This window comes from Affinundibacterium seohonense, assembly GCF_014284305.1.
In the GTDB taxonomy this organism is placed as follows: domain Bacteria; phylum Pseudomonadota; class Gammaproteobacteria; order Burkholderiales; family Burkholderiaceae_D; genus Undibacterium; species Undibacterium seohonense.
On sequence record NZ_JACOFW010000009.1, the window covers coordinates 1 to 57,671 of the forward strand.

Below are 57,671 nucleotides of genomic sequence, written 5' to 3' on the forward strand. Positions count from 1 at the left end.
TCAACGACTACTCGTCGCTGGAAAACCAAAGATGATCGCTATCATTGCCTGCATGAGGAAACTTCTTTCTTTGGCCTTCGCTATTTTAAAATCCAAGATCCCATTTAATCCAGAATTCGCTTGACGGACGAGACAGTATCTACAAAATCAGTTCAGCACCTAGGAGATATCGTAAATCTATGCGATACCCAACTCCTCCAATCGCAGCAAAATCTCTAAACGTCGCTCTCGCTTGATCTCTTGCCAGTGACGATTTTCTTGCGCGCCCATGATGGCGTAGAGCATGTTCAAACTGGTCGAGGGGAGAGTTTGCTTTAGCTGCAGATACAAATGATATGGATCTGCAGCTAATAACTCAGCGGCGGTGTGGATGCCGATTTGACGCAGCATGGCACTGGATTTGGGACCTAGTCCGGCCATTTTTTCCAATTCCGTTTGCTGCGCTTTCGCCATACCACCGCCTTTGTGTTCGGTCAGACTAATTACCCAATCCCTTTTTCAAATTATCTACGCCACCTACCACTGGCAAAACGATGGACGTCTGCGATAGATCGACGCTTAATTCTGTCCCCGCCTTCGGCCACAGCGTAAAGTCATGATCGCTGGACATGATCATTAATGCTAGGCGTTTACCTGCTGGGATGACGCGGTCCATCGCTTGTAGATCGAAGGTCAGATCAACGAATTTTCCTGGTACTAAGGGTGTGCCTGCGAGTTTGGAATCGTAGTTGCCGGTCTTGGTCAATGCCCTATGATTTTGTGGATCTGCCCAGCCTCGGGTGACGACGCCGAGCTGCCCGTTGGAGCCGACTTCTTTGCCATCAAACGGTAAGGTGACTAACCAGACTGACAAATTGGCGGCGGCTTTGTTGGCGGCAAGACGAATCTTGATACTTGGTGTGCCGGACAAATGGACAGACTCGGTCAACTCTGGCGTGGCGTAAATCAAGCGATGTGGCGATTGCTCTGCGCTGGCGAGCACGCCACCTTTGTATTGCACGTCATCGACGAGTTTTTCAATGATGGCTTTGCTGGCGGTTTTGCTTTGTGCTTGGAGCTGTAAGCTACCGGCTTTGTTACCACCTGCACCCAAACTCAAAGTGACATTGGTCGCCTCAGGATTTGGGAAGTCCAAATATGGCGTTGGTGGTGCGCCGCGTTCAGTGCTTTCACGAACGATCATGGCGCGGGCATCGCGTTCTACCCCATTATCGATACCGTACAAATAATGCGAGAACCAGCGATTACGCATTTCTAATGGTGGAGTGCCACCACCGTGTCCGCCTTGATGCAAATACAGTTGGGTTGGTACGCCTTGTTTTTTCAAGGCATCGTAAATGCGAATTGAATGCTCAGGCATGACGTTCCAATCTTGCTGACCATGCGCTAACAAGGTCGCGGCTTTGACACCTTTGATCTTGGTAAGCAAATCACGCTCTGCCCAAAAATCATTGTAGTCGCCATTTTTGCGATCATATTTGGCAGGGTACAAACCATCACGGATGGTCTTGTTGCAGTAGTCGCGTTTTTCTGGCGCGCCGCTGTAGATGAAGTCATACAGTTGATCAATGTCTTCGCCCAGATAGCCGCCTGGGTGACGCACCAAACCATTGCTGCGGTAGTAGTGATAGTAAGAGGTGTTTGGTGCGATTGGGATAATCGCTTCTAAGCCAGCCACGCCTGTTGTTGCGGCGGCTAAAGGAATGGTGCCGTTGTAAGAGGTGCCTGTCATACCGACTTTACCTGTGGCCCAGCTTGCTTTGACTTCTTGATTGCCATCGATGCTGGTGTAGCCTTTGGCGCGACCATTGAGCCAATCGATGACGGCTTTTGGTGCGAGTTCTTCTGTTGCACCACCGACCGTTGGACAGCCTTGCGATAAACCAGTGCCTGGCGCTTCAGAATGGACAACCGCAAAGCCACGTGGCAACCAAGTATCGATTTCTGTACGTGAAATTTCTGGGCGTACTGGGATAAATTTGGCTTGCTCATTGACTGGACGCGGTGGTGGCTCACTGCCTAACTCGTGCTTCACATCCCACATTTTTTGATTCTTCATGGTGCCAGCGAAATAGGGTGAAGATTCGTACACCACTGCAACCTTTAAGCCCTCAGTCTCGGTTTGTTTAGGACGCGTGACGGCAACGTGCACACGATCTGGCTTGCCATCAGCATCGCTATCGAACTCGGTTTCCACCCATAATTCTTGTTTAATCCACTGCGACTTGTCTTGAAAACCCGGCACGACTTGGGCTTGTCCGTTATAGAAAACTGGGACGGTTTTGGTACCGGCTGCCGCATCTTGCGCCATGCTATTCGTCGAAAAAGCGGCGATGAGGGCGAGGCTCAAGAGGGATCGTTGGCACAGTTTTTTGGAATACGCTTGGCTGGTTTTCATATTGAGTTGGCAGTGAGAGTAGTCAATTAAGGAGTCGAAACTGGGTGAGTAGACCGCAATTATGCACAGAAGTTTCAGCTAAATATATTAAGGTGTTCAAATTTACTTGGCTTGTGTGGTTTAAACCCACCCCTAGGTTTTCCTTGAAGACGTAGTTATACACAAGTCGAACAAACAGAACCGATATTAGTGTCGCTCCTGCGCAGGCAGGAGCCCAGCGTCTTTGGTTGGGCAACGAACGACACTGGATTCCTGCCTACGCAGGAATGACAAACTGTGCCCTCGTTTCGCTTTTTCCTTCTCACTTAACGCCGAAAGATTCATCTTCAACTATCCATAAGTATCTACACAAGTCGAACAAACAATAACGGTATTAGTGTCGCTCCTGCGCAGGCAGGAGCCCAGCGTCTTTGGTTGGGCGACGAACGACACTGGGTTCCTGCCTACGCAGGAATGACAAACTGTGTCCTCGTTTCGCTTTTTCCTTCTCACTTAGCGTCAAAAATTTCTTCTTCAACTATTCATAAGTATCTATACAAGTCGAACAAACAGTACCGATATTAGCGTCGCTCCTGCGCAGGCAGGAGCCCAGCGTCTTTGGTTGGGCGACGAACGACACTGGTTTCCTGCCTACGCAGGAATGACAAACTGTGCCCTCATCTCGCTTTTTCCTTCTTTCACAATGTCAGAATTTTCAGCGCAATCCACCAAAAACTCTACAAAACCCAGCCCATGCTTGTTATGCTGCGCATCCCGATGAATGTTTGAGGTCTTTTTATTCATGCAACGCCGTTCCTTGTTTCTTGCCTCCGCCGCTTTGTTAATTTCCGGATTGGCTGTTTCTGGCTACTATTTGTTCCGTTCCGAATCGCCGCTACCAACCCCGCTCAAAGCTGTCTTCGCAAAAAAACCCATTGTCACTGATATGTTGTGGGAGGCGCAGATCACGCCGTTTGCTGTTCAGTATTCGCTCAACCAAGATCCAAACAGTGCGGAAACCTTTAGCGATCCCAACGGGATCGTTTTTGATGCGCAGGGCAATATTTATATTGCCGATGCGGGCGAGCATAATCGGATTTTGAAAATCAATAAGAAGGGCGAGACGGTCATCTATGCAGGCAGCACTGAAGGTTTTGCTGATGCGGTCGAGGGTGGTGCGCAAGCAGCCAAGTTTCACACACCATCTGCGCTCGCGATCGACAAACAAGGCAATCTGTATGTGGCCGATACGGGCAATCACGTGATACGCAAAATCACGCCAAAAGGGCAGGTTTCTACTTTGGCGGGGAATGGTATCGCTGGCTATCGCGATGGCGCAGCACAGCAGGCGCAATTTAATGGCCCTATCGGCGTTGCGGTTGCCAAGGATGGCAAGGTCTATGTGGCAGATACTTACAACGACAAAATCCGTGTGATTCTGCCAGATGGCACGGTACAAGCCGTCGCTGGTGGCGCAGCGCCAGGTTATCAAGATGGCGTGGGTACAGCCGCCTTATTTGATACGCCTAGCAACATCGCTATCAACAGCAAAGGCGAACTCATCATCGCCGACACGCGCAACAATGCCGTTCGTAAGATCAATGCATTGGGCGAAGTTTCCACTTTGATCTACAGCGATCCTAAAGATAGAGAAGCCTTACTGCGACGTCCTGCTGGTTTAGCAATCACGCATGATGATCACATTTATGTCAGCGAACTCTCACATGGTCGCATCATGCAAATTGCCCCCAGTGGCGAAACCCGTGGCCTCACTGGCGTTGATATCGACATTATTCCCGGTGACGATACTAGTCCGCGTATGCGCAGCCCAATGGCTCTCGCCGTCAACTCAGATGGTAATCTTTTGGTCAGCGACAGTGGCATGAATATGCTTCATCAAGTGCATCGCAAAGATTCTTACGAGGGTCGCAGCATCGGTCCGCAGATTCTAAAGATTGTCGAACCTGTCGCACCATTAGTCCAACTTTCGCTGTGGCCATTACTACCGCAAGATCAGCCCCATGAAGTAGTTGGCACCATCGGTGAAGTGCGTGGCGAATATGGTGGCGACAGTCGTCATCACTTTCATCGTGGCGTCGACATGCAAGCCAACATGGGCGAAGCTGTGGTCGCGATCAAAAATGAAAAGGTCAGCTCACCAGTGCCCGCTTGGGCAGCCGGCACCATCAACGAAGGTATGCGAGTCAGCAAGCTGTCGTATATCCACATGAAAGTTGGTCGTAAGCTGAATGAAGCTGTACTTGATCCGCAAAAATTTAGCGTGATTAAAGACGCCGGTGGCAAACTCCAGCAAGTCAGAGTCAAGCGCGGTACTCGCTTTGAAGTTGGCGAAGCGGTTGGCACAATCAATAGCATGTACCACGTCCATTTGAATTACGCGCCCGAAGGCGATGTGGTTAATCCGCTGTCACTACAATTTATCGGCTTCAAAGACAGTGTCATTCCACAAATCAATCGTATCGACATCGCAGATCAAGACGGCAAAATCTTGGGCAGACCGGTCACGGTAGCGACTAAAGCCAAGGGCAAGAAGAAAGACAAAACGCCAGCAGCCGTTCCACAAAGCAGTGGTCCATTAACGCTGTCACGCAGCTTGGAGCAAGTCAGCATCATCGTCGACGCCTTTGATCAAGCCGATGGCAATATTGCGCGCCGTCGTTTGGGCTTATACGAACTCGGTTATCAAATCCTGAATGCCGATGGCACTCCGCTACCAGGTTTCGAAAAACCGAAAATGACGATACGCTTCAACCACCTACCAGCCGACGAAGAAGCCGTCAAAGTCGCCTATGCCGAGAACAGTGGCATCACCGTACACGGCAGCGCAGCGACCAAATTTTTATACAACATCACCAACGAAATTCACGACGGTCATGCGATCATCAAGTTTTGGCAGATCAAAGATTTGCCAGCGGGGGACTATCTAATTCACGTACATGCTGCTGACTATGCGGGCAATGTGGCGAATCGAAATCATGTATTGCGGGTGCGTTTGGAATAATTTTTGGAAGAACGATTTTGTGCCGGGTAAATTTGGCTCAAAATTTTGGTTCACATCCCCTTTATTTCACATTGAGCTAACGAGTGAGCCATAAATAAGCAAAAAAACTAGCCTACTAACTTACGCCAAACATATGCACCAAGAGATAAAAATACGCCGCGCGACTCCCGATGATGCAAGTGCAATCGAAGCGCTTTACCGCGAGTTAGTGAAAAATCCCGCCATTCGCGTTAGCCCGCAACGCCTTGAGCAAGTGGCTCGAGGTGAGCATACGTTTTTACTAGTTGCAGTGTGCGACGGAGCAGTAGCAGGAACGGCGTTGCTCTCACTATGCTTAGACGTCATGTTTGGCAACCAGACTTTCGGCGTCATTGAAAACGTCGTGGTAAGCGGTGATGCTCGTTCGGCTGGAATTGGCGCGATGCTGATGCTCGAAATTGAACGCATCGCTACCACGAATCAATGCTCCAAACTCATGCTACTGAGTACCGCAAGCCGAACAGATGCCCATCGATTCTTTGCACGTCATGGTTTCCAAGATAGCAGTAAACGAGGTTTTGTTAAGTATCGTCGTGACTTTAATTTGGCTACGTAATTGTGGTTACTCGCCCATCAGCTGAAAGTGCTCGGTACGATCAACATATACGTAGTTGCACCCAGATGAAAACCGAATTCACTTGGAATTCCATCACTGACTTAAACATTTAATTTTTGATTATACTAACTGTCTATTTTCATTCGTACGATTGCACACTCGCCAATCGGAAAAACCACTAGAGAACAAGAATTATGAAGACTTTATTCATCGTTTTGACCTGTATATTCTTTAGCGTCGAGACGGCTCAAGCGCAGTCATCGACGAAGGAATTGAAGGTCGCAACGCAAAAAGACCCGAATGAAAGTGAAGTAAAAAAAGAAACCTTAGAGATGCTTATGCCCGCCGTCGTGGAGGTGAGTGGCACTAAAGATCCAGAACTGAAGCCATATCGAACTATGATCAAAGGACTGGACGCATTTGAAAAAAATAGTCACTTGGCTCCCAATGCTAAATTTAGATTTATATTAAAGACGCAACGTCGTGACACACCAATTCAGGGAACTACGTTACGCATTACTGGTGACACGGTATCAATACCTGTAGAAATTGCTGGCGATGGGACTTTTACCTTAACTAGAAATGCTTTAGCGGAAGAGGAGAATGCTGATTTAATGTTAAATCGGAAAAAAGCAAGTATGCGTTGGCGTCCATATATTCGAAGTTCATCGGTATTGCCAAATCAATTGCGCCTTGGTGATTTGAGATTGGAATGCGAAATATTGTGGGCGATTGAATATGATGAGACATCATTTTTTGTGCGTAACCTTTTTCGCCTAGCTGGTGGTGCGTGCAATTCTTCTCGAATTTCAAATGGAATGATTATTCCAAATTTACTATCTGCTACTTTGGTTTCTGGTGCGCGGCGATTGAAGATTGCTGACTCAACGAAGGATAAATTTCGTGATTGGCTTGAGCCACCACTTTATGACAAAAGTTGGGATGACGATACTATCATCGAGTTAGAATTTGAGGATAAAACACTGAATTGAAAAGTTATTCTTATTCAGCGTATTTGGTGCAATCACGCCGTCGCTAATCACACTACACAAAAACCATGATGAAAATCCTAGAAAATTCCAAAGAGTACCTAAGCGATTTCATCCGTCTCAACGAAGAATGGATCAGCCATTATTTTCAGCTTGAGGAAACCGATAAAAAACTAGCCGCCGATCCCTATCAAGTCATAGACAAGGGAGGCTACATATTCTCCTTAGTCAGCGACGAGGAAGTTGTCGGTGTCTGCGCCTTGTTTAATAACGGTGATGGCGTCTACGAACTAGCGCGCATGGCGGTATCGCCCGCCCATCATGGCAAGGCTTACAGCAATTTATTGATGGAGCACTGCCTAGCTAAACTTACATCCATACAAGCGAAGAAAGTCTATCTGGTGTCCAACACTAAACTCGCAGCGGCGATTCATTTGTATAAAAAATTTGGTTTTCAAACCGTGTTCGAAGGGCCGCATCCGGTTTATTCTCGAGCGAATATCGTGATGGAACGCAGTGTAGAGATCTAGCAACAAACAATGACTAGGACTTCACAGTCTTATTTAGATGAAAATTTATTCAGCGAGTAGCCATCATGTCAGACAACACAAAACCCACAGGCCCAGCCTCCTATTTTCCATCTATCGAAAAGAAGTACGGATTTCCCATCCAGCACTGGTTTGATCTGCTGCAGAATCAAAAGACGCTGAAGCATATGGAGATGGTCGCCTGGCTTAAAAGCGAGCATCAAATGGGGCATGGTCATGCCAATGCGCTCGTGGCGGTTTTTCGCAGTCAAGAGGGTTTATAGGGCACCGTTACGCTGCAATCTATCTGACGCCATGAAAACTATGCGTTGCCAGTTGTTCCAACTTCACATCGCCAGAACATGGCTGATCACATCTGCATTAGGTAATTAGAAAATATGGCTCGCGTTGAATTTCAAGTCAATATCCAAGCACCAATTGAGTTGGTGTATCAAGTTTCTCAGGACTATTCAGTGCGTTATGAGTGGGATGCGTTTCCTGAGAAAATCGCCTTGCTATATGGTGCGGAACGCATTGAAAAAGGGGTTTGCGTGTCGGTCGCTGCCAAAAATGGACTTAAGATGGAAGTCGAATTTGTTCAAGTCATGCCACCAACAACCGCAGCTATCACGATGAAAAAAGGCCCTATCGTGCTGCAAGGGTTTTCTGGCAGTTGGGTGTTTAGATCGATTACAGCCAACGAAACCAATGCCAAGTTTATTTATGCGATCAAAACAAAATGGTGGACCATACCCTTGGTATCTGAGCGTATTGCGAGTTGGTATTTTTCACGCGTCATTCGATCCAGGTTAACCGGTTTAAAAATGTACTGCGAGACTAAGGCCTAAGCATTTAAGAATGGACTCTGTTGGTCTTGATGACTCTCAAGTGCTTAGGCTTAAAAAGAGCAAGCAAAAACCTAGTTGCCTCTTCCGATGAATTTTCTCGTCGAAGCATTCCCAGTGGTATTGTATTTATGCTGATCTGCCGTACGAAATTGGGTAACTAAAGACGACAATCGATCCGATTGTTCACGCATGCTTTCGGCCGCCGCCGCGGCCTGCTCGACTAGCGCCGAGTTTTGTTGCGTCATCTCGTCCAAGTTGTTGATGGCATCATTCACTTGATTGATACCTGCGCTCTGCTCCACGCTAGCATGACTAATTTGATTAACGAGCGTGGCGATTTTTCGAATGTCTTCGACCACTTTACCCATCGTCACACCAGCTTCATCCGCCATGACGCTTCCAAGATCAACCTTATCAACAGAATCATTGATCAAACTCTGAATATCTTTCGCCGCCGCAGCAGCACGCTGAGCCAAACTGCGAACTTCGCTTGCGACAACGGCAAATCCTCGGCCTTGTTCACCAGCGCGCGCGGCTTCTACCGCGGCGTTCAGGGCTAGAATATTCGTTTGAAAAGCAATGTCGTTAATCACATTAATAATTTCACTGACTTTTCGCGAACTACCTTTGATGTCAGCCATCGTCTGAACCATGCGATTGACAACACTTCCTGCAGTCGAAGCAACATCGCTAGCAGAGCTGACAAATCTGTCTGCTTCGCGCGCATTGTCAGCATTTTGATGCACGGTAGAAGTTAGTTCCTCCATCGAACTCGCGGTTTCTTCGAGCGTACCTGCCTGGACTTCGGTACGTGACGACAGGTCAGCATTACCACTTGCGATTTCTTGCGCGGCCGTTTGTATATTGATCGCGCCCACCCTAACCTCAGTGACAACTTTGCCTAAGCCTTCAGCAATCCCATTCATTGCTTGCAGCATTTTACCGATTTCATTATTACTATTGCTTTCAATTCGACGGCTCAAGTCACCCATCGCTAAGGACTCGGCTAAGGAGGTTGCTTGTTCCAATGGCCGCGTTACGACTCTGCGAACAAGCAATATAAATAAACCACCGCCAACGATTAAAAGTATCGTCGCTAAGCCGCCTAGCCACATGATTTGGTTTAAACTTTCTTCGGCTAACTCACCTGAATAAACGCCGCCAACCAACATCCAGTTCACCGATGGCATAGGTCTAAACACCACTAATTTCTCTCTCGCTTTGGTCTCGCCTTGCTCAGGATTAATCCAGTCATAGCGTAAGATGCCTGTCTTATTCTGAATCATTGTTTGCACGAAGAGCTGTCCATCCGCAGTCTTTGAGTCAAGAATATTTTGACCTTCTTTGACCGGATGAATCATTAAGGTTCCTTGTTGTTTTCCCTCTTTTTGATCAAATGCATAAAAATAGCCAGTTTTTGCAATCGTCATTGCTTTGATCTTTTCCTTTAGCAAACCCAAGGTCGGATCGATGTTGATCCCGATAAAAATGACACCGATCACTTTGCCATCCGCATCCATGAACGGATTGTAATAAGTCATGTAGTTGGTACCGAACAGTTTTGCTGCTCCAGTGAACTTTTTACCTTCAAGCAAAAGCGGATAGGCAGGATGAGCGCGGTCCAAAGCAGTGCCGATAGCACGTTCGCCGTTTTCCTTCTTTAGGGAGGTGGATACGCGAATAAAATCAAGATCGTCTTTGACAAAAAAAGTGGCGATAGCACCTGTTCTTGCGGTGAACGCATCAACGATGTCAAAATTATTGTTCAGTGTCTTATCATCGAGACTCAGGGCTAAGGTTTCTTTCGCGCCGACTTTACTCTTTTCACCGGCAACGATAGCAAACTTATCGCCAAGTTCCGCACGCAAATTGTTTCCCGTGCGCTCGGCATCTGCTTTGACAGCGCTATTAAAAACCTCAAAACTGTCATTCACTGAATTGAGTAAGTTCGAGATATCGTGCGTCGCGCTCTTCTCCAAGGATCGGTGAATACTAAACGCCACTGCCACGATAAAGATAAGAAAAATCAGAAATACACCGGCAAATACACTAGTACCAAGCAAGCGACCGACATTTTGATTGAGATTCGAAGCCATTTGGTTCACCTCTTATAAAATTGCAACTTCTTTTGTACCAGAGCGAAAAACACCGTATTTGAATTAATATTGATCTATATCAACATATTAGTTCCAAAACTAGGGCCGAGAATATTTTTTCGCGATGATGCAACAATGTTTTACAAGTAAATATCGGGTCTAAATTCATAATTCAAATTAACAATCATCAAGAGCTCGACGTTGTTCTCGATCATTGTCAGGCTAACAATAAGGGATACATAGGAAAGCATCGTTGTTTGCTTTACACTTCCAGCTCTCAAGATTTTTTGCCATGTCACTCATGCTTACAGCTGAACTCACGATCATCCTGCTCAATGTCGTCATCGCCCTACTCGCCTACCTCTCGGTATATCCAACACTAGCGGGGAATGATTTCAACAAAATCGCGTTGTACGATATTGGGACATCAAGTATCGCCTTAGCGATTGTTGGCTATCACTATTGGGGTAGTGATTACGTATTTGACCTACTGGTCACGGAGGTGAATTGGTTTTGGTTCACGCTGGCCACCTATAGTGCAATCGAGATTCCTTTGATGTTGTGGTACTTTAAAAAGCATGAGGTTATTGTCAGCAAATGAGTGCCTAACACCGCACAAAATCCTCAAGAAAAGCGCCTGATCGATAAACCACGCAAACATAAAGGAAATGCACTATGAGTATGGCGGCATGGTTTGTACCGGTGAACGAAAAAACCATCGCGAATCTCAGTGAAACACCCGACGCAATGGATGATTTTCTGTCCCATCATCATGGTGATCATGATGGTCATGGTTCAGCCGACGATGGCGAGATCGGACAGTCCTGGCACTATTTCCACTTCGCACTATCTGATGAGGTCGATCCAGAAGCATCCGTTCTATCCAAAGCGGTACTCGGCGGTGTTGAGGTCGGCAAAGACATGGGCTATGGCCGCGCTCGTATCCTCATGCCGGAGGACGTTAGCACGATTGCTGCCGCACTGTCTAAAATGGATAATGTTGAGATGTCCGTGCGTGACGGCAATGACGCCTCAGACAATGTGCTGGAAAATTTTCTGGCATTTGTCGCGTTTTACCAAGATACAGCGACACGTGGGGACGGTGTCATCACTTGGATAGTCAAGCCCGACTTTCCGGTGAGCCAAGCCATGCTACTCGTACCCGAGAAAACTAGTCCTGCTGATCTTAAAAGCAAAACGGCGAGTGCTGGCTTTTGCTATTTATTAAGCGCTTTGTGGGTAGGCATGGGCGTCTACATCTACACGCTACATGAAAATAAATCAGCGCCACTCAGGCTGGCTGAGCCCACCACGATCGAAGTTACATTCGAACGTGCGCGCTGTTATCCCGATCCCTATCGCAAAAAGCGTGCGCTGATGGAGCAGACCTACTCCTATGCACCGGATACCGCTAACGACCTAGGTAAACGGTACGAAGTCCTGGATCTGGTACGTCAGCCATCATTAGAAACTTGTGAACTTGCCTTACCACAAGCGACGCGCAATCCACCGCGCTCCCATGTTTGGTATGACAAAGCCGTTCCAACAAAAGCCCGATGGGATATCGATAATGATTCGCCCAGCTTTATCATTTGGTTTACCTTAATCGGTGCTGGCATTTTATTCGCGATAGGACGTTCTAAACACGGCAAGGCTTAGCCTAAGGTGCTGCAGTTTACGCTGCACAGATACACTCAATATGAGCACTACAGGTGCGCCGACGGAAAATCCAAGTTAACAAAAGTAGTCGCTTGCCAGCTCAAATTACATGACCGAATGTGGCGAGAACGCATCAATTCCCCAAGTTAAGCTACCTGCTCCTGATTTCAACCACAAGTAAGGAGCAAATTCATGAATATCATCCTCATCCACGGCAGCTGGCATGGCGCCTGGTGTTGGCATAAAGTCGTCCCCCTTCTACGCGCAGCGGGACATACTGTTTTAATTCCAGATTTGCCGGCACATGGTCGTGACTGGCGCATGATGCGGGGTCGCATCACCCTAGCGGCGATGACGACATCGGTGAGTAAATTGCTAGATCGACTGACCGAGCCTGCGATGATCGTCGCGCATAGTCGCGGCGGCATTATTGCTGCCAATCTGGCAGAGCGCCATCCTGACAAAATTCAGTCTTGCGTCTACCTAGCGGCATACATGTTGCGTGATCGAGAGCGCGTTGCCGATTATTTTCGTCAAGATAAAACCTCGCTGGTCAGGAAGCACCTGCAGATTCAACGCAGCAGCCTGACCGATAGTTTGCCAGAAGAGGTACAACGCGCGACCCTGTATGCTGACTGTGATGAGGCCGATGTCGAACTAGCGCGAAGTTTACTGACAGCCGAACCCTCACTACCAGCATTAACACGATTACGTTTAAGCCCCGCCAATTATGGCCGCGTGCCGCGACACTATATCCAACTGGCCCAAGATCATGCCGTCACACCAGAATTACAAAGCCTCATGATCGCTAACTCTCCCTGTGCCTCTGTGACTACGATCGATGCCAGTCATTCGGCTTACTTTTCACGGCCTGTAGAATTGGCAGATGCGATTGATGGTATTGCGAATCCTCAAAAACGCTTACAATAAAATGTGACATCGAATCAATTATCACAAGTCCCTCAACAGCACATCATCACGTTCGATCACGCTGATTTAACAAGATAGCCTATGTATGCATGTCCACACTGTCATCTTCTGGGTGTTTCGTATCTACACAAGTGGCGCGCGCATCCGGCACAACCAGCGACATGTACACATTGCGCTCAACTTAGCGATGTGAGTAGTGCGACTTCCAATGCTATTTTTAGTGTGGGATGTCTGTTGATATTGCTCAGCTGCACCTTAGCGTTCAGCTATCAATCGTGGTTAGTCGGAATAATAGGCGCGTTAGGATCGATCTGCTGTTACGGCTATGGCTGGCATGTCGTACCGCTACGCATCACTTCCCATGCTGATGCCGAACACGCGAAGAAAATAAGTTGGACAGCAGGGCTACTAGCGGCCTTGGCTAGCTTATTTCACTAATTGCCTGCGTTGTCGTCATTACGCGCTGCACCGGAATACCTCTGTCGATAGGTGTGTTCATCCGAGTCGACTGACTGTATTCAGGCGAGCGATATGGTCATACAATCCGCCTTCAGTTTAGGCTGCGAATGATAAATACTGGATCAGTGTGGGCTCACAAACCTGGTTACCAACTCTTTAGTGAAAGAGGTTCATGCGGTGGCGTTGGAATTGAGGGGCGGTGCGACGGCGCGTCCGATTGAAGGAAGGATTAGCCATCACTAGCGCCGCTTGGGCGTTCGCCTATGGAAATGCCCTTCCCGCGGGCAAACTCTACCGCCGAGTTAGCGAGCTCGACAGCCGCTTCGTCGGCGAAGGCGCAGATCTCGGCAAGTTGGAGAGGCGAAAGCTCAACAAGTTGACCCTTATCAAAGAAGCAGGATCGATCGACGTACTTTGATTCCAGTGCGCCACCTTGCATTGGCAGTCCATCGAGAGGGATGTCGTGATTTAGAACCGGTGTGCCTCCGGCCGGAATAAAGTAAATCTCAAGAGCACGCCACCGAAGTTGAAGATGGTTGCCTTCATTGAAGTCTTCGCGCCCAACGACGCCACGTCGATGGGTGAAGCAGTTTCGCGCGGCGTTTACAGACAACCAGCCGTGCTCATGCTGGGTTGTGACGGTGAACTGGCGACGCAAGATGTCAAACTTGTCCGGGAAGCCAGCTTTGTGGAACTTCTTCTGGAGTCGATCGCACTCTTCTGGTGTCTTTTCGCCAACGACCCAATCGAATGTGAGGCAGGCTTGATTCACTTTCTCCATGTACTCGACGAACGATTCGTGTAGCTCTCGCAGCGCGTTCACGATGACCCAAGTACGAAATTCGTGCTTGTACTCTGCAAGCATATTCTCATCGTTTGTTTCCGGAAGGACCCGGTATTTGGTCTGGTGAGAAAGGTCATATTCGCAAACGTTCGGATTGTTCGCCATGTTTACGGCGAAACCCATAAACAGAGACGCTCTGCGAATACCGAGCCTCGCGATCTCAAGAACCTTTTCAAAGTCGATGCCTTGCATTCTGTTATGGCTAACGCAACGCTGAGCGGCTGGCAGCCCACAAATTAATAAATTCTGTACCGATTTTATGGCCCGTCCGATCGAGCACTCTTTTAGGGCTTTCTCCTACCATACCTTCCACCATGGCTTACTTTTTTGCGGAACTTTGGGTGGTTCCATCTCCGTAAACGAGGAAAGATTTTCCATTAGTTCCTGATAATTAAAATCGTTTTCAACTAGCTGTTGAACGAAATTACAAAACGAAGTTGATGCGACACCAAATCCAAAAGGATCGTGGCAGCAATAATAGACAGCTACCTCGCCCTCGACAGCTATTTCAGAAGGATTGAATGCTAGGTAGTTCCCTAAACCATCAGTGGAAATCGCAACGAATCCGTCGAACTCTACTCCAGGCATATCAAATGTGTAAAGTTCGGATGGGTCAAACATACGAAGGTCATCGTTAAAATCTCCGACTCCTAATACAGCGCAGAATTGCGCATAGCTTTCCGGAACACGAATGCCTAACTTGTCCATCGCATCTTGTAGATCAAATTCACTTGCCTTTTCCCGAGGAACAAATACCGGATTGTGGCGTTTGTTTCGCGCCGAAACAATCTTATTAAGGACGCTTTCTTCGATTAGCATTTAAAGCCCTAACGCTGAGTTGTGCGGCGCGCGCACGAATTTGTGCAATGAAAAAAAGCTCTAATTTGCGCGTCCGTTACGAATGCCATGTTAGCCATATAGTTAAGCATTCTCATCAAAGATGCGAGTGTAATTAGAAAATTCTGTGCCAATCAATTCCTTTTCGATCACCGCTTTGGCAACTTCGAAATCGACTACAAAATTACAGACTTCCATAGATCCACTTCCAATACTTCCTCCATCGCATGCGCCTAGTCCCGTCCATCCAAGCGTTTCATTCATTAGCGCTTCGAGACGGTGCCTTTTCTCAATGTCTTCTTGAGTACCCATACCGTCAACCAAGTATTCAATTAGAAGCGTTGCATGTTCTTCCTGTTCTATCGGACGAAATCCATTTGCGACAAGGCCATCAACTTCTTTTTGAATAATCGTCTCAGCCTTCTTGAAGAAAGAGGACTTGATCGTTTTTGATTCACCTCGCGTGCCGAGTTCTCCCCAATGGACCGCGTGAAATCCATTTCCAGTGCTCCAAGTTTCCCAGTATTCTTTTCTGGCATCGGAAAATTTATATAGTTTCAGCATATCTATTTTGATGGCTAACGCTGAGCTGATCGGAACTGCGCATGTCGCGAATTATCCGATGAACAGATGATTGATAGAATGCTGACCGCCGAAACACCAATATGCGCAGTTTCCGTGTCGAGCGCCAAGTTATGGGTTACCCCAGTTACTAATTATTTGATCGAGCGACTTCAATACTTTTACCCGCTTCGCTCCGCTATTTATACCTTTAGGCAGTTTTGAATACCAAGGATGCCAATAATGCTCATATTCATGTCCACTCTCTTTAGATGATGGATGAATTGATTTTAGAAAGTAACTTTTACACTCAAGTACCTGTTCCATGCTCGCAAACTGGAAAACAAAATTACAAACGTCAGCAAAATAGACCCACTTTTCGATCAGATTGTCGCGCGATGCTTCAACCGGAATACCGCCCTCATTTCGAGAACCCATGTAATCAGTGTGTTTTCTAGGGTCTGCAATCTCCCTCCAAACTTTGCTCATCTATGACCCATAACGTGTTTTCCGCGACCGTTCGTCCAATAATCCCGACACAGTTCGCATAGAAAGTTTTAAAAAATTCTTAAGACCCTTTTGCAGCAAGGCTCTTCATAGATCCACTAGATATTTAATTAGTATTAAATTTTCTATGAAAACCGTCACAACAATTCCTTCGCATTCTACGCAGCTTCTAGGTCATGTCAAGGAAGCAAATTGGCGAGCGTGGATACTGATGGCCTTGGCTAACTTACTTCATTCGCTTGACTGAGGTTCGTCATCACCTGCTGCACTCGAATGTCGCTGTCGAACAACGCGCTTGCCTAAAAATTCACCGATGGCGGTAAACCCTAACCCCACCAGAGTCAACATGATCAATGCGCCGAACAAATAAGTCAGGGCTTCTTGTCGCGTCTGTGTCGCATACAGTAGCGCGGCGATGAGGACTAGTATGACGATCAGACCTATCCATCCCAATCGACTCGCCTGATTGGTACGGGCGATGTAACGGCCATAAGCCGAACCTGCCAAAGTCAAGCCTGCGGCGATTAAGATCAATAACAAAATCGTCATGAGAGCACCGAAGATGAATTTAGTTTTTTGAACTATTCCGGCAACGCCACAGTTTGCGCGCGGCCCAGAACAAGCGACTTCCCTATAATAGCTCAATCCCAAACCGCCGAACCAGCAGAGCGAAAGCGACAGTGCAGACCGCCGTAATCACACAGCATGCAACGAGGCTGAGCCAAAAACCCAAGCGCGGCAAAAGATAATGTTGAGGTGGGTGTTTTTGGTTTTTTGGTTTTAATCGTCGACTGGCCTAAACAATCGACGAGCCGCACTGTTCAATTCCAACGTAGATGCGAGTAGGCTGCGCGGTTTTGTGCGCAGCTCCGCTCGACTGCCGGGTTGAGCCTAGTCTCGGTGACTTTTAAGGGCAATATGCCACACCAAAATACCAAACTAACTGCCTCCGTGAGATTTGTACCAAGTCTGTAATGGCAAAGGGAGATCAGATACGACAGTGGTGCCGAACCAGTTGAGGTTTTTCCCTTCGGTAAGCATGATGGCAAATATTTCGCCGGTTCTTGAATTTATAGCAAATGCCGCCTCTTCCATAGAAAAAAGATGTGGCATGCCGCCTTCGCCAACCAACCACTCCCCTTCCTGCGTAATATCTCCTGACACATTCAGACGCTCTCTAAATCCAGTCAAATTATCGCCAAGTAACAACTTGAATCTTCCCTTGAGCGCTTCATTGTCAAGTGCACTTGCGGAGTTTTTCCCTAAAAGATCGGCAGTATTGAACGGTGCGGGTTGTACCTTTGCAGGTTTCGGGGTGGGCGGTTGACTCATTGCTCTGCTTTCTTTGATGGCCTCTTCCAGGGAATAGTGGAGCACATAAAGATCACCTTTAGCGATACCATCAACCGCGACTACGTGTTGATTATTGTCATCAAGTTGTGACTCGTAAGTGATTGGGAGTTGAATTTTTCCTCCGACGATTAGTTTTGCTTCACAGCTAAATTTTTTAATCTTTTCGTCAAACGCACTAGCCCTTGGCACATCAATTCTCATGTTCTGAAGGATTTCCGTTTCACTCAATCCTTCGCTATCGCCAATTTGATCTAGGACGATTTTTCTGACCAGTGAAAAAGTGTCTTCATCTGAACACTTTGGCGGGGCTTTCGAACACCCTGTAAGTGCAGCTGCGAGCGTCAATGACACAAGAATCGCAGTAGAAATTTTCATTTTGTATTCTCCAAAGAATGATAGTACGGGCAACTAAATGGCTCAACATGTTTTCCACGATCGTTCGCCGAATAAACGCGACACCATTCGCATAAAATTTTTAAAAAATATTCTCAAGGCCCTTTTGCAGCAAGGCTCTTCAGAGATGCAGTGCATATTCAATCAGTATTAAATTGCATATGAAAACCGTCACCAAAATTCATTCGCATTCTGCCCAGCTCCTAGGTCAAGTCAAGGAAGCCGTTCGAATGTTGAAGAAATTCGTGACATATCTATGCGAGTATTTAGGTCTTCGAGATATTCCGACGGCGCCACAATTTGCGCGCCACCCAGAATAAAAACACGAATAAGGCTAACCATGGAATCATATATGCGCTGGCGGTAATCACTGACGCAATACCCTGTGAGAAGTCGGCTTTAAAGCCGCTCAGTGCGTAACCCACTGGGGTCCAAAAACTGCGTTTCTCCTTTGAGCTAATTCGCACGTTTAAGATCTCCGTTTCTACTCTTTGGAGTAAATGCGCCTTATTGCCTTCCGCTGCTTCGATCTCCGATTGCACTTGAGCGAGCTCGCGATTGACCTTAATCAAGGCGTCGACATCGTTGGCAGCGCGGGTACGCAGGGTTTCTAATTTGCTCCTGTAGTCCTGCATCATGGCTAACTTTTTGCTGCTATCTTCAATCGGCGCGGCTAAATCTTCTGCTGTCGTAGATTGATCTGTCACCTGTCCCTGCTGGCGCAAACTACCAATCAATTTTTGTATGCCCTGCGGTTTGGCACGAAACTTAAGCGAAGCATGAGCAGAACGACCACTATTAAAATTCGATTGCAAAACCGTGCACAGAGATTCGCTGGCCTCATGACAATTGGCTATCGCTTTGTTGAAAAGTTCGAAAACTTTTTCCTCGTCAGTGTCGAGCTCGATGCTATGTTCATACGCTAAATAACGAGAGGCCGCATTCTGACCTTTCGAGAAAACATCCGCTTTTAATTCCGCTGGTGCTTGCACTTTAGAACATGCCACCATCGTCAATAAAACCAGATACAAAGCTAAGCATTTTTTCATGTCAATTCCTATCAAAGAAACTCCTCGAACCAAACATTTTTCTAAAATGATCTAGCCATGAGGAATCAAATTTGAAGAATGAACCACACGGTTATTTCCCGATTATTTGGCTGAAATAGAGCCCCATACACAAATCAAGTTTTCACTCATAAGCTCTTCAACAGCACATAGTCACGTTCAATCACGCCGCCAAACTCATAATCCATCCAACCGACGTGTTGAAAACCCACCTTTTGATAGTAAGCCAAAGCGCGGGCGTTATGCTCCCACATACCTAGCCATAATTGTTCCGCGCCAAAATCTTTAGCAGCTTGCTCGGCTTCGACTAATAGCGGTGTGGCGATGCCCTTGCCGTGCCATTCTTTTTTGACGTAATAGCGATATAGCGCAACGGCTTGATCGGCGACGATCGAGTCCGGCGGTGGATTTTGGACGACTTGCGCAAAGCCGACTAGCTCTTGCTCTTGGTAAGCGAGAATGACCGCGTAGCTAGGGTCATTAATTTCTTTTAGTTGCTGGGGGATGCCAAAATTTTTGCGGCAATGTTCTCGTATCTGTTGCGCATCGTTTTGCTCAGAGTAGGTGTCAATAAAGGTCTGCTCCGCCAAGGCGGCCAACGCGGCGGCGTCTTCGGAAAGTGCTCGACGAAAACTGAGGGTATGAGAAGTAACAGAAGACATAGCGTATTGGGAATCAGAGAAAGCGTAAGTATCCTCGCTATGGTAAAGGATTACGCCGTGTTGATCTATGGCGCGAGGCAATCGCTGGGAAAAACCGTGGCTTATTTACTTGGATCCTGATTTTGCTGAATTTTGTGGGCAATGTTTAGCGGGATCGAGCGGGCCAAAATATTTGGTCGTACCGGCAATGCCGCCGATTTGCTGAATATAAATGGTCTTACCATCACGACTGACATAAAGAAAATGACGATAGCCGTCGCGTATGCGACCGACTTCATTTAATTGGTACAAATGTCCCTTGCTGTCGAATTTTGGCAGGACATTGGGAGTCGGTAAGTCGTGTTCCAAACCGGTCGCACTCACGCAAGCTTGAAAAGCTTTCACTAAGGGATGCCGATTGGCGATCTCGATCGCGGGAAGCTGTTGGGCGTTGGCTGACATGGTAACAAGTCCTAAGGTAGTAACAACAGTCAACATGCGTGTGCACTTGCGAACGACTTGCAACAAATTACCCATTTTTATTCTCACGATGGAATTGTCCAAACATGGCAAACCTTAACTAAGCTTGGCACGTCTATGTCGCATACGGACAAAACATAACAGTAAGTCGTTTATACAGCAAGGAAAGTTCAAGCTATCGAAACAAACTTCGGGTGTTTACCGCCGATCTTTCGTTTTACAGCAAACCCAAATCCATCGCCGGTACACCTGAGAATACTTGGCCGACTTGTTTGGCATTCAAATCATAAGCCCGAGCAAACAAGCCACCTAATACGCTGCGGTATTCGTTCAAGACTGGGTAATCACGATTTTGAAACAAGCTGGTCGGCGTTAAGGCAATTTGTTCGCCGACGATACGTCCGCCTTTGACGCCACCGCCTAATACCCAATACACACTGCCATGGCCATGGTCAGTGCCACGTTTGCCGTTTTCACGGAAAGTGCGACCAAACTCGCTGATCACGATCACGGTGGTGTTTTTCCACATGCTGCCCATTTCGGCTTTATACGCGGCTAGGCCACGCCCTAATTCTTCCAATTTGTTCGCCAATAAGCCAGTCGCGCCGCCTTGATTGACGTGCGTATCCCAACCACCAACGTCGATGAAACCTAGCGCATATTTGTCGCGCATCATTTTGCCTATGCGTTTTGCTTCCAATTCAAAACCTTTGCTAGTGATCGCATCACGATTGCCATCATTATTCGCTTGCATACTTCCCGCCATCATGGATTTGGCGGCTTCTTCTGCTTTACTGTTTTGGACTATTTCACCGCGCACTGCGAAGCCGTCTTCGACTTGTTTATCGAGTTTGGTATTGCCATACATTTGCGCGATGATCTTGCTTTGTCGTTCATCGACATTATTTTTCGCAGCTTTTTGCAATCCTGCATTGGCGACTTTGGCATCACCGCGCATGATCAAAGGCAATTGATCAGTGAACGACATCGCACTGCCTGTATTGAGCTGTCCTGCTAAGCGATTCAAAAATCCCGATTGAAAGTTACGACTGCCGCTTAAATCCTGCCCCATTTCTATACTGTCTTGCGTTTCAAAATGACTACGCGACAAATCGTGCGTGCCTGCAAAGGGAATAAAGGCAGCTTCACCGGCTTGGAACAAAGGATAAATCGTGTCTTTTAAGGCTGGGTGCAAACCCCAATCAGCGTTGAGTGCCAGCGCGGCATTGCTATCTGTACCTGGTCTGGCAATCGCAATATTGGGCCGTGCTTCGTAATAAAACGAACTACTGGTCGGCACCAGTAAATTGCTGGCATCATAGGCACCGCGTAAGAACACCACTAAAAAACGATGTTGACTAGCTGGTGCGGCAAACAATTGCGTACTCATGGGCGCGAGTGACATGGCGGCGATAGTTTTGAGAAGCTCACGACGATTCATAATAAGTTTCCTGATGATGGTTAGATTTGGATCGTACTAACGGCGCATCATTTCCGGTGTCGCCAGAAAAAAAGCATTCCATTCTTGGGCATTGCTGGATTGACTTAGCGCCTCGCGCGAAGCTGGGCTAAAACCTTGGCTCATGGTTTGCACATAAGGGTTTTGCGCCAATGCCGGTCGTGCTAGTTCTCGATGTTGTTGGGTGGTTTCGACGTCGTCGTCTTTAAACAAGTTAGGCGCACCTCGCGCAATCAACTTGGCAACGTCAAAGCGTTGCGTCATTTGCGCGGGACTCGCCCACGCCATTTCTAGCAAAGAGTAGCCATCTGGGGTTTGATGTCCATTCGGCTGCTGACCTAGGGTGTTGATCCAACTTAATATCGGTCCCGTATTGCTGATCATTTTGTCTTCGTACGCGAGTCGTGCCGCAGAGATCACATAGTGCATAGGATCTTTAAACTTCTTATCTAACGAGGCGACGAACTCCTGCGTTTCAAACATGGTTTTGAGAACACTTGGAATATCGCCCTTAGTTTTGAGAAATTGGGCTGCCATACTTTGTATCAAGGCATCGGAAACTTGATCCGCGACAAAATACTGCGCTAATTTTTGGCTAACAAACTTCGCCGTTGCCGGTTGGCGGATCAAGAGATCAAGCACTTGATCAATTTCGGCCAAACCACGACCTTGAATAGTGGTGCCGAGTAAGGTCTTGTCGCCGAAGTCGTGGCGTTTAGGATTAAATTCCATCAAACCGATGCGGATATACTCAGCTTGCTGTGTTTGCCGTGGACGCGCCCGATCGGCTCTTACATTGATACCGATGCCGGTCAATACTCTGGCGAGTTCTTGAATATCCGTTTGGGTGTAGCCACTGCCAACGCCCATGGTATGCAACTCTAATAATTCACGTGCGTAATTCTCATTAATCTTATCGACCGCATTGTGCTCATTGTCGAGATAACGCAACATCGCCGGATGCAACAGCGTGGCTTTGACCAGCTCGCGGAAATTGCCCAAGGCATGTGGACGAATCGCCGTCTCTTCAAAATCACCGAGCATGGCGCGCAAATTTTCTTTGCGGTTGGAGATATTGAAATGATTCATCCAAAACCAATCCATTTGCTCCAATAATTGATTGGATGAATACACAGAACGTAACAGTGAGCGAGAGGCAGCTTCGCGGGCGATGCGAGTCAGCTCTTGTTGATAGGCCTTACGCAAGGTATCGTCGGTGCCCTTCATTTTGGCAGCAGCCTCACGTTGCTGATCGAGCTCTTGCATCATCGTGACAAAGGGCTTTTGCGAAATGCTCATCACCTCTATTTGCGTCTGAATTGGAGACGGTAGCTGAGCTTGCTTGGCTTCTAATTGTTGTTTCAGATACGCGTCCGCACCAAGACTTTGCAACTGCGCCAAACTTTTCTGGTTGCTGCCCCAAGTCCATCGATTTAGTAGACTGTGCGGCGCAATTTGCGCTTGCTGGAAAAATGTCGATTTGGCTAAAGCCACCGGCTTTGCCGCCGTTGTCGATGTGCTTATCGTTCGTTCGGCAAGAGGCGCTGCGACATTCGCTTGATGCTGACAGGCCGATAAACTCAATACGATACAAAGGCTAGTCAATGGCGGTAGTTTGTTCAACATACATGTGATCCTTTTCAGAACATCTCGATTTTCATTGCGTTCAGCATAAAACGACTGCAGTCAAATTGCACGGGGTATTTGGTAACGATTATTCGCAATAAGTAAGCAAGTGTAAGTACGGTCAAACAACAAGCACCACAGTAAGATAGGAAATGGCATAAGTATCTATTACAATCTCCAACTTCAGAGCCCTGCCCTTTTTGACTCAAATTCGGAATCGCTATGCCACCCGCAGCACCGTCTCAGGAAATTTCTGCCAATTTGTCTACCGATGCTGACTCGCCATCCGCGGCTGACATGACGCTGTGGCTGACGCAGGCTGGGGTATCAGAAGAACTCGCGACTTCTTTGTTGTTCACTAATCTATATCAAGAGTTACGCCGTCTGGCGCGTGGGCGGTTGCGACATGAGGCTGCAGATCATACTTTATCCGCGACTGCCCTCACCCACGAAGCGTATTTCCGGCTCGCCGCCCAACACCAAACCCACTGGAAAAATCGCAGTCATTTTATGGCGATGGCGGCAACCATGATGCGGCGTATCTTGATCGATGCCGCATTGGCCAAGCAGACTGATAAACGTGCTGCAGAAATGTTGACACTATCTGCGGCCGAGCTGGTGCCAAGCTCCCAGACCGATGTTTTGGATGTACTGGATGTTCATAAGGCGCTTAGCGATTTTGAACAACAAGATCCACGCGCGGCACGCATTGTCGAATTACGCTATTTCGGCGGCCTCGAACTAGAGGAAATCGCGGAAGTGATGGAGCTATCACTCGCAACCGTCAAACGCGACTGGACCTTGGCAAAGACTTGGCTGAAGTCGCGTTTGTAGGCAAATCTTGAACGGGGTTTTCTAGCGCAAACACTGCGCACCGACCCCGTCTGTCGATTAGGGTTTCACCATCGCCTGCAAGGCCAGTAATTGCGCTTCATGATCACCCGCCAAGGCCAAAATGGCGTGAGCTCTTTCGTACGAGACAATCGCTTTCTCTCGCCACGTGACTTGTTTTGCAGGCTCCCACCGCATCATCAATACTTGCGCCTCACCTAAATTGAGTAAGGCATCACGCGCTTTGGCTTGTTCTGACATCGGCGTCAACACGTTCATCGATTGCTGCACAATCGCCAGCGCCTGGGTTTTATCGCCATTGCCATACAAAGCTTGGGCACGATAAAGTTGTTGCCAAGCCTGCATACGATCTAAGTTAGGATTGGGTTGCGCTTTTGCCCGCGCTGCCAAGCCTTCTAGCGCCAAACTCACCACTGGCAAGGCTTCGGCAAAGTGTCCGGTCGCAACCAAGGCGCGGCCATGATGCAAAGCCACGCGTGGCTTGTCGGATTCCCATTTATTACCAGCGCCATTTTCACGCGCGAGTTTATCGACATATTCCCAAGCAATGCTGGTGGCTTTTAAGGCGGCTGCGGGATCGGGTTGACGCATCAAAATCACCCCAAGATTCGCAGCTTCACTGATCAAACCATCGAGTACCGCAGTATTATTCGGTGCTAACTGCGCCGCTAAGCGACGCTCTTGTACTGCTTTTTCTGCATCGCCACGCGCATCGCGAATGCCGTTCAAACGTGCTTTGGTCAAAGCCCGAGCACCAAATAGAGAAGCGCGGATTTGATGCCATTGCAGGGTATTCGCGTGCGCATCGGTGGCAGCACCGGGACCAAGTTGATCCAGCAACGCTTCACTTTTGGTGAACCATTCCAAGGCGACTTCAGGTTTATTCAAACTGGGCACAGATTGCGTGTCATGAAATTGCCCCATGCGAAATAAGGTGGCGGCTTGATTCAAGCGCACCGCGCGTTGCTGATTGGCGGGTACCGCAATGGCGGCTTGTTCCAGCAAATCCAAAGCTTGCTGCATGACCTTAACCGATTCTTCTGGTTTTTTGTCTGCCCGCAACCCCAAAGCTTGCACCTGCAATGCTTGCATATACCAACCGACAAAACTGGCATCCTGCTTTTGTTGCGGCCACACTTTTGCGGCGAGGCTTATCGCGCGTTCCGCAAAGGCACGTCCTTCCGCGCTCTTATTCAAGGAAGCGCCTGTATCATCACCATCGATTTCCGCCAAACGCGCGTACACGCTGGCAAGCTGTGCCAACCACGCTGGATCGCTGCCCGCTTCTGCGGATAATTCTTCCAAGTGTTTGATCAAATCCTTGAGTAAATCCTCTTTAATCTGCAAGCCACCCGGCACATTGGTGATCGCATCACCGTAACGCAAGACCAAATCGCGGGTGATGGTACGTATTCTTTGCAGATGCGCTTGCGCATTATCACGTGCGAGTGCAGCCTGATGTCCCTGCCACAATGCCGCACTAACCCCCGCAATCAACGCCGCTGCAGCGAGGCCGCTCAAGGCAACAGGAAGACGATTGCGCGCTAAGAATTTTTTGGCCAGATAGCTAAATTTGGGTGCATGTGCAGAGACCGGATGCCCAGACTGATGGGCACGAATATCCGCGATTAAGGCATCGACACTGGTGTAACGCTGTGCCGGATCTTTCTCTAAAGATTTGAGCAAAATATTGTCGAGATCCCCCTTGAGCTTTTTGCGTGTACTCAACCAATCGGGATCACTCACTTGCTCAGGCGACAAACTACTAGGCTTAGTCGGCGTTTCTTCCAATACGCTACGCGCTGCTTCGATTGGCGTATTAGCCTGCCGCCCGTACGGACGGGCACCAGTTAATAACACGTACAAGAGCACGCCCAGGCTATAAATATCCGTCGCGGTGCCGACTGGTTCGCCACGAATTTGCTCAGGGCTGGCAAAGTTAGGGGTATAAGGCCGTTGTCCGACCTGCGTTTGATCCAGCTCGCCAGCCTCAACCGGATCGAGCGCTTTGGCGATGCCAAAGTCCAATAATTTCACCTGCCCATCTTGATCCACTAAGACATTGCTAGGTTTCAGATCTCTATGCACCAGCAATTGTCGATGAGCGTGTGCGACGGCATCGCACAATTGCAAGAAAATTTCCAATCGCTGTGGCACGCTCAGACCGCGACAAGCTTGATCAATTGCTCGGCCCTTCACTAACTCCATCACAAAATACGGATGCGCATCGGCACTTTGCCCAGCATCAAGTAGACGAGCGATATGAGGATGATTCAGCCGAGCCAAGGCTTGCTGCTCGGAAGCAAAACGCTGCAGGATATCCTCGCTACCACGCCCGACTTTGAGTAGTTTTACTGCTGCCAAACCTTGATACCGGCCATCCGCACGACGCGCTTGAAATACGTCACCCATGCCGCCAGTACCGATGCGTTGTTGCAGCTCCCACGCGCCCAGCCTTTCACCTTCACGTAAGTTGTCTGCCCTGCCTTGCTGATGATTATTCACTTGGGTTAACAAGGCGGCGGACCAATCTGGCGCTTGTGTCAGCACATTTCTCAATTCCCCATTCGCATCTTCAGCCAGGCTGGCGAGTAATTTGCGAACCTCTTCAACCACGCTGAGGTCGCTCTCTGCTGCTAATAATTGTGTTTGCGCGTCGCTTTCCGACAACTCGACACACTGTTCAAACAAAGCTTTAACGCGTGCCCATCGGGCGGGATCCAAGGGTTGCCAAGAGGTGCTCATAAGCGTCAGTCCGAGGTGAATGAGATGACCGCTATCTTACTCGAACTCTCTGGCAATATTTTCTTATGTTGTAGTCAACAAACAAAAATGGCGACAGAAAAGTCTGTCGCCATTCATGCCTAAAAATCGATCTACTCAGTGCATTAGTTAATAAAATTCACCCGACGACCATTCACGTTACGCTGCGCCGGATTGCCATACACCGTCACGCTACCTGAGCCATTGCTTTGCGCATTGACGTTTTGTGAGACTGCCGCATACACCGATCCAGAACCGAAGCTATTCAAATCTGCACTCAAACTCTTGACCGATGACAATTGCGCTGAACCTGAGCCATGTGTATTGGCCACTAGATTACGTACATTACCACTCGCATTCACCGAGCCGGAACCATTCACAGAAACTTGTAACTCATTGCCATTGACCGCACCAAGGCTTAAAGAACCAGAGCCTTGCACATGCACTTTGGCATCGCTACTCATCAAAGCCAAGGCATTAATGCTGCCTGAACCGCTATTGGTAATGTCAAGTCGCGTAACACGGCCATCTAAGTTGATACTGCGTGAGCCATAATTTTTTACGGCGAGATTGCCGCCACTCAGACCGCTAATCATCATACGTCCAGAGCCGTTCGACGTCACTTCCGTCAATGCTGGCACCGTGTACACAACACGAATTGGGTTTTCGCTATTGAATTTTTCATCAATCCAGATCTTTTGCGTATCGCCATTCAATTGCGTTTGCACCAATTTGAGCAAATTGCTATCGCCGCTGATTTCCAAGCCTGCCGCGCTACCGACGCGGACTTCGACTTGCATAGGACCGCTGACATTTAAAGCGCTCACACCATTGACTTGACGTTTATCTAATTGCAAATCGCCATTCCCTTTAATGGCATTACTACTCCAGGCAGATTCAAAGCGCGCATCATTACCATCTGGCGCGATGATGATGGCACAACCAGAAAAGGCGAGAATAGAACAGAGAGCAAAAATAGTACGCATGGAGATTCTTTCTAAAAGAAGGTTGATCGTGCGCTGATCAATCAGCACGGAAGACTACTAAAACAGCACTGTATCGAAGCCACTCGCGGATCACGATGACAAAGCGACGAGCTGCAGAGAGCAGGGAGTGAACTGCGGAAATCGTGAGCCTAAGTGAAAACCGCAATGCGGTTATCCACAATAGACGTTTGCAATGCTGCTCTTGATAATGGGCGCAAGGATCGTTCGACATTACATCAAATCATGTCACTGAGCATCCTGCCTCACCATTATGTCAATGGTCAAAATTATCAGGAGACAAACATGAAACGCATGACCGGGCACCTCTATTTTTGGGTTTTACTCGCCATCTTTTGTGGCGGACTATTTGGATTTCTCGACGCCGCCAATGCGGTCAAATTAAAACCACTCGGCGACGGCTTTATCGCCCTAGTCAAAATGTTGATTAGCCCCGTGATCTTCTGCACAGTTGTGCTCGGCATCGCTGGCGCAGGTGATATGAAAAAAGTGGGACGAGTCGGTGGCAAGGCTTTGATCTATTTTGAAGTGGTGTCCACCCTCGCATTAGCCATCGGCTTACTCGTCGTCAACATTCTCAAACCAGGTGCGGGCTTCAATGTCGATCCCGCCACGCTCGACGGCAAAGCAGTCGCCACCTACGCCAAAGCAGCGCATGACCAAAGCACGGTGGACTTCCTGCTTCACATTATCCCGAAAACATTCACCGATGCCTTCACTGGCTCTGGCGATTTGTTGCAAGTCTTATTGGTCGCCATTTTGTTCGGCTATGCCATGATGCGTATGGGTAAAACTGGGCAAGCGGTACATCTGTTCATCGAAGAAGCCTCGCATATTTTCTTTGGCATGATGAATGTGATTATGAAGCTCGCTCCTATCGGTGCTGGTGCAGCCATGGCATTTACTATTGGCAAATACGGCCTAGCGTCTTTAAAGCCATTGGCGGCATTGATGGGCAGTTTCTATCTGACCTGCGCTTTATTTATCGTGATCATATTAGGTACGATCTCGAAGTTTGTCGGTTTCAATATCTTCCGCTTTATCGCCTACATCAAGGAAGAATTACTCACGGTACTCGGCACGTCCTCTTCCGAATCGGCGCTCGTTCCTTTGATGAGCAAGTTAGAAAAGATGGGTTGTTCGAAGTCAGTCGTTGGCTTGGTCGTGCCATCAGGCTATTCCTTCAATTTAGATGGCACCAATATTTACATGACGATGGCAGCAATCTTTGTGGCACAAGCCTTAAATATCGAACTCACATTGACTCAGGAATTGACCATGTTAGGTGTCGCCATGCTGACATCTAAAGGCGCATCAGGTGTTACCGGCGCGGGCTTCATCACCCTAGCAGCAACACTAGCGGTAATCCCCACCATTCCGGTTGCAGGTCTAGCTTTGATTCTCGGCATCGACCGCTTCATGTCCGAAGCCCGCGCTTTGACCAATTTCATCGGCAACGGCGTCGCGACAGTGGTGGTGTCACATTGGGAAGGCGAATTGAATCACGATGTTATGCATCAGGAATTGGGTAAGTCAGTTAAAGCGCCTGGAGTGGCCGATGATGTCGTTGCAGTGAGATTGCCAGCTTAAATTGTATGCCAAGTATGCTAGGCAAAATTGATGTTTTTGCCTAGTGTATGTGTCTGACTAAGTTAAGAATTGCACAAAATTAGAGAAGTGTTTTTTTATCGGTGTTTGAAATATTGTGGCGATAGCCTACTTCGATTTTGGTTTTGCTAAGCAGAGCTTTTTTGGATCGCCACTTTTGATTTGATAGCAGTTGGTGGATGAGCTTGAATGGGCAGAATTGAGCATCGCAACGAGCAACGAACATGTAGTAAACAATCAAACTCAGTAAGGGCAACGATCACCTTCCATTTCCTATTTCAAGCATTCTCACGAAGATCAAGAATGCATGAAGGATAGGCTCACACGCTACCCGTCAATACCTCGCAACATTTAAATACAGACAGACTTTTCACTCAAACCTTGAATATCTTTGCAACATCCTCTTTGTAAACTCGCCCTACCGGAACAATCGTACTGCCCAACGCAACTTCATTCGCTCTCATTAATGTGATGGCGCGATGTGCAACGATGTAAGAACGATGTACGCGGCTGAATTCCTCCCTAGGTAGGAGTTTTTCAAAATCAGAAATTTTCATCTGACTGAGAATGTGTCCGCCTGAATGGTAGACCGAAGTGAAATTGCCATTCGCTTTAATATATAGCAGCGTATCTAATGCAATTTGATGCTGCTTCTTATCGTCTTTTATAAAAATATTTTTAGCTTTCGCGGACTCTGATACAGGCAGTGTGTTTTGCAAGGCTTTCAATCGCGCCATATCTTGCAACACCTTTTCGACGGCGATTGAGAAACGGGCAAAATTGAAAGGTTTTAGCAGATAATCAGTAATCGCATACTCATAGCTTTCTAATGCGTAGTCCTTATGAGCGGAAACAATGATGACATAGGGGCGCTGACTGAGACTACGCAAAAACTCAAAGCCCGTGAGCCCGGGCATTTGAATATCCAAAAAAATCAGATCGACAGGATTACTTTCTAAAAGGCACTGCGCATCGGTCGCCCGAAAAACGCCATCGACAAAATGTAGTGCACCAAAGTCTTCTGCAAACTTTCGGACGATAGTATGGACAATAGGTTCGTCATCAACAATTACATAATTCAATGCCATAAGGGTGTCTCTACTAAGTCAAATCAATATTCACCTGCGCACGATACCGATCGCCGTCTTGGTGGCTTTGGTACTGGTGTTTGTTAGGAAAAAGCAAAGCCAAGCGACGCTGAACATTCTCTGTTCCCAAGCCTCCTTTGCCACGTTGTCGTTTATTTTTTTCTAGCACTTGGATATCAAAATTATTCTCTATCGTAAAAGTAATCGATTCTGAATCCGTACTTAATGTGAAATCAATGAACGCTTGGGAGGACAGCGTCTCCACGCCATGTTTAAACGCATTTTCCAGCAAATTAATAAACAGCAAGGGGGGAATGCGCTGCAGTGGATCGGCAATGTTTTTGTTAAAACGGATATCAATCTGGTGCTGCTGACGAATCTGATTAAGTTCAATAAAATTCTCTAAATAGGCAATTTCCTCGGCCACACTAACACTATCTTTACGTCCATCATAAATCGTAAATCGCATCATTTGCGCAAGTTTATGAATGACCTCTGGCGCGAGATCAGACTTGGCGACGGCGAGTCCATACAAATTATTTAGTGTGTTAAAGAAAAAATGCGGATTGATTTGGCTCTTCAATAAATTCAACTCTGCCTTCAAGGTTTCTTGATGTAAATGGTCGATCACTTGCGCTTGTTTGAATTTATCGAAAATCAAAAACACGATAGGGATCATTAGCGACAGCGTAATGAAGACCATCATCAGATCAGAGTTATTCAAGCGATAAACGGCGTAAAGCAAACCGGCATACAGTCCGCTCACCAAAAATATTTTTAAGAAGGTTTTCAAGCTCGTACTCAGAATGAATTGTCGTTTGACATGGTTTATGCGTCGTTCGTCATTGTCGTATTTATTTTGATTTTACAACCAGTATGATGAAAGCAATCAAAACTTTTGTGCTTTCAGCAGAGGCAATTATGCTAACCATACGCAATCTTTCTAAAACCTATGACAACGGCGTGCATGCGCTTAAATCCATTTCCTTAGATATCGAACCGGGATTATTCGGTCTGCTTGGCCCCAATGGTGCGGGTAAATCATCCTTGATGCGCACCATCGCGACTTTGCAAAAAGCCTCGCATGGTCAAATTAGTTTTGATAACAAAGATGTGATTCAAAATCCCAACATCTTACGCAGTTGCTTAGGTTATTTACCGCAAGAGTTTGGGGTCTATCCTAAAGTATCTTGTTATGACTTGCTCGATCACATCGCTCTATTGAAAGGTGTGGTCGATCATAAAGCGCGCAAAGCGCAAATTGAGCAGTTGCTACATCAAACCAATTTGTATGATGTGCGGAAAAAAGATGTGAGTTCGTATTCAGGCGGTATGCGTCAACGCTTTGGAATTGCGCAGGCATTACTTGGTTCGCCGCGCTTGATTATTGTGGACGAACCAACTGCCGGACTTGATCCACAAGAACGTAATCGCTTCCATAATTTATTGTGTGAAATCAGCGAAAATGTCATCGTCATCCTATCAACCCACATCGTTGAAGATGTCAGTCAGTTATGTCCCAACATGGCGATTTTGATTGATGGCGCAGTGTGTTTGCAAGGAAAACCAACACATCTCATTCAAGAAATGGATGGCAGCATCTGGAGCAAAATGGTACCGCGCAATCAAACCGCGCAATATAAAGAAAAATTTAATGTCATTTCTGAGCGTCTGGTCACGGGGCAAACACAGATCGTGATACAAAGTGAATTTCAACCAGAGATCGGTTTCGAACTGATCTCTGCCAGTTTAGAAGATGTGTATTTTGCGACCTTGAAAAAATTTGAAAAGGGAGCGCAACATGCTTAATCGCTTAGTCCTATTCGAATTAAAACTGTATCTTAAACAGGCGGGATTCTGGCTCGGTATTTTATTGTTTTGCGCATTGGCTTCGCTCATCACGACCCAGCGCGGCTCGGCTTTTTTATACGCAAACTCCTCCTACGCGATTACCCAGACGCTACTTTTTATCTCGCCGAATATTATTTTTCTGGTGTGTGCCTTAGCAACACCCGTATTGCTGCGTGACAGTCAATATAAAACCGAGTCCATGATATTCACCACGCCGCTCGACAAGTTTCACTACATGATGAGCCGCTTTTTGGGACTATTCTTAGCAGCGCTGTTGGTAATGTTTGCGATGTTGCTCGCCATGATCGTAACAAGCTTCTTTTTAGACGCCAAGCAAATAGGCCCATTCAGGCCGCATTACTATTTATCCAGCTTTGCCATCTTTATCATGCCCAGCGTTTTGCTTTGCACATCTATCATTTTTGCCACCGCAATCTTTACCAAGAATATGTTAGCGATCTATGTGGCTGCGATTATCGTGTATGTGTTGTATGTGATTGCTTCCGTGTTAGGCAACTCACCTTTGTTAGCCAGGTCATCGCCACTCACTAGTGGTAATTATGGATTTTCTGCTTTGTTGGAACCGTACGGCTTGATCGCCTACTTTGAGCAATCGGCGTATTGGGTAAACGCACAAAGAAATCAGATGGAACCGCAACTCTCTGGAAGTTTATTGAGCAATCGCTTGCTGTGGATCGCGATCAGCTTATCGATGTTCGCTTATACCTATCAACGATTCTCATTCAAATTGCAAGAAGAGCGCTCAAAGAAAGTTGAATTGGAAACGACAAGCTCTGGATTAAAGATTCAGCCTTATCAAGCGGTCGTCCCCAACCATCAGTTTGAGGATTTCCATATCGATATTTGGTTCTCAAAACTCAAAATAGAATATGCAAGCTTGGCCAGGGCGAAAGTCTTTTGGGTATTAATGATACTGACAATAGTTTTTGTGGCGGTACATCTGACAGTGGAAATGTTGACCGGGCCAATCAATGGCGCCCAGCCTTATTATGCGTCGAGTGAATTAGTCTTAGAATCGCTATTGGACCCCTTCATCATCTTCGGCAAATTAGTCGCTGTCATCTATGCCGTTGAATTATATTGGAATGACCGGGCGATCAATGCATATGCGATTATTGATGCCACGCCGACCAGCAACTTTACTTTTTTTCTCGCCAAACTCAGCAATGTCCTAGCGATTCTCTTTAGTCTGATCACCGCAGGCATGTTGACCGCGATTGTCTTTCAATTGCTGCGCGGCATAACAGATTTGAATTTCTCTGCCTATGCCCTGCTTTACTATTACGCAGGTGTACCTATTCTATCGGTGGCTTTATTGAGCTTGCTTTTGCAGTGTTTTGCAAAACACAAAGCAGTCGGATTTTTGCTTGCCATCGGTGTCTTCAGCCTCGATATCTTATGGAAGACGCTGAACGTCAAGCATCCTTTGCTGGTATTTGCTTACAGTCCGAAGTTTTATTTCTCTGAAATGGCAAACACGATTTATCACCATGAGGCTTTCCATTGGTACGGTTTCTACTGGCTATCATTAGGCGCCATCTTTGGCCTGCTCGCTGTGCAATATTGGCGCCGGGGTGAGCACTTGATTTCCACATCATGGACACGTAGTAGTAAAGCCTGGTTAGCTGGTTTTATGTTGTGTTTTGTTGGTTCTGGCAGCTACGTTTTTTATCAAACAAACATATTCAACACCTACATCAGCGCGAAAGATAAGTTGGCGTGGATGGAGCAATATGAGAAGCAGTACAGTCAATATAAGGACTTGCCGCAACCGACCATCACCAGCGTTAACTTCCAGGTAGATGTGGAACCGGAACAACGGTCTTATCAAGCCAAGGCACAGCTACAAATTAGCAATCAAAGCGCGCAGCCTATCAGTAAGATTTTAGTCAATGTACTCAAGCAACCGCACATACAACAAAGCATGCAGATCAAAGGCGCAAAACTGATTTCATACGATGCTGCGTATCAAAGCTATTGGTTTGCGCTGGAACCTGCGATGCAAGCAAACGAAACGCGAGATGTGACGTTATCCTTGGCCGTCACACATAATGCTTTTGCTAAATTAGATGGTGAACATTGGGTTACCAAAGGTGGCAGTTATATTGAATTGGAAGATGTGTTACCACAGTTTGGCTTCGATTCACGTTATGTGATCAGCGATGAACAAGAACGTAAGAGCCGTGGCTTAGCGCCTTCTAAATTGGCGATTCCAAGTGATCGCGATCAACTTGCAAAAGAAGATCATGCGCATTTTGAAGCCACACTATCGACACCGCTTGCCAGCCGCCAAACAATGGTGACTGTCGGTCAATTACAGCGCCAATGGCAGCAAGAGGGGCGTCAATTTTTTCACTACAAGACATCAAATAAAGTAGCGCTGCAACTGGCTATGATCTCGGCGCAATTTGCCATAAAAGAAGCGCGGCATAATGGTGTGGATATTCGCCTTTATCGCAGTCCTAAACATGATAAAGATGATGCCTTGGTTTTGGATGCTTTGACCAAAACGATGGATTATTTTGCGACGCATTTACAAGCGTATCCTGATAAACAGTTCACCGTGGTGGAACTACCGTACTTCGCCAAGGCGCAATCATTTGGTAGCGCGCAACCTGGCATGTATTTGGGTGTGGAAAATCGCTTCTTTAACTTAGATAATCGAGGCGCTGAAAAGAATCCTTTATTAAATGGCGTCTCGCACGAATTTGCACATCAATTTTGGGGATTTGCCATTGATCCGAATCACATTGGCGGCTATTCGATGTTGACGGAAGTGTTGTGCAAATACATAGAACTCGTCATGATGAATAAGCTCTATGGCGAGACCGCCAACTTGGAGGCGATACATCAGGCAATCGACCGTTACTTACGCTTGCGCCCTTACAGCCACAACACCGAACGTCCTTTGTTCAGTGTCGGCATGGAGCCACATATCTATTACAACAAAGGCCAGCATAGTATGCATGCCCTGATGGGTTTGATTGGCGAGGAGAAGATCAATATCGCGTTGCGTAATTTACTCAAGGATTTCGCGTATCCACGCAAGCCAACTTCTTTGGACTTATTGAATCTGTTTTATCAGCAAGCGGATAATGCGCAGAAGAAGGTGATTGATGATTTGTTCAAACGTGTCGTATTTCACGATTTCACGATACACAATGCAAAATCGGTGCAATTAGCGAATGGTGAATACGAGACGACTATTGATCTCAGTACGCTCAAATTTGTCGTGAACCAAGCCAATAATCTTGAGGAGAAAGAGCGCATTGATGAAGAAATCGAAGTCGCTTTATTTACCAACTTCCCAATCGAGAAACAAGCGGACAGAATTTTGCTGACGAAACACCTATTCACACAAGATCGCAGCGTTCTCAAACTTCGTAGCCGTGAACAGCCTCAGTATGTGCAAATTGATCCACGACGCCTGCGAATCGACCGGACACCAGGGGATAATTTGTTCAAAATTGAAAAGTAGCTGAAGAAAAAGTCACGCTGGTTTATCGACTTTCACAAATGTTGATCAAGCTAAATCAACGCGAAAAGCTCATACCAAAAGACTTGGCTGAAGAATTTCGCGTCAACCTTCGCACTATTCAACGTGACTTGAATATTCGGTTTGCTTATTTGCCTTTGGAGAAAAAATATGGTTGGTACCGTCTCAGTGCGCATTACTTGGGAAAGCTCAGCACGAAAGATATTGATCGGTTTGCTGGGCTAGCTGGCGTGAAAGGCTTGTTTCCATCGCTGTCCGATGAATTTTTGGGTGAACTATTTGACGCTCGCATCGAATCCAATATGCTGGTGCAAGGGCATAACTATGAGGATTTGACGCAGTTACAAAAAGAATTTTCGCAGCTAGAAAAAGCGATTAAGGAACGAAAGAAAATTTCCTTCAGCTATTTGAAAAATGATGCGACGAAATCCTATGAGAAGATCGCTCCGTACAAACTGATCAACAATAAAGGCATCTGGTATTTGGCAGCCCAAGACAAAGATAAGCTGAAAACTTTTTCCTTTACAAAAATTCGTGATCTGTTTATGTCATCGGAAGTTTTTGTGTGGGATGAAGCGGTAAATCAACAATTGCTCAATGAAGACGGTATCTGGCTCTCAACGTCAAAGCAAACAATTACCATGTCTGTGAGTAAAGAAATCGCACATTACTTTAAGCGTCGAAAGTTGATTCCACTTCAGGTGATCGAAGAGGAAAAATCTGACGGGAGTTTGCTAGTCACATCGACGGTCGCGCATTTGAATCAGATTTTTCCCATTATTCGGTATTGGATTCCGCATATTCAGATTGTGTCGCCACCGGAACTACAGGATCAAATGCTTGATGAGCTAGCGTCTTATCAAAGCCGATTCTGACGCTCAATCGCGTCCCAAGTTGCGCTCGATCCGGATGGCAATCGCTTGCGTGCCTTTGTCGCTAGCCAATTGAAATTGTGAACAAGAAATCGATTTGTTGTTAGATATCGCTAAAAATAGGAGATCCTTTGCAACTTAGTTTGCAACTTAGTTTGCAAGAACGATGATTTACATCAGAATGCATGCACACACCTTTTTTAGGAGTTCGCATGCATTTCTTTTTTCCTGCTACCGCGAAACATCGTTTCTCGATGTTTGCCATACTCATTACGATTGTCACCTTAGTTTATTTCGGATTAGAGTCAGTGCAGCCGCCTGCACCACTGACCGAAACGCCCAAAGCGGATCAGTTTTCTCTCTCAGCAGCCCAAGCGCAGTTACAGAAAATCACCCAAGATAAGCATCCTATTGCCAGTGCGGGTCATACGAAAGTGCGCGAGTACTTGTTGGCTGAGCTCACGGCGATGGGACTCACTCCCGAGGTGCATAGAACCTTCGCCAGCTTCGAAAAAGGCACCGCCAACGGCCAGGTACAAAACATCGTGGTACGTTTGGCTGGTCGCAATCATAGCCAAGATCAAACCAAGAGAGCAGTACTTTTGCTGGCGCACTACGATGCCGTTCCCACTAGTTTTGGTGCTGGTGATGACGGGGTTTCGGTGATTGCCATCTTGCAGACTTTACGCGCCTTAAAAGCCCAAGCACCTTTGGCCAACGATATTATTGCCTTACTTAGTGACGGTGAAGAAGTCGGCTTATTAGGGGCGTCTGGTTTTGCGCAATCGCATCCGTGGATGAAAGATGTAGGCATCGTGCTCAACTTTGACAACCGTGGCAACGCCGGACCCGTCATGATGTTTGAACCATCAGCTGGTAACGGTAAACTGATCGCGAGTCTGGCGCAGGCGGTGCCTGGTGTGATCAGCAATTCGATGATGTATGAAGTGTATAAAGCTTTGCCGAATGACACGGACTTTACGGTGTTTCGTAAGCAAGGCGTGCCCGGCTTAAATTTCGCGATGATACAAAATATATCGAGTTACCACACGCGTTATGACCGAGCCGACTTGATCAGTCCCGCTTCACAACAGCAACAAGGTCAAATGATGTTGCAACTGGCACGGCATTTTGGCAATCAAGATTTAAGCGCATATCAATCATCTGCCAACGCTGAAGACCACGTCTATTTCAGTTTTCCATTACTCGGCTTGGTGCATTATCCAGCAAACTTTGCCTTAACTCTTGCGCTCATCATTGCCGCTTTGAGTGTCGCCGTGTTTTGGATGTCCAGGAAAAGATCTCAGGTTCGCATCGTTGCTAGCTTGGGTGGTGCGGTCAGTTTCATACTTATCATCGTGGGGATCGGCTTCTTGACACAGCAGGCATGGAACCTGGTCTTCAAATTAAGCCCTGCTTATCTTGAGATGCATGATCAAGATACCGGGCATTATTATTTATTGGGCGTACTCGTGATGAGTGCGGTGATATTCGGCTTGTGGCAGCGTTGGCTAACGCGCTGGATACGCGCAAAAGAATTGGCTTTTGGCGCCGCAATGGTTTGGATTATTCTACTTTTTGTCACCAGCTACCGGTTTCCCGGCGCGAGCTTCCTCTTTGCGTGGCCTTTAGCCGCCGTCATGCTGTCATGGCTAGGCTTAGAATTGATGAAATGCAAGGACGACTCTGCCTCTTCCGCTTGGATCTACCTCGCTGGCGGTGCGTTCGCCATCATCCTGTCTTCGCCACTAGTTTTGCTATTTAACATTGCATTGGGCTTTCATTCTTTGGGCGTGCCTGTCATTCTGTTCATTCTCTTTTTGGGATTGGTCACGCCTTTGTTAGTGTGGATTTTGCAGGAATTGCGTGCCCGAATTTTCCTTATTGCCGGCGCGTTTGCATTTGCTTTTGGCGCGATCGCCACAGAGAATTTTCATCAAGCACACCCTATTCCCAAGCAGCTAGTGTATATCGCCATGCCGCAACAACAGCACAGCTTTTGGCTGGCACCGCAACGCCTCTTAGATCGAAAAACATTGACCATGTTTAATACCGATGCCATACAAAGAACGGTACCAGAAGTTCTCGGCAAAGAAAGTGCGCGCAGTGAATGGAAGTATTGGGTAACGAAGGCACCCGATGTCGGTATCGCCGCTCCTTCCGTGCGTATCGTGTCGGATCAAATTCTTGGTGATCAACGTGAAATCGTCGCTCATATCAGTAGTCCCGATCAAGCTAGCAACGTCAGGATACAAATTGAAGGGGGCAAAGTTTTATCAGCCAAGCTCCAGGATCAAATTTTAAGCACTGCAGCCAAGGACAAATGGGTGACGAGCGTCCATGCGATGGCGAAGGAAGGTGTCACTTTGCGCTTCCAGATCGCTAAAGATCAAGCGCCAAACAGTATGAAGATACGAGCGACGGATACCTTTTATGTGATGCCAGCGAGTGCCAAAAATTTGCTGGTGCCTACGGGCGTCGATTTGGTAATGCAGACGGTAACTTTGGTGGATATTCCTTAAGGCTTGTTGGGCTTCGCTGCACTCAGCACCAACCTACGTCAAGAAACTGGTAGGTTGGTGCTGAGCGCAGCGAAGCCCAACACCGTTGGCAGCAATTACCCTGTGCGTATCGCCACCAACAAACCATCAGCCGCATCTTCAATATAATCCAACACCGTATCAAAACCCCGTCCTCCTCCGTAATAAGGATCGGGAACAACATCAGACGGACTATGCGTAGCATAGGACATCATCAGCTTTAATTTATGTTGGTACTGCGTAGGACATTGATCTTGCAGAAGATGTAAATTGTCTTTATCCATCGCTAAAACTAGATCAAACTTTTCGAAATCGCTGGCATTGACCTGACGCGCTCTTTGCTTCGACAAATCATAGCCACGCTTTCGTGCAAATTCTTGTGAACGCAAATCAGGCGGTTCGCCCACGTGATAGGCATGCGTGCCAGCTGAATCAATCAATAATTGATCGAGCAAACCCGCCTCTTGGGCTTTGCCGCGAAACACACCTTCGGCCGTCGGCGAGCGACAAATATTCCCCATACAAACGAATAATATGGCATTCAATTTCAGTGCAGTCATCATGTATCCTCGGTCATTGATGTCGTAAATTATACTGAGATTGCATCACTCTCGTTAATGACTTTAGCGCGCCCCCTATGGTCTAATATGTGAATTAGCCCGGCCCTAGCAATTTACTTTCATCTATGTCAGATCCTATTCAAAATTTATTACAGCAAGCTATCACCCACCATCAGCAAGGCCGTTTGCAACTGGCGGAAGATACTTACGCACAGGTTTTACAAATCAATCCGCGCCAGTTTGACGCCTTACATTTGATTGGCGTGATTGCCAAGCAACGTGGTGACCACGAAACTGCACTGAACTTTTTTGCCAAAGCGATTCAGGTCGATGCACGACAAGCAAAAGTTCATTGCAATCTCGGTGCAACCTTACAAGAACTGGGTAAATCCGAAGAAGCTTTAGCGTGCTACGAGCTAGCAATATCACTGCAAGCCGATTATGCAATGGCCTGGAATAATCGTGGCAATTGTCTACGGCATCTAGGTCGCTTTGAAGAGGCATTGGAGAGCTTCACCAAAGCAATGGAATTACAAATTGCCTACCCTGAAGCCTATTTGAACCGCGCAGTTTGTTTGCAAGACATGAACCAACACGAGCACGCCTTGCTCGATGTAGAAGACGCCTTACGGTCGCGGCGGCACTACCCTGCAGCCCAATTTGCGCGGGGTTTTAGCTTGCAACAATTGCGACGTTACGAACTCGCCTTGGTGGCGTACGAGCTCGCATTCGATACATCGTCATCACCACAACAACAGGCCGCGGTGATTTGCAATCAAGGGATGATATTGGCCAAACTGAAACGCGATCAAGAAGCACTTGCCACTTTTCAGCGGGCGATAGAAATACGACCGGACTTTGGCAACGCCTATCTGCAACTAGGCCACCTATATCGAAGCACCAATAAGCAAGCCGAGGCAGTACAAGCTTATCAAAACGCCTCCCATTACCTGACCGATACAGCCCTACAAGAACAACTGCGCTATTTGTTAGCCAGTTTAGGGCAAGAAGCGATGCCGTCGGCTGCACCGATCACATATGTGAAAGAATTATTTGATCAATACGCCGAACATTTCGACACTCACTTGCAAGAACACCTCGCTTATCGTATCCCTGAGCTCTTACAAGATGCTGTACAAGGATTGATCGTCAATAAAACACTATCAAGTCTCGATTTAGGCTGCGGTACGGGTTTGTGCGCCGATTATTTACGATCGATATCAACGAGCTTGATTGGTGTCGATGTTTCGGAAAACATGTTAGCAAAAGCCGCGCAACGAGGCGACTACAGCGAACTGGTTTGCGATGATATCGTCCATTATCTTCAACGAGAGCAGCGCACGTTCGACCTGATATTGGCAGCTGACGTGTTGGTGTATTTTGGCGATTTAGGGACAGTCTTTGATCTGGTCAAGCGCAGGCTAGTACAGGGAGGTTTCTTCACATTTTCTGTCGAATTATCAGACACTGCCGACATTCATTTGCACAGCACTCAACGCTACCAACATTCACGAGCGTACATCGACAAGATGGCGCAACAATTTGGATTTCACGTCGCACATGGCGAGCAACATATCGGACGCCATGAAGCGCAAATCGAGGTCAAGAGCCTGATCATGGTTTTGCGAGCGATTTAAGATCGACATTTACGATCGACGCCAGAAATAGAGTAAGGCACACAAAGCAGAACCGACGATGACTAAAAGGCGTGTGTCATTACCAATCAGATACGGGTAAAACATCAGTGCCAAGCCGCCCCATTTCAGTCGTGGATTCGTGGTTTTTCTCCCGATTTGAAAGCAATATAGCCCGATCACGCCAAAGAGAATAGAAATGACGATGTAAGTCGGGCTAGGCAACATCCCGATTAATTCGGTCAACAAGAGTTCTTCATTCATCGGGGATAGGGATAATGTTGAGGAGCTCACATAGTAAGGCCAAAACCTCCGCCTTTGTACTTTATGGAAATAAACGTCCTACGATCTTACGCGTCAAGGGCGCGAACACCATCACCAGCGGAAAAGCGCATGCCCACGCCACCAAAAATGCGCGGGTCCATCGTAGAAAAAATCCGTCGCTCAATCCAGTATTCAAGGCTGTCAATATGCCTGACATGCAAAGCGCCATGAACATCGACATGATGAGCGCAAAGCTAAGTTGTAGTTTCTTTTCTTTAGTCATAATTTAAGGGGAATTGTGATTACTTATTGGAAAAACAGCGCGACACTCACGCCGACGCCGCCAAACCAGATCAAAGAGCGAATCGTGCCGCGATTCATCAAATAGGCTGCGACATACAAGCAACGTAAGATCACGAAGGCGATCGCCAAGCCATCGATGGTCGTTTGCTGGCCTTGTGCCTGCTGCGCTAACAAGACGCCTGCGATAAACAAGGGCAAGGCCTCAAAACCGTTATTTTGTGCGGCAATGGCACGTTGTGGCCAGCCACTCAGCTTTGCCGCCCACTCTCGCGGGTGGTTGTTATCGTAACCACCGTGTTTGCGTGAGAGTTTTGCGCTACTGCCTTTGGCAAATCCGACAGTCACAATCGGAATAAAACATGCTGCCAATACACACCAATTTGCTATCGTCATGATTTGTTTTCCCAGTTGTCAATAATGTTCGAGGTGAAAGTTCGACTACCTCTGCCGCGCCATGATAATGGAATTTACATTTTGCCGTTGGGAACACGCATCTAGAATCGTGTCCATTATCGATTCGCATTTTCTAAAAGTTCAGTCTTTGATGTTGATCGCCCTTTTTCAATAGCTCGACTTTTTCGATTGATTAGTAATTTATATTCGATTTGAATGAGCAATGGGTGATCCATATACTAGAACTCATCAGCTTACACCGCATCACATACCGTGACGCGACCCGTAGTGATAACTGATTCATAGACAAGGAGATTGACCATGCATATTGACATCCAAGCGCGCGGTTTCGAACTGACAGACGGCTTGCGCGAACACACCATGCGACGCTTAAGCTTTGCCACGGATTGGGCGCGCGATGAAGTACGACGAGTCACTGTTCGTTTATCCGATATCAATGGCCCACGTGGCGGCGAAGACAAGCGTTGTCTGATTCAAATCCCGCTGGCAGGCAGAACAGATATTGTGATCGATGAATTGGATTCCGATCTCTACGTCGCCATCGATAAAGCGATAGGCAGAATAGAGCGAGTGCTGGCAAAACAAATTGAACGTGCACGTGAACACCACCACGCCACCTTGAAAAAGACACCTGCTGCGGATCCGCAAGAAAGCGAACAAGCAGAATATGTTGAGCACTAAACGAATCTTGGAGAACACGAAATCATGAGACAGTATGCAACCGATAGTCCCGAAGCCATGGCGCGCATCATTGCGCTCTCGATGTTGGTTGATGGGGGCCTTGATAAATCCGAGCTTGATGTGATGGTGCGTTACGGTGTCTTAGCGCGTTTAGGCATGTCAGATGCCGATTTTGAAAAAATCGTTCATCTGCTGTGCGAAGATATGCTGCAATGCGTGCCAGGAATACATCATGGACAAATTGAACTCGACGACGATAGCATCGACGGCATTTTGCAGGAAGTTCAAGACTCACGGCTACGCAAAACGCTGTTAAAGATCATGCTAGCGGTGGTCGATGCAGATCAGCGTTTGAGTGATGGTGAGGCGATCTTGATCTCTAGGGCAATGGAGCAATGGGAACTCGATCTGATCGAAGTCAGCAACTTAGTTTGTGCTTCTGCCTCGCAGAGCTATGACACGGAACAACAAGCTTATGTACTACGTCATCCTAAGAATGTCTCGTCACAGTCCAGCGTGTCTACGCCTTCCATTTTGGAAACGCATTTCTAAACTGATCCACCAACACCATGCCAAAAAAATTTCTGCGACGTATCTTACCGAATCAGGACAGTATCCAAAAATTCGAGGTCAGCCGACGCTTCACCAGTCGGCTCGACCTGCCTGAAATTTGGTTAGTACAACGTGAAAAAATTGCTGTCGGTCTCGCAATTGGGGTCTTTTGTGGGATGATCCCCGGCCCCTTGCAAATGATTTCAGCAATCGCACTGACCTTGTATTTACGGGTCAACTTGCCGATGGCCTTAATCGGTACCTTTCTGACGAATCCCTTGACCATCGTTCCCATCTACATGCTGGCCTATGCAATCGGGCAAAGCGCGCTGGGCAGCACTGACTGGCGACAATTGCCAGAAATGCCGGTAACGGATTGGGCCTCACCCGCGGCAGCGATGGAAACTTGGATCAGCTGGATTGGCGGCTTAGGCACGCCATGGTTAGTTGGTATGATCTTGTTAGCAGCGGCACTGTCTGCTTTAGCCTATTGCGCCGTCCAGTTGATCTGGCGCGTCCATCAACATCTGACCATGAAGCGTAGGCGCTCGCAACGACAACAACGGAGCACATCGTTGCGACAAAATTTGCGCGATAATTCTGCCGTTCATCGCCATTTCAACTGAAGAAAGCAAACCCATGGCAGCACTCAATTTCAAACATTTACGCTACTACTGGATGGTCGCCAAGACAGGCAGTATCGCCAAAGCAGCAGAGCAATTACATCTAACGGCGCATGCGATCAGTGGCCAGATCAACGAGTTTGAAGAGACCTTGGGAGTGGAATTGTTTCGTAAAGCCGGACGGAATATTGAACTCACCGAGGCGGGACGGCGGATTTTGAATTATGCCGACACCATCTTCAACACCAGTGATCAATTACTCGATGAATTACGCGATCAGATGGCCACGCGCCGACGCACGCTGCGCATCGGCATCGCCGACGCCGTCCCCAAAATTATCGCGTATCGACTCATCCAGCCAGCACTGACAATTGAAGAGCCGATCCGGATTAATTGCCGTGAAGGTCGTTTAGATTTGCTGTTGGGCGAATTGGCTTTGCATAAGCTCGACCTCATTATTGCCGATCGACCGTTAACGCCGGGCTCTAACGTGCGCGCCTACAACCATTTACTCGGTGAATGCGGCTTGACTGTATTTGCCACGTCGACTTTAGCGAGACAGTTCAAAGGAAAGTTTCCTCAAAAATTAAACCAAGCGCCATTTCTGATTCCAGGTGAAGACGTTGCGATTCAGGGAAAATTATTGCGTTGGTTTGATGAGAATCAAATACGCCCGACCATCGTAGGCGAATTTGACGACGGGGCATTGATGAAAGCGTTTGGTAGTGGGGGCGCGGGGTTCTTTGTCGCACCTAGCGCCATGCAACGCGACATCTGCTTGCAATACAATGTGGTGGCAGTTGGCGACATTCCCAACGTGGTTGAACAAATTTATGTGATCACCACCGAACGACGTCTATCCGATCCTGCCATCGTCACCATTAATCAAACGGCTAAGAACGATATCTTTGGGCAGCGCGCATATAGCTAAGTGGTTCAATATCTAGCTTGGGGAAATCAGCCTTGGCGGCTTAAGACTGATCGATGGGCACCGTCAAACCAGTGCTTTTTTACGACATCCAATGAGTTCACTGCGCCAGGCTTTATAGGCGACAACTACGCTGCCCAAGACCCAAACCGCACTCAATACGACATCGACAACGCGATCCTTGTTACTGCACTTGCCATCAATTTGGCAATCTGCACTAACACTCAAGACGCCAAGCACTGAAATGCTAGCAAAGATTCCTAAGGAGTAAACCAAGGCACACAGGAGCCGACGGATCACAGGGCTTGATTGAAACTCTTGTTCAATTTTGACATTCGCGCTTTGCATGTGAGATCAAATTTAGATGAAAAGATTTTATTAACTTTAGTGTCGCTTTATTATGATTATGCCGCAAAATCGGCAAAAAATACGTCATTACGCGATACTCTCATATCAATTTGTGAATGACTTCACACCCAGCACACAAATCTGAAGACAAACTTCACGGTCAACACATCAGCATTATCTACAGTAGTGACTCCTCAACCTGGAGTCAACTATGCAAAAAACTTTATTTATCAAAATGCTGATGGTCGGCGTGTTAATGCTAATTATAGGCATTCCTTTGTCGATGATAGAAAATACTATCAGTACACGCTTACAATTTCGAAATGAAGCCGTGCGCAGTATTGCTGCAGATTCGGTCGGCCAACAGAGCCTGCTCGGTCCCGTGTTAGTCATTCCTTACAGTGAACAGTATGAGGAAGAGGAAGTGATTGATGCCGCCAGCAAGCGCAGTGTAATGCGTCAGCGTGTCCTGCAGAAGCGACTGTTTGTATTCCCCAACGAATTGACAATGCAGTCGACGATCGATACCGATCAACGTTATCGCGGGATTCATAAAGTCTTGGTATATAGCGGCGCTAATGAACTCAACGGCAGTTTTACGCTACCAGAGCAAAACGCGTTTCGACGGGAAAAAAGCGATTCGATCATCGTCGTCGCTCCCGCTTATGTGAGTATCGGCTTGGGTGACACGCGTGGTTTGAAGAACGTACCCAGCATCAATTGGGACGGAAAGGCCGTCGAGTTCCAACAAAACAGCCAACTTCACAGCTTCAAACAAGGCTTACACGCCCCTTTAGGCAAACTCGATTTCACTACAGCCAAGACGAGCAAATTTCAGCTGAGCCTACATATCGACGGGATTGAACAATTTGCTATGATCCCTATCGCTAAAAACAATCAGGTCACGATCCGTTCGAAGTGGCAGCATCCGCAATTTTATGGACGATTTCTGCCTTCAACCAAAGAGCGTAAGATCGATGCCAATGGTTTTAGTGCGACGTGGAAAATCTCGTCCTTATCAAGCAATGCGCAGCAACAATTCTTAAATAGTGAGAACGGCCAATTCGATGATACGCCGCCAGTCAATGTGCCGCCAGGTATGGTTATCCCTGCCAAAAATGCGGAGCAAATCGATAGCTTCGGCGTAGCCTTTATTGAACCTATCAATATCTATTCTCAAGCGGATCGTGCCATCAAATATGGTCTGTTATTTATTGCCCTGAGTTTTGCCGCGTTCTTCCTGTTTGAAATTTTGAAACAATTACCCATACATCCGGTGCAGTATGCTTTGGTCGGCTTGGCGCTGGTGCTGTTCTTCTTGCTACTCGTCAGTTTGTCCGAGCATATCCAATTCGCCTTGGCGTATTTAATCGCTAGTACGGCGTGCTTGAGTTTGATTAGTTTTTATCTCAGTTATGCCTTGCATAGCTGGCGCCGCGGTGTCGGTTTTGGTGCCGCGTTGACGCTCTTATACTCGGTTCTATTTGGCCTGTTACAGTCCGAAAATAATGCCCTGATTATGGGAAGTATCCTGTTGTTCAGTGTATTGGCCGCCATCATGTTGATCACGCGCAAAGTCGATTGGTATCAGATCGGTAAGAGCAGCGTTTCCAGCCCTGTCAGCAATCCTTAATCATCATCTCTCAATATCGGCTTTGGGTATGAATTTCCTCATGGGGATTCATACCCTTTTTTTGCAAGAGAAATCACTGCATCTCCGTACAAGTATCATAAAGACTTCCTATTTCATTAAATAAAGGCATCAAAAAAAAAGCTCTTGCCGACTTCAATTCGAAAAAACCACGATTAAAAAAGTTGCAGATGCACGGCATTTAAATGTGGACTAAGATACCTGTAGACAACTTTAGGTGTAATTCATTCTACCTCTCAATTCGCTGTGCACTTTCACAAGGCTAGCTTCACATGCTGATCGGTAATGTGGTGACGCAATCTCAGCGCCCGTGGCAAATCTTGCTATGCCTGCTGCTGTCAGTTTGGGGAATGCTCACTGCCCATGCTGCCGTTGTAGGCTCCTTACGATTTGAGCATATTGGTCAAGAACAGGGCTTTGTCCAACAATCGATTTCGTCTATTGCACAAGATCAGCAGGGCTTTATGTGGTTTGGAACCCAAGCCGGCTTGGTCAAATTTGATGGCTATCGGACGACTGTTTTTCAAAGTGACCCTCGCAACCCTAAAACCATCAGCGACAACTTTGCCTCCGCTTTGTATATGCACCGTGATGGCAGTCTGTGGATAGGAACCCAGTCTGGTCTGAGCTTATTTGACCGAAACACCAATACGTTTACAAACTTCATCCGACGCGACAAAAATTCTGGGTTATCAGGCAATTACAAAATCTATGCGATCGTCAACGATGGGGCTGACGGCTTATGGTTGGCGACGGACTATGGCCTGATGCACTTCAATATGCTGACCAAAACATTTGAGGATTATCGCCACGATAAAGATGTACCAGACAGCTTACGCGACGACTTAATCAACGATCTGGTGCGTGACGATCAAAACAATCTTTGGATTGCGACCCCGATTGGACTAGATAAATTCGATCCAAAGACTAAACGCTTCGAACACATCGACATCAATCTCAGTAATCGCTCGAATCTACGACAAAACAATGTCATCGCGCTTTCCATTGATAAAGACCACGTTCTGTGGATAGGTAGTGACGCTGGCTTATCCAAATTTGCATTACATCAGAACAAGCCTATCGTACAGCCCTTTGCGGATCGCGAAAACTTTGATTTATCGCACATACAGGCGCTCTATCACGATCATAACAACACACTTTGGGTGGGTACCGTGAGCCAAGGATTGTTGCGATACACAAAAGCCTCTGGCGTGTTTGAACAGTTCCGACATCGACCACTCGACCCGAACAGCCTGCTGCACAACCATGTGAGTAAGATTTTTCAGGATCAAAGCGGTGCCTTATGGGTTGGCGCGAAATCAGCGGGTCTAAGTCGAGTTGATCTAGCTAGTGGTGGTTTTAGTCGCTTTGTGCAGTTTCAAGACGATGCTACTGGTATGAGTGACAATCGCATTCGCGCGATTGCACCTGCCGATAAAGATCATCTTTGGCTCGGCACCTATGCCGGTGGCATGTTAAAGCTCAATTTGCATAATCAACACGTGGAAGTCTGGCAAAAAGATCCTCAAAAAAAACATAGTCTCCAAGATAACCAAATCGCGAGCTTTTTACCGGAGAAAGACGGGCGTATGTGGATTGGTACGCGCTCAGGATTGACATTATTTGATCCTAAACAAGATCGCTTCACACCTGTCTTCATCAGCCACGATACCAATGATAATTACATCGAACGGATGATACTTGATCACACCGGTGCCATGTGGATCTCTAGTCGCGGTGGACTTCATCGACGTCAGCCGGGTGAAAAGCACTTTACGACGTTTCGCCATGATGCCGATGATCCTGACAGCATCGCGAATAATTGGGCCTTATCGATCATGGAAGATAAGCGTGGCGTCATTTGGATAGGCACAATGAATGGTCTAGATTATTTTGACCGCACCACAGAAAAATTCATCCACCTGAAGCATGACGACGCTATCAAAGACAGTATCAGCCATAATCGCGTGCATGCCTTATTTGAGGACAGTAGCGGCAAACTGTGGGTCGGGACTTCTGGCGGTTTAAACAAGATGGAAAAAACCGCGGATGGTAAATTCCAATTTACTTTTTTTCCGACCAAAGCGGATGGTTCTGCCGAATCCGTGGGAGGAATTCTGGAAGACAAATCTGGCAATATCTGGTTCAGTAACACCGCCGGTATTTCGCGTATTGATCGGCAATCTGGTCGAGTTAAAAATTACACTGCCAAAGACGGCATGATCGAAGGCTCCTTCCTAATAGGCGCAGTTTTGATGTCGGAAGATGGCACCATGAATTTTGGTGGATGGACTGGCCTAACCCGTTTTAAGCCAGAAGATATTTCGGATAACACGATCCCGCCAAAAGTAGTCATCACGGATTTTTTAATCTCCAATCAATCAATCGGGAGTTTAAAGAACAGTCATAGTCCTCGCTTGCAAGGTGCCATCAGCGATGCCAAAGAAATCAAACTAAGCTATCTCGATTCGATTTTTTCAATAGAATTTTCTGCTCTGCATTTTGCCAACCCGATGGGCAATGAATATGCTTATCAGCTGGTCGGTTTTGATCCCGGCTGGGTCGACACTGACGCAAAAAAACGTTTCGCAACCTATACCAATTTAGATCCTGGCCAATATACCTTTCGGGTCAAAGCCAGCAATAAGAATGGTATTTGGAACGAGGAGGGAATCTCTTTATCCATCAATATTTCACCACCGTTCTGGAAAACCTGGTGGTTTAGATTATTGTTCGTGGTGTTTCTCATCGGCTTAACCTATGCCTTCTTTGTGTTCCGCGTGCGTCAATTGATGCAACAAAAATTATTGTTGGAAGACCAGGTTGCTCTTCGAACCCAAGAATTACAAAATCAAAAGCTTGCGGTCGAAAAGCAAAAAGAGACGCTCGAACATGCCCATAGAAATATCTCCTTATTGAGTGAAATCGGCAAAGAGATTACGGCGACCTTAGACACTGACGCGATCATCAAGCTACTCTATCGAAATGTAAATAACTTGATGGACGCGACCGTATTTGGTATTGGCTTTTATGATCCAGGGCGCAATCAAATTGACTTTCCATTCGTGATCGAGGCTGGCGAACGCTATGCCCCATACACCCGTGATTGCGCGAATAAAAATCAATTCACAGTTTGGTGCATCGATCACAGAAAAGAACTTTTCATCAATGATTTATACCAAGAGTATCACCACTATATTCAAGATTTAACGCTCACAGAAAACCCTAAGAGCTGGGGAGCGGTTCTCGACAATGGCGCTGTATCGGTTACACCTTTATCGATACTGTACGTGCCCTTCTTCGTGAAAAGCGAAATTCGTGGTGTGATCGGTGTGCAAAGTTTCATCAAGGACGCCTACCAATCAACCGATCTAGATATTTTGCGTACGCTAGCGTCTTACGTCGGTATCGCTCTGGACAATGCTGAAGCGTATCGACAATTGCAAGAAACGCAGGCGCAATTAGTCGAGCGTGAAAAATTAGCCGCCCTAGGCTCTTTGGTTGCGGGTGTGGCACATGAACTCAATACGCCGTTGGGCAATAGTCTATTGATCGCCAGCGCGATTGAAGATAGCGTGCACAGCATTTCCGACACAATTGCGCGTGGCTCGATTAAACGATCTGACTTCAAAAACTTTGCTGAACGTTGCATAGAGGCTTGTACTTTGCTGATCCGAAGTTTACACACTAGCGCGAATCTGGTGAGCAGTTTCAAACAAGTCGCGGTTGACCAAGCCAGTGCGCAGTCACGCCTCTTTGATTTAAAAAAGACCACCATTGAAATTGTCGCCACCATGATGAATCAAGTGCGTCAATTAGAGCACGAGCTATCGATTGACATCCCCGAGAATATTGCCATGCATAGTTATCCTGGCTCCTATGGACAAGTCCTAATTAACCTCTTACAAAACGCTATGTTGCATGGCTTTGAAGGACGCCAACACGGCGTCATGACAATCAGTGCGTGTTTGCTCACGGCAGAACGTGTACAAATTAAATTTGAAGACAACGGTGTGGGTATCAAAGAGGAATATTTACACCGTATTTTTGAGCCTTTCTTCACCACGAAGCTAGGACACGGTGGCTCAGGCTTGGGGCTCAATGTCACCTACAACATCGTCAATTCTTTATTGGGCGGACAAATTCGCGTCGAGAGTGTGATCGATAAAGGCACGGTATTCATCCTAGAATTACCTGTGAATGTGATCGACGGCCAGTCCGAGCAAGACTGAATGAGACATCCTAATCTGAATCGTTACGCTTAGTTGACATAGCCCCCAAGCCTCGCCCAGATAGCAATCTCTGGCAATCATCATTCCCATCGTCATGCGCTCTCTCAATGCTTGTAAGCTTCCCGCTTTTGACGTCGGCATACCCGATTTTTCATACGGAATCAAAAAATATTTCCCCAGAAAAATAGTTGATAAGCATCATCTAAATACAATAAAAAACAACAGTTCAAATACCCTTTATGACATTTTTTTAAGAATCTGTTTGTCTATTTAAATTGTTGAATACATACTCCTGCTTGGCGCTGAAATTGATATAAATCAAATTCCAGCGACCAAATAAGTGCTTAAAAATAAACTGTAAGTTTTTTTCTTCAATGAAACTTAATAGCAGTTAAAGCACTTTGACGATAAAAATAGCCTGTATTTCAACAAGTTAGCAATTTATAGTTAAAACCAAATCTGGGAGACAAAACTCAAATGAAAAAATTAATCAAATATACGCTGGTGGCATCTGCTGTGATGTCATGCTTTGCAGCCAACGCGGGCGAAATCAAAGGAATCAACGCACAAAACGTGATCGCTAATCGCTACATCGTTGTATTCAAAGACAATGCGATGATGAGTGCACGCGGTGAACGCCAAACATCCGCCAATGTTGCGAGAGCCGTTGGTATGCGTTTTGGCGCTAAAGTTGAACGTTCATTCAACCATGTATTGAATGGCGCAGTCATTACTACCGACGTGGAAAACGCAAAAAGTCTGGCCGATGATCCGGCCGTTGACTATGTGGAAGCGGACCAAGTGATGAGAATTAGCGGCACCCAAACTGGCGCAACTTGGGGTCTCGATCGCATTGATCAAACCAATTTGCCATTGAATGGCTCTTTCACTTACCCAAGCAGCAGCGGTGTCCACGCCTATATCTTGGATACAGGTATTCGCGGTACCCACAATGACTTCTCTGGTCGCATGGGCAATGGCTATACGGCTGTCAATGACGGTCAAGGTACCAATGACTGCCAAGGTCATGGCACGCACGTTGCTGGTACGGTCGGTGGCACCACTTGGGGTGTAGCAAAAAACGTGACATTGCATCCAGTACGTGTATTGGGTTGCGACGGTAGCGGTTCAAACTCTGGTGTGATTGCGGGGATGGATTGGGTAGCAGCCAATGCAGTAAAACCAGCAGTAGCAAACATGTCTTTGGGCGGTGGTGCATCACAAGCGACTGACGACGCGATTGCTCGTATGACCAACGCTGGCATCGCCACCGTGGTAGCTGCTGGCAATGACTCTAGCAACGCCTGTAACTACTCACCAGCACGTGCACCGAGTGCCATCACAGTCGGCTCCACAACTAGCAGTGATGCCATGTCTAGCTTCTCCAACTACGGTTCTTGCGTTGATGTGTATGGTCCAGGTTCTAACATCACTTCAGCATCCTACAGTTCCAACACTGGCTCGACTTCGATGTCAGGAACATCGATGGCGTCACCACATTTGGCTGGTGTCGCTGCCTTGTATTTAGCTGCCAATCCAAACGCCACACCATCACAAGTCACAGCAGCGATTGTCAATAATTCTACGACAGGCAAAATTTCTGGCATTCCATCTGGCGTGAATAAATTTGTTAACATCCAATTCTTAAATGGTGATGTTGTGACGCCGCCAACTGGTGGCGTATTGACGAAAGACGTTGCAAAATCCTTCTCTGCAGCGACAGGCCAAAGTGCAGCTTACACGTTCGTTGTTCCGACTGGCGCAACGAATTTGACATTCAAAATGACAGGTGGCACTGGTGATGGTGACTTGTATACAAAACTGGGCTCAGCACCAACAACCACCGATTTCTTAGCGAAATCTGACGGCACGACCAATACAGAAACCATCACCATCGCAACACCAACAGCGGGTACTTACCATTTGTTAGCACGTGCTGATGCAGCGGTGAGTGGTGCATCGATTGTTGCTAGCTATCAAACTGGTACAACGCCACCAAGCGGCACAGCATTAGTCAGTGGCACTGCGCAGGGCGTCAGCTTAGCGACCAATGCCTCTAAGCTCTACTACATCACGGTTCCAGCGGGTAAGACGAGTTTGACCTTTACACTGACAGGCGGCACTGGTGATGGTGATTTGTATGCGCGCATGACAACCGCACCAACCACAACTAGTTTCACCAAAAAATCTGATGGCTCGACTAACACCGAAACAATCAGCTTCAGCGCTCCAGCAGCTGGCACTTACTACTTGTTAGTCAATGCCTATGCAACTGTCAGTGGTGCAAGTGTGAAAGCCGTAGTGCAATAAGTTTTTGAAAACCTAGTGAACGTGTTTAACTAGTCCTTTTCACGTTCACTATTATTCATTATTAAAAACTCGTAGTAAAAAAGCCGTCGATTTCACAGTCGACGGCTTTTTAACTTTAAAGCGAGACAAGAACTTTAATGTCAAACAGCAGCATAAAGCTGCTCCGCCCTCTGCATCAAAACCCAGCTAGTCAAAATGTATTTGTCGCCAGAAATCGGCACACAACCTCGGTGGGTATGGGTGAAATAAGCGGGGGCAATGACCATTCTGCCTGTCCTTGGAGCGATCGCTTTTTTCTGATAATAGAACTCGGTTTGGCCGCCCTCCTCCACATCGTTCAGGTAATACATAAACAGCAGACTACGATGCAATTGCTCATTATGTGGTGCCATCGGAAACACCTCGCAGTGCCAATAACGATAATTGCCACTACCCTGAGGATATTTTTGCGCTTGTATGGTACCGAGTCGATACAGGTATTGCATCAAGTCAGAAGTTTTGCCAGCAGCGAGTTCGTCATAATTTTCATCCGTCAACCCTGTGGGTACACCAGTGACTGGATGCGGCAAGGTCAACGCGAGCGGAGCGATTAGGGCGAAGCGATACTTCTCCATATAAGCAGCGACATACTGCGCCGTGACCGTAGAAATATGCTGCAACAAATCCGCATACTCAGCATGGGAGTTCAACAAAAGATCGCTACTGATTTTCTTACTGGTATCCACCAGACCACCGGCCTTGCCTTGTATCAAATGCGGGCTCTGATCAAACGCCGCGATCATTTTTTGGCAAAACTCTGGGCTCAAAGCCCCATCATAAATTTCAATAAAATCGTCCATCTGCTCTCCATCAATACGAGCGAATTGAGTACCACACGTCGACAATGATTCTAACAATCAAACAACAGCTGACTTAGCACTTCGTGGTCTTACGTTTTTTCCCCAAGCTACCACGCTGCGCAACTTTAGCTATGTAATCTGGCGCAAACGGCACTTGACATGAAGTCTCACCCACATCCACGTTCACCTTACCTATCGTTTGGCCCACAGCGATCGCAGCATCACTCAAAGAGGTAACATAAGTCCCCAGTGCAATCACAAATCCATTCATGCAATACCGTACACGATTTGGTGCTTGATGGATTTGACTTTCCACGCGCTTGAGGAGTTTCTGCAACAACTTCACATCCAACTCAGTGTCCTCGGTCACAGCAATATAGCTACTCAAAACACACCAACCTGCAGCAGCGATGTCAGCGTTATCAGAATCGATCCACGCCATTGCCAATGGCATCGCATGCGGGCTTTCAGCAGTCACCCAAGCCACACTATATTCACGTATGCCATGCGAATTCGCAGCTTCGACCCAATGCTGCAATTGCGCCTCAGTCATTTTGCCACCATCAGCTAGCAAACCCGCCATGTACTGCGCGTCATAAATACCCGTATCGAATAGGGCGCAAGCAAAAGCCAAATCGTTTTTGTATGGCTTCATCAGCTTTTTCATCTCTTCGATTTTGACGCCAAAAATCGGCTCCTGCGCGCCATGTTTTAGCATGGTGTTGCGATACGAATCTAGCCCCAAGGACTTGAGTTGCGCGACAACGAGTTGCACTGCATCCGATGTACTCATGGTGTCGATCCTTTCGAAATCATTCAATTCAAAACCGATGCCTAGCTTATCAGAATCCTGTCTGACAACAAGCGGACACACCAGAACTTTCACAAAGGCTATACTCTGTTCGCGTTGTTTCTATCCAACGCGTAAATTAAATAGAAACCTGTGAATCTGAATATGAATACCAAAGCCAATCAGCAGCCAATCATCAATCTCGCATTGCAAGGCGGTGGTTCGCACGGCGCGTTCACCTGGGGCGTATTAGATACCCTGCTAGAAGACGGACAAATCCGCTTCGAAGGCATCAGTGGTACAAGCGCTGGCGCGATGAATGCGGTTGCGATGGCACATGGCTTTGCCCTCGCAGATAAAAAATCCGATCTAGAAAAGCGCGAAGCGGCACGGCAATCACTCAAAGATTTTTGGGATGGCGTGATCCACATGGGCGCTTTGCAAAATAGTCTGGCGCAGGCGCAGCGCGTCCCATTTGATATGCTATTTGGCGGGATGGCGGCATTCGTCGGTGCGCGATCGCCCTCACAACTATTCGCTGAGTCCATCGGTAGCATGTGGAGCAATGCGATTTCACCGTATCAAAGCAATCCCCTAGATATCAATCCCCTCAAAGATTTTCTTCAAGGTCACATCGATTTCGAACGACTGGCAGCGTGCAAATCGATGAAGGTATTTGTGGTCGCGACCAAAGTCAGCGATGGCAAAGCTGAAGTCTTTAGCGGCAAACGTCTGACTGCCGACGCGCTGATGGCATCGGCCTGCCTACCCACCGTATTTCGCGCAGTCGAGATTGAGGGCGAACATTATTGGGACGGCGGCTACTCAGGAAATCCGGCCATTCATCCCTTAATTTATGAATGCAAAAGCCGCGATGTGGTACTGGTTCAAATCAATCCCATCCGACGCGACAATGTCCCAAAAACCGCAGCCGACATTCTAGACCGCCTCAACGAAATGACCTTTAATGCCGCCCTCATTGCGGAGATGCGCGCGATTGATTTCGTAAAACGTCTGCTAGCCGAAGGCAAGCTCGACCCCAAGCGCTACAAAGACGTCCTCATGCACCGCATCGATGGCGGCGAAGAGTTAGAAGCCTATCCCGCCGCTAGCAAATCACAAACCGATTCTCAATTGATTTACCAATTGCGTGATTTAGGAAAAAGCAGCGCGCAGCAATGGTTGCAAACCCAACGACAGCATCTAGGCGTGTCTTGTAGCGTGAACATTGCGCGTGATTATTTGGATGATTTGCGGGTGCCGGTTGGTGGGCGTGGTGGCTAAGCGCAGTTGTTGCGGATAGTGTGGTGAATCGTAGGCGCCCATGATTACTTTGTTATAGCTTTTAACAGGCCAGTACCCGATCTATCTGCTTAACGATATTTTCCCGTGCATTTTGTTTTTTAAATAGGGTGGGAATGTGTAGTAGAAACCTAGACCATTTAAATTTCTCTATTTGTCTTTCACTTGAAGCGATATAGTCACGTAATTCTACTGCTGACTCACGGTTAAACGCCCACAGAAGCTCGCCCTTGTAAGCTATAGAGTAAAAAGCATCTAATGGCCATTGCAATATATAGGGCTTTCTCGTTTGGCAGTGGCCACAACTAAATGCACCTAGATCTAATCCGTGACTTCTCATTAGATACCGCGAATGATTCCAATTTTCCGGAGAATAACCCTCGGGTAAATCTCCAATTGCACCAGTCGAACCACCATGTAAATTCGCGTAATAAACTGCCCCATGCCATTTGTGCCCGCACGAATCTTCAAATAGATAATACTCAAATAAGTCGCTTTGATCGAAGAAGGGTACATCTTTCTTTAATGCGATTTTCACGACTTCAGCAAATTCAAATTCCGAATGCTCGCCACACACTGGACACTTTATGTCAACTTTGTGAGGCATTGGATTCCAATCATATGTACCAGTCATGGCAGTTCCTTAGTTCTAAGGCCGAATTGAAACGCGCGCAAGCCTATCGGCAAATATAAGGGATGCGCATATTCGTGCGTCATTTTCAAATGCACGGAATGCCTATTTGAGGTTGCGCATCTCGTTATCGTAATAATCCCACGATGATGTTTCATTCGCGTGAATTTCGATTGGGTATCTGGCAATTTCCTGTGGCATATTGGAAAGTCGTTTCAAAAATTCTTGTTTAGAGTGAACGAAG

The 57,671-nt window shown here is 47.1% G+C and carries 53 protein-coding genes (1 of these 53 running past the window's edge); 25 read left to right on the forward strand and 28 right to left on the reverse strand.

Going from position 1 to position 57,671, the window contains the following annotated elements:
• Nucleotides 1–177: 177 nt before the first annotated feature.
• From H8K52_RS09680 to H8K52_RS09690, 3 genes are all read right to left on the reverse strand, one after another.
• Nucleotides 178–453, reverse strand: a complete 276-nt coding sequence (locus H8K52_RS09680; RefSeq protein ID WP_186922700.1) for a TfoX/Sxy family DNA transformation protein — start codon at nt 451–453, stop codon at nt 178–180.
• Nucleotides 454–478: 25 nt separating this feature from the next.
• Nucleotides 479–2,398: a Xaa-Pro dipeptidyl-peptidase gene (locus tag H8K52_RS09685; RefSeq protein WP_186922701.1), complete on the reverse strand. Its 1,920-nt coding sequence runs from the start codon at nt 2,396–2,398 to the stop codon at nt 479–481.
• 630 nt (nt 2,399–3,028) lie between these two features.
• On the reverse strand, nt 3,029–3,181 hold the full coding sequence (locus H8K52_RS09690) for a hypothetical protein (protein WP_186922702.1): 153 nt from the start codon (nt 3,179–3,181) through the stop codon (nt 3,029–3,031).
• Between H8K52_RS09690 and H8K52_RS09695 the strand changes: the two genes are divergently transcribed.
• The 6 genes from H8K52_RS09695 to H8K52_RS09720 all read left to right on the forward strand — a co-directional run bounded on the left by H8K52_RS09695 (nt 3,180) and on the right by H8K52_RS09720 (nt 8,358).
• Complete coding sequence (locus H8K52_RS09695; protein WP_186922703.1) at nt 3,180–5,399, forward strand: NHL repeat-containing protein; 2,220 nt, start codon at nt 3,180–3,182, stop codon at nt 5,397–5,399. The genes H8K52_RS09690 and H8K52_RS09695 overlap by 2 nt on opposite strands.
• A 133-nt stretch (nt 5,400–5,532) precedes the next feature.
• The gene (locus H8K52_RS09700) at nt 5,533–5,994 is read left to right on the forward strand and encodes a GNAT family N-acetyltransferase (protein WP_186922704.1); all 462 of its coding nucleotides are present in this window, start codon (nt 5,533–5,535) and stop codon (nt 5,992–5,994) included.
• A gap of 194 nt (nt 5,995–6,188) precedes the next feature.
• Nucleotides 6,189–6,986, forward strand: a complete 798-nt coding sequence (locus tag H8K52_RS09705) for a hypothetical protein (protein ID WP_186922705.1) — start codon at nt 6,189–6,191, stop codon at nt 6,984–6,986.
• A gap of 65 nt (nt 6,987–7,051) precedes the next feature.
• The gene (locus tag H8K52_RS09710; RefSeq protein ID WP_222613746.1) at nt 7,052–7,513 is read left to right on the forward strand and encodes a GNAT family N-acetyltransferase; all 462 of its coding nucleotides are present in this window, start codon (nt 7,052–7,054) and stop codon (nt 7,511–7,513) included.
• A 65-nt stretch (nt 7,514–7,578) separates the two neighbouring features.
• Nucleotides 7,579–7,794, forward strand: coding sequence for a DUF4287 domain-containing protein (locus H8K52_RS09715; RefSeq protein ID WP_186922707.1), 216 nt, complete (start codon nt 7,579–7,581; stop codon nt 7,792–7,794).
• 114 nt (nt 7,795–7,908) lie between these two features.
• On the forward strand, nt 7,909–8,358 hold the full coding sequence (locus tag H8K52_RS09720; RefSeq protein ID WP_186922708.1) for an SRPBCC family protein: 450 nt from the start codon (nt 7,909–7,911) through the stop codon (nt 8,356–8,358).
• A 71-nt stretch (nt 8,359–8,429) separates the two neighbouring features.
• On the opposite strand, the gene H8K52_RS09725 is transcribed toward H8K52_RS09720, so the two are convergent.
• Nucleotides 8,430–10,454, reverse strand: coding sequence for a methyl-accepting chemotaxis protein (locus H8K52_RS09725; RefSeq protein ID WP_186922709.1), 2,025 nt, complete (start codon nt 10,452–10,454; stop codon nt 8,430–8,432).
• 292 nt (nt 10,455–10,746) lie between these two features.
• Between H8K52_RS09725 and H8K52_RS09730 the strand changes: the two genes are divergently transcribed.
• The 4 genes from H8K52_RS09730 to H8K52_RS09745 all read left to right on the forward strand — a co-directional run bounded on the left by H8K52_RS09730 (nt 10,747) and on the right by H8K52_RS09745 (nt 13,481).
• The gene (locus H8K52_RS09730; RefSeq protein ID WP_222613747.1) at nt 10,747–11,055 is read left to right on the forward strand and encodes a hypothetical protein; all 309 of its coding nucleotides are present in this window, start codon (nt 10,747–10,749) and stop codon (nt 11,053–11,055) included.
• Nucleotides 11,056–11,129: 74 nt separating this feature from the next.
• Nucleotides 11,130–12,113, forward strand: coding sequence for a DUF1877 family protein (locus H8K52_RS09735; RefSeq protein ID WP_186922710.1), 984 nt, complete (start codon nt 11,130–11,132; stop codon nt 12,111–12,113).
• A gap of 192 nt (nt 12,114–12,305) precedes the next feature.
• On the forward strand, nt 12,306–13,043 hold the full coding sequence (locus H8K52_RS09740) for an alpha/beta fold hydrolase (RefSeq protein ID WP_186922711.1): 738 nt from the start codon (nt 12,306–12,308) through the stop codon (nt 13,041–13,043).
• An 81-nt stretch (nt 13,044–13,124) separates the two neighbouring features.
• Nucleotides 13,125–13,481, forward strand: coding sequence for a hypothetical protein (locus H8K52_RS09745; protein WP_186922712.1), 357 nt, complete (start codon nt 13,125–13,127; stop codon nt 13,479–13,481).
• Nucleotides 13,482–13,731: 250 nt separating this feature from the next.
• Here H8K52_RS09745 and H8K52_RS09750 read toward each other — a convergent pair whose 3' ends face one another.
• The 11 genes from H8K52_RS09750 to H8K52_RS09800 all read right to left on the reverse strand — a co-directional run bounded on the left by H8K52_RS09750 (nt 13,732) and on the right by H8K52_RS09800 (nt 23,270).
• Nucleotides 13,732–14,538 (reverse strand): hypothetical protein, encoded by an 807-nt coding sequence (locus tag H8K52_RS09750; protein ID WP_186922713.1) that lies wholly within the window; start codon nt 14,536–14,538, stop codon nt 13,732–13,734.
• A gap of 105 nt (nt 14,539–14,643) precedes the next feature.
• On the reverse strand, nt 14,644–15,165 hold the full coding sequence (locus H8K52_RS09755) for an SMI1/KNR4 family protein (protein ID WP_186922714.1): 522 nt from the start codon (nt 15,163–15,165) through the stop codon (nt 14,644–14,646).
• Between the two features lie 102 nt (nt 15,166–15,267).
• Nucleotides 15,268–15,747, reverse strand: coding sequence for a hypothetical protein (locus tag H8K52_RS09760; RefSeq protein WP_186922715.1), 480 nt, complete (start codon nt 15,745–15,747; stop codon nt 15,268–15,270).
• A gap of 129 nt (nt 15,748–15,876) precedes the next feature.
• Nucleotides 15,877–16,233, reverse strand: coding sequence for a hypothetical protein (locus H8K52_RS09765; protein ID WP_186922716.1), 357 nt, complete (start codon nt 16,231–16,233; stop codon nt 15,877–15,879).
• A 249-nt stretch (nt 16,234–16,482) separates the two neighbouring features.
• Nucleotides 16,483–16,800: a hypothetical protein gene (locus tag H8K52_RS09770; RefSeq protein ID WP_186922717.1), complete on the reverse strand. Its 318-nt coding sequence runs from the start codon at nt 16,798–16,800 to the stop codon at nt 16,483–16,485.
• Nucleotides 16,801–17,190: 390 nt separating this feature from the next.
• Nucleotides 17,191–17,979 carry a hypothetical protein gene (locus H8K52_RS09775; RefSeq protein ID WP_186922718.1) on the reverse strand — a complete coding sequence of 263 codons (789 nt, stop codon included), beginning with the start codon at nt 17,977–17,979 and terminating at the stop codon, nt 17,191–17,193.
• A 284-nt stretch (nt 17,980–18,263) separates the two neighbouring features.
• Nucleotides 18,264–19,046 (reverse strand): DUF4349 domain-containing protein, encoded by a 783-nt coding sequence (locus tag H8K52_RS09780; RefSeq protein ID WP_186922719.1) that lies wholly within the window; start codon nt 19,044–19,046, stop codon nt 18,264–18,266.
• A gap of 146 nt (nt 19,047–19,192) precedes the next feature.
• Complete coding sequence (locus H8K52_RS09785) at nt 19,193–19,726, reverse strand: GNAT family N-acetyltransferase (protein WP_186922720.1); 534 nt, start codon at nt 19,724–19,726, stop codon at nt 19,193–19,195.
• A 105-nt stretch (nt 19,727–19,831) separates the two neighbouring features.
• On the reverse strand, nt 19,832–20,242 hold the full coding sequence (locus tag H8K52_RS09790) for a hypothetical protein (protein WP_222613748.1): 411 nt from the start codon (nt 20,240–20,242) through the stop codon (nt 19,832–19,834).
• A 160-nt stretch (nt 20,243–20,402) separates the two neighbouring features.
• Nucleotides 20,403–21,626, reverse strand: coding sequence for a DUF1501 domain-containing protein (locus H8K52_RS09795; protein ID WP_186922722.1), 1,224 nt, complete (start codon nt 21,624–21,626; stop codon nt 20,403–20,405).
• A 36-nt stretch (nt 21,627–21,662) separates the two neighbouring features.
• Entirely contained in the window at nt 21,663–23,270 is a 1,608-nt protein-coding gene (locus tag H8K52_RS09800) for a DUF1800 domain-containing protein (RefSeq protein ID WP_186922723.1), read from the reverse strand.
• 222 nt (nt 23,271–23,492) lie between these two features.
• On the opposite strand from H8K52_RS09800, the gene H8K52_RS09805 reads away from it, so the two are divergent.
• Nucleotides 23,493–24,104, forward strand: coding sequence for an ECF-type sigma factor (locus tag H8K52_RS09805; RefSeq protein WP_186922724.1), 612 nt, complete (start codon nt 23,493–23,495; stop codon nt 24,102–24,104).
• Nucleotides 24,105–24,161: 57 nt separating this feature from the next.
• On the opposite strand, the gene H8K52_RS09810 is transcribed toward H8K52_RS09805, so the two are convergent.
• On the reverse strand, nt 24,162–26,867 hold the full coding sequence (locus H8K52_RS09810) for a serine/threonine-protein kinase (RefSeq protein WP_186922725.1): 2,706 nt from the start codon (nt 26,865–26,867) through the stop codon (nt 24,162–24,164).
• Between the two features lie 143 nt (nt 26,868–27,010).
• Nucleotides 27,011–27,871 carry a GIN domain-containing protein gene (locus H8K52_RS09815; protein ID WP_186922726.1) on the reverse strand — a complete coding sequence of 287 codons (861 nt, stop codon included), beginning with the start codon at nt 27,869–27,871 and terminating at the stop codon, nt 27,011–27,013.
• Nucleotides 27,872–28,174: 303 nt separating this feature from the next.
• On the opposite strand from H8K52_RS09815, the gene H8K52_RS09820 reads away from it, so the two are divergent.
• Complete coding sequence (locus H8K52_RS09820; RefSeq protein ID WP_186922727.1) at nt 28,175–29,479, forward strand: dicarboxylate/amino acid:cation symporter; 1,305 nt, start codon at nt 28,175–28,177, stop codon at nt 29,477–29,479.
• A gap of 392 nt (nt 29,480–29,871) precedes the next feature.
• Here the strand turns inward: H8K52_RS09820 and H8K52_RS09825 are convergent, their stop codons facing one another.
• Both H8K52_RS09825 and H8K52_RS09830 read right to left on the reverse strand, forming a co-directional pair.
• On the reverse strand, nt 29,872–30,585 hold the full coding sequence (locus tag H8K52_RS09825; RefSeq protein ID WP_186922728.1) for a LytR/AlgR family response regulator transcription factor: 714 nt from the start codon (nt 30,583–30,585) through the stop codon (nt 29,872–29,874).
• Between the two features lie 13 nt (nt 30,586–30,598).
• Nucleotides 30,599–31,378, reverse strand: a complete 780-nt coding sequence (locus H8K52_RS09830) for a sensor histidine kinase (protein ID WP_186922729.1) — start codon at nt 31,376–31,378, stop codon at nt 30,599–30,601.
• A gap of 128 nt (nt 31,379–31,506) precedes the next feature.
• Between H8K52_RS09830 and H8K52_RS09835 the strand changes: the two genes are divergently transcribed.
• The 4 genes from H8K52_RS09835 (at nt 31,507) to H8K52_RS09850 (ending at nt 39,347) form a co-directional block, all read left to right on the forward strand.
• Nucleotides 31,507–32,394 (forward strand): ABC transporter ATP-binding protein, encoded by an 888-nt coding sequence (locus H8K52_RS09835; protein ID WP_186922833.1) that lies wholly within the window; start codon nt 31,507–31,509, stop codon nt 32,392–32,394.
• Nucleotides 32,387–35,935 (forward strand): M1 family aminopeptidase, encoded by a 3,549-nt coding sequence (locus H8K52_RS09840; protein ID WP_186922730.1) that lies wholly within the window; start codon nt 32,387–32,389, stop codon nt 35,933–35,935. The genes H8K52_RS09835 and H8K52_RS09840 overlap by 8 nt, the downstream gene beginning before the upstream one ends.
• Before the next feature lie 38 nt (nt 35,936–35,973).
• Nucleotides 35,974–36,828 (forward strand): helix-turn-helix transcriptional regulator, encoded by an 855-nt coding sequence (locus H8K52_RS09845; RefSeq protein ID WP_186922731.1) that lies wholly within the window; start codon nt 35,974–35,976, stop codon nt 36,826–36,828.
• Between the two features lie 209 nt (nt 36,829–37,037).
• Nucleotides 37,038–39,347, forward strand: a complete 2,310-nt coding sequence (locus H8K52_RS09850; protein ID WP_186922732.1) for a M28 family peptidase — start codon at nt 37,038–37,040, stop codon at nt 39,345–39,347.
• Between the two features lie 95 nt (nt 39,348–39,442).
• Here the strand turns inward: H8K52_RS09850 and H8K52_RS09855 are convergent, their stop codons facing one another.
• Nucleotides 39,443–39,925: a low molecular weight protein-tyrosine-phosphatase gene (locus H8K52_RS09855; RefSeq protein ID WP_186922733.1), complete on the reverse strand. Its 483-nt coding sequence runs from the start codon at nt 39,923–39,925 to the stop codon at nt 39,443–39,445.
• 125 nt (nt 39,926–40,050) lie between these two features.
• On the opposite strand from H8K52_RS09855, the gene H8K52_RS09860 reads away from it, so the two are divergent.
• A complete protein-coding gene (locus tag H8K52_RS09860) occupies nt 40,051–41,562 on the forward strand; it encodes a tetratricopeptide repeat protein (protein WP_186922734.1) in 1,512 nt (503 codons plus the stop codon).
• Between the two features lie 9 nt (nt 41,563–41,571).
• Here H8K52_RS09860 and H8K52_RS09865 read toward each other — a convergent pair whose 3' ends face one another.
• From H8K52_RS09865 to H8K52_RS09875, 3 genes are all read right to left on the reverse strand, one after another.
• Nucleotides 41,572–41,823 carry a hypothetical protein gene (locus tag H8K52_RS09865; RefSeq protein WP_186922735.1) on the reverse strand — a complete coding sequence of 84 codons (252 nt, stop codon included), beginning with the start codon at nt 41,821–41,823 and terminating at the stop codon, nt 41,572–41,574.
• Between the two features lie 61 nt (nt 41,824–41,884).
• Nucleotides 41,885–42,106, reverse strand: coding sequence for a DUF2798 domain-containing protein (locus tag H8K52_RS09870; protein WP_186922736.1), 222 nt, complete (start codon nt 42,104–42,106; stop codon nt 41,885–41,887).
• 23 nt (nt 42,107–42,129) lie between these two features.
• The gene (locus H8K52_RS09875) at nt 42,130–42,519 is read right to left on the reverse strand and encodes an MAPEG family protein (protein ID WP_186922737.1); all 390 of its coding nucleotides are present in this window, start codon (nt 42,517–42,519) and stop codon (nt 42,130–42,132) included.
• Nucleotides 42,520–42,840: 321 nt separating this feature from the next.
• Between H8K52_RS09875 and H8K52_RS09880 the strand changes: the two genes are divergently transcribed.
• From H8K52_RS09880 to nhaR, 4 genes are read left to right on the forward strand one after another with little or no spacing between them, the layout of a single operon-like run.
• Nucleotides 42,841–43,221 (forward strand): HPF/RaiA family ribosome-associated protein, encoded by a 381-nt coding sequence (locus H8K52_RS09880; RefSeq protein ID WP_186922738.1) that lies wholly within the window; start codon nt 42,841–42,843, stop codon nt 43,219–43,221.
• A gap of 24 nt (nt 43,222–43,245) precedes the next feature.
• On the forward strand, nt 43,246–43,773 hold the full coding sequence (locus H8K52_RS09885; RefSeq protein ID WP_186922739.1) for a tellurite resistance TerB family protein: 528 nt from the start codon (nt 43,246–43,248) through the stop codon (nt 43,771–43,773).
• Between the two features lie 17 nt (nt 43,774–43,790).
• Entirely contained in the window at nt 43,791–44,399 is a 609-nt protein-coding gene (locus H8K52_RS09890; RefSeq protein WP_186922740.1) for a DUF2062 domain-containing protein, read from the forward strand.
• A 13-nt stretch (nt 44,400–44,412) separates the two neighbouring features.
• Nucleotides 44,413–45,327, forward strand: coding sequence for a transcriptional activator NhaR (gene nhaR / locus H8K52_RS09895; RefSeq protein WP_186922741.1), 915 nt, complete (start codon nt 44,413–44,415; stop codon nt 45,325–45,327).
• A gap of 63 nt (nt 45,328–45,390) precedes the next feature.
• Here the strand turns inward: nhaR and H8K52_RS09900 are convergent, their stop codons facing one another.
• Nucleotides 45,391–45,672, reverse strand: coding sequence for a hypothetical protein (locus tag H8K52_RS09900; protein ID WP_186922742.1), 282 nt, complete (start codon nt 45,670–45,672; stop codon nt 45,391–45,393).
• Between the two features lie 211 nt (nt 45,673–45,883).
• Between H8K52_RS09900 and creD the strand changes: the two genes are divergently transcribed.
• From creD to H8K52_RS09915, 3 genes are all read left to right on the forward strand, one after another.
• Complete coding sequence (gene creD, locus H8K52_RS09905; RefSeq protein ID WP_186922743.1) at nt 45,884–47,305, forward strand: cell envelope integrity protein CreD; 1,422 nt, start codon at nt 45,884–45,886, stop codon at nt 47,303–47,305.
• Between the two features lie 290 nt (nt 47,306–47,595).
• Nucleotides 47,596–51,555 carry a sensor histidine kinase gene (locus tag H8K52_RS09910; protein ID WP_186922744.1) on the forward strand — a complete coding sequence of 1,320 codons (3,960 nt, stop codon included), beginning with the start codon at nt 47,596–47,598 and terminating at the stop codon, nt 51,553–51,555.
• A 477-nt stretch (nt 51,556–52,032) separates the two neighbouring features.
• The gene (locus tag H8K52_RS09915) at nt 52,033–53,865 is read left to right on the forward strand and encodes a S8 family peptidase (RefSeq protein ID WP_186922745.1); all 1,833 of its coding nucleotides are present in this window, start codon (nt 52,033–52,035) and stop codon (nt 53,863–53,865) included.
• Between the two features lie 140 nt (nt 53,866–54,005).
• Here the strand turns inward: H8K52_RS09915 and H8K52_RS09920 are convergent, their stop codons facing one another.
• Nucleotides 54,006–54,704, reverse strand: a complete 699-nt coding sequence (locus tag H8K52_RS09920; protein ID WP_186922746.1) for a 2OG-Fe(II) oxygenase — start codon at nt 54,702–54,704, stop codon at nt 54,006–54,008.
• 73 nt (nt 54,705–54,777) lie between these two features.
• Nucleotides 54,778–55,497 (reverse strand): DNA alkylation repair protein, encoded by a 720-nt coding sequence (locus H8K52_RS09925; protein WP_186922747.1) that lies wholly within the window; start codon nt 55,495–55,497, stop codon nt 54,778–54,780.
• 162 nt (nt 55,498–55,659) lie between these two features.
• Between H8K52_RS09925 and H8K52_RS09930 the strand changes: the two genes are divergently transcribed.
• Complete coding sequence (locus H8K52_RS09930; protein ID WP_186922748.1) at nt 55,660–56,778, forward strand: patatin-like phospholipase family protein; 1,119 nt, start codon at nt 55,660–55,662, stop codon at nt 56,776–56,778.
• A gap of 61 nt (nt 56,779–56,839) precedes the next feature.
• On the opposite strand, the gene H8K52_RS09935 is transcribed toward H8K52_RS09930, so the two are convergent.
• Both H8K52_RS09935 and H8K52_RS09940 read right to left on the reverse strand, forming a co-directional pair.
• On the reverse strand, nt 56,840–57,430 hold the full coding sequence (locus tag H8K52_RS09935) for a hypothetical protein (protein ID WP_186922749.1): 591 nt from the start codon (nt 57,428–57,430) through the stop codon (nt 56,840–56,842).
• A 102-nt stretch (nt 57,431–57,532) separates the two neighbouring features.
• Nucleotides 57,533–57,671, reverse strand: the 3' portion of a protein-coding gene (locus tag H8K52_RS09940; RefSeq protein ID WP_186922750.1) for a DUF695 domain-containing protein. The gene runs 383 nt beyond the window's last position; only the last 139 of its 522 coding nucleotides appear in the window; its start codon lies off the right edge, out of view — the gene reads right to left on this strand; its stop codon occupies nt 57,533–57,535.

What these genes read in the sequence shown, in the direction of transcription:
- H8K52_RS09680 (WP_186922700.1), bottom strand. Translation starts at nt 453, where the DNA reads ATGGCGAAAGCGCAGCAAACGGAATTGGAAAAAATGGCCGGACTAGGT.
- H8K52_RS09685 (WP_186922701.1), bottom strand. Translation starts at nt 2,398, where the DNA reads ATGAAAACCAGCCAAGCGTATTCCAAAAAACTGTGCCAACGATCCCTC.
- H8K52_RS09695 (WP_186922703.1), top strand. Translation starts at nt 3,180, where the DNA reads ATGCAACGCCGTTCCTTGTTTCTTGCCTCCGCCGCTTTGTTAATTTCC.
- H8K52_RS09690 (WP_186922702.1), bottom strand. Translation starts at nt 3,181, where the DNA reads ATGAATAAAAAGACCTCAAACATTCATCGGGATGCGCAGCATAACAAG.
- H8K52_RS09700 (WP_186922704.1), top strand. Translation starts at nt 5,533, where the DNA reads ATGCACCAAGAGATAAAAATACGCCGCGCGACTCCCGATGATGCAAGT.
- H8K52_RS09705 (WP_186922705.1), top strand. Translation starts at nt 6,189, where the DNA reads ATGAAGACTTTATTCATCGTTTTGACCTGTATATTCTTTAGCGTCGAG.
- H8K52_RS09710 (WP_222613746.1), top strand. Translation starts at nt 7,052, where the DNA reads ATGATGAAAATCCTAGAAAATTCCAAAGAGTACCTAAGCGATTTCATC.
- H8K52_RS09715 (WP_186922707.1), top strand. Translation starts at nt 7,579, where the DNA reads ATGTCAGACAACACAAAACCCACAGGCCCAGCCTCCTATTTTCCATCT.
- H8K52_RS09720 (WP_186922708.1), top strand. Translation starts at nt 7,909, where the DNA reads ATGGCTCGCGTTGAATTTCAAGTCAATATCCAAGCACCAATTGAGTTG.
- H8K52_RS09725 (WP_186922709.1), bottom strand. Translation starts at nt 10,454, where the DNA reads ATGGCTTCGAATCTCAATCAAAATGTCGGTCGCTTGCTTGGTACTAGT.
- H8K52_RS09730 (WP_222613747.1), top strand. Translation starts at nt 10,747, where the DNA reads ATGTCACTCATGCTTACAGCTGAACTCACGATCATCCTGCTCAATGTC.
- H8K52_RS09735 (WP_186922710.1), top strand. Translation starts at nt 11,130, where the DNA reads ATGAGTATGGCGGCATGGTTTGTACCGGTGAACGAAAAAACCATCGCG.
- H8K52_RS09740 (WP_186922711.1), top strand. Translation starts at nt 12,306, where the DNA reads ATGAATATCATCCTCATCCACGGCAGCTGGCATGGCGCCTGGTGTTGG.
- H8K52_RS09745 (WP_186922712.1), top strand. Translation starts at nt 13,125, where the DNA reads ATGTATGCATGTCCACACTGTCATCTTCTGGGTGTTTCGTATCTACAC.
- H8K52_RS09750 (WP_186922713.1), bottom strand. Translation starts at nt 14,538, where the DNA reads ATGCAAGGCATCGACTTTGAAAAGGTTCTTGAGATCGCGAGGCTCGGT.
- H8K52_RS09755 (WP_186922714.1), bottom strand. Translation starts at nt 15,165, where the DNA reads ATGCTAATCGAAGAAAGCGTCCTTAATAAGATTGTTTCGGCGCGAAAC.
- H8K52_RS09760 (WP_186922715.1), bottom strand. Translation starts at nt 15,747, where the DNA reads ATGCTGAAACTATATAAATTTTCCGATGCCAGAAAAGAATACTGGGAA.
- H8K52_RS09765 (WP_186922716.1), bottom strand. Translation starts at nt 16,233, where the DNA reads ATGAGCAAAGTTTGGAGGGAGATTGCAGACCCTAGAAAACACACTGAT.
- H8K52_RS09770 (WP_186922717.1), bottom strand. Translation starts at nt 16,800, where the DNA reads ATGACGATTTTGTTATTGATCTTAATCGCCGCAGGCTTGACTTTGGCA.
- H8K52_RS09775 (WP_186922718.1), bottom strand. Translation starts at nt 17,979, where the DNA reads ATGAAAATTTCTACTGCGATTCTTGTGTCATTGACGCTCGCAGCTGCA.
- H8K52_RS09780 (WP_186922719.1), bottom strand. Translation starts at nt 19,046, where the DNA reads ATGAAAAAATGCTTAGCTTTGTATCTGGTTTTATTGACGATGGTGGCA.
- H8K52_RS09785 (WP_186922720.1), bottom strand. Translation starts at nt 19,726, where the DNA reads ATGTCTTCTGTTACTTCTCATACCCTCAGTTTTCGTCGAGCACTTTCC.
- H8K52_RS09790 (WP_222613748.1), bottom strand. Translation starts at nt 20,242, where the DNA reads ATGGGTAATTTGTTGCAAGTCGTTCGCAAGTGCACACGCATGTTGACT.
- H8K52_RS09795 (WP_186922722.1), bottom strand. Translation starts at nt 21,626, where the DNA reads ATGAATCGTCGTGAGCTTCTCAAAACTATCGCCGCCATGTCACTCGCG.
- H8K52_RS09800 (WP_186922723.1), bottom strand. Translation starts at nt 23,270, where the DNA reads ATGTTGAACAAACTACCGCCATTGACTAGCCTTTGTATCGTATTGAGT.
- H8K52_RS09805 (WP_186922724.1), top strand. Translation starts at nt 23,493, where the DNA reads ATGCCACCCGCAGCACCGTCTCAGGAAATTTCTGCCAATTTGTCTACC.
- H8K52_RS09810 (WP_186922725.1), bottom strand. Translation starts at nt 26,867, where the DNA reads ATGAGCACCTCTTGGCAACCCTTGGATCCCGCCCGATGGGCACGCGTT.
- H8K52_RS09815 (WP_186922726.1), bottom strand. Translation starts at nt 27,871, where the DNA reads ATGCGTACTATTTTTGCTCTCTGTTCTATTCTCGCCTTTTCTGGTTGT.
- H8K52_RS09820 (WP_186922727.1), top strand. Translation starts at nt 28,175, where the DNA reads ATGAAACGCATGACCGGGCACCTCTATTTTTGGGTTTTACTCGCCATC.
- H8K52_RS09825 (WP_186922728.1), bottom strand. Translation starts at nt 30,585, where the DNA reads ATGGCATTGAATTATGTAATTGTTGATGACGAACCTATTGTCCATACT.
- H8K52_RS09835 (WP_186922833.1), top strand. Translation starts at nt 31,507, where the DNA reads ATGCTAACCATACGCAATCTTTCTAAAACCTATGACAACGGCGTGCAT.
- H8K52_RS09840 (WP_186922730.1), top strand. Translation starts at nt 32,387, where the DNA reads ATGCTTAATCGCTTAGTCCTATTCGAATTAAAACTGTATCTTAAACAG.
- H8K52_RS09845 (WP_186922731.1), top strand. Translation starts at nt 35,974, where the DNA reads ATGTTGATCAAGCTAAATCAACGCGAAAAGCTCATACCAAAAGACTTG.
- H8K52_RS09850 (WP_186922732.1), top strand. Translation starts at nt 37,038, where the DNA reads ATGCATTTCTTTTTTCCTGCTACCGCGAAACATCGTTTCTCGATGTTT.
- H8K52_RS09855 (WP_186922733.1), bottom strand. Translation starts at nt 39,925, where the DNA reads ATGACTGCACTGAAATTGAATGCCATATTATTCGTTTGTATGGGGAAT.
- H8K52_RS09860 (WP_186922734.1), top strand. Translation starts at nt 40,051, where the DNA reads ATGTCAGATCCTATTCAAAATTTATTACAGCAAGCTATCACCCACCAT.
- H8K52_RS09865 (WP_186922735.1), bottom strand. Translation starts at nt 41,823, where the DNA reads ATGAATGAAGAACTCTTGTTGACCGAATTAATCGGGATGTTGCCTAGC.
- H8K52_RS09870 (WP_186922736.1), bottom strand. Translation starts at nt 42,106, where the DNA reads ATGACTAAAGAAAAGAAACTACAACTTAGCTTTGCGCTCATCATGTCG.
- H8K52_RS09875 (WP_186922737.1), bottom strand. Translation starts at nt 42,519, where the DNA reads ATGACGATAGCAAATTGGTGTGTATTGGCAGCATGTTTTATTCCGATT.
- H8K52_RS09880 (WP_186922738.1), top strand. Translation starts at nt 42,841, where the DNA reads ATGCATATTGACATCCAAGCGCGCGGTTTCGAACTGACAGACGGCTTG.
- H8K52_RS09885 (WP_186922739.1), top strand. Translation starts at nt 43,246, where the DNA reads ATGAGACAGTATGCAACCGATAGTCCCGAAGCCATGGCGCGCATCATT.
- H8K52_RS09890 (WP_186922740.1), top strand. Translation starts at nt 43,791, where the DNA reads ATGCCAAAAAAATTTCTGCGACGTATCTTACCGAATCAGGACAGTATC.
- nhaR (WP_186922741.1), top strand. Translation starts at nt 44,413, where the DNA reads ATGGCAGCACTCAATTTCAAACATTTACGCTACTACTGGATGGTCGCC.
- H8K52_RS09900 (WP_186922742.1), bottom strand. Translation starts at nt 45,672, where the DNA reads ATGCAAAGCGCGAATGTCAAAATTGAACAAGAGTTTCAATCAAGCCCT.
- creD (WP_186922743.1), top strand. Translation starts at nt 45,884, where the DNA reads ATGCAAAAAACTTTATTTATCAAAATGCTGATGGTCGGCGTGTTAATG.
- H8K52_RS09910 (WP_186922744.1), top strand. Translation starts at nt 47,596, where the DNA reads ATGCTGATCGGTAATGTGGTGACGCAATCTCAGCGCCCGTGGCAAATC.
- H8K52_RS09915 (WP_186922745.1), top strand. Translation starts at nt 52,033, where the DNA reads ATGAAAAAATTAATCAAATATACGCTGGTGGCATCTGCTGTGATGTCA.
- H8K52_RS09920 (WP_186922746.1), bottom strand. Translation starts at nt 54,704, where the DNA reads ATGGACGATTTTATTGAAATTTATGATGGGGCTTTGAGCCCAGAGTTT.
- H8K52_RS09925 (WP_186922747.1), bottom strand. Translation starts at nt 55,497, where the DNA reads ATGAGTACATCGGATGCAGTGCAACTCGTTGTCGCGCAACTCAAGTCC.
- H8K52_RS09930 (WP_186922748.1), top strand. Translation starts at nt 55,660, where the DNA reads ATGAATACCAAAGCCAATCAGCAGCCAATCATCAATCTCGCATTGCAA.
- H8K52_RS09935 (WP_186922749.1), bottom strand. Translation starts at nt 57,430, where the DNA reads ATGACTGGTACATATGATTGGAATCCAATGCCTCACAAAGTTGACATA.